The sequence below is a fragment of the Massilia sp. DD77 genome (assembly GCF_036961685.1).
Taxonomy (GTDB): Bacteria; Pseudomonadota; Gammaproteobacteria; order Burkholderiales; family Burkholderiaceae_D; genus Telluria.
On record NZ_JBAMDH010000014.1, the window covers coordinates 1 to 57671 of the forward strand.

The 57671-nt window shown below is 65.2% G+C and carries 43 protein-coding genes and 2 tRNA genes (1 of these 45 running past the window's edge); 18 read left to right on the forward strand and 27 right to left on the reverse strand.

The features are described 5' to 3' along the window. Positions 1 to 253 precede the first annotated feature (253 nt). Genes V7778_RS09915 through V7778_RS09940 form a run of 6 tightly spaced genes read right to left on the reverse strand, consistent with a single transcriptional unit; the run spans position 254 to position 7590 of the window. Positions 254 to 1438 carry a DegT/DnrJ/EryC1/StrS family aminotransferase gene (locus V7778_RS09915; RefSeq protein ID WP_335554626.1) on the reverse strand — a complete coding sequence of 395 codons (1185 nt, stop codon included), beginning with the start codon at positions 1436 to 1438 and terminating at the stop codon, positions 254 to 256. Then, positions 1435 to 3627, reverse strand: coding sequence for a tetratricopeptide repeat protein (locus tag V7778_RS09920; protein ID WP_335554629.1), 2193 nt, complete (start codon positions 3625 to 3627; stop codon positions 1435 to 1437). The genes V7778_RS09915 and V7778_RS09920 overlap by 4 nt, the downstream gene beginning before the upstream one ends. A 6-nt stretch (positions 3628 to 3633) precedes the next feature. Continuing rightward, positions 3634 to 4863: a GNAT family N-acetyltransferase gene (locus tag V7778_RS09925; RefSeq protein ID WP_335554632.1), complete on the reverse strand. Its 1230-nt coding sequence runs from the start codon at positions 4861 to 4863 to the stop codon at positions 3634 to 3636. Next, positions 4860 to 5816 (reverse strand): hypothetical protein, encoded by a 957-nt coding sequence (locus V7778_RS09930; RefSeq protein WP_335554636.1) that lies wholly within the window; start codon positions 5814 to 5816, stop codon positions 4860 to 4862. The genes V7778_RS09925 and V7778_RS09930 overlap by 4 nt, the downstream gene beginning before the upstream one ends. Positions 5817 to 5820: 4 nt before the next feature. Further along, complete coding sequence (locus tag V7778_RS09935) at positions 5821 to 6783, reverse strand: hypothetical protein (protein WP_335554639.1); 963 nt, start codon at positions 6781 to 6783, stop codon at positions 5821 to 5823. Positions 6784 to 6786: 3 nt separating this feature from the next. After that, positions 6787 to 7590, reverse strand: a complete 804-nt coding sequence (locus V7778_RS09940; protein WP_335554642.1) for a WbqC family protein — start codon at positions 7588 to 7590, stop codon at positions 6787 to 6789. A gap of 329 nt (positions 7591 to 7919) precedes the next feature. On the opposite strand from V7778_RS09940, the gene dusA reads away from it, so the two are divergent. The 4 genes from dusA (at position 7920) to V7778_RS09960 (ending at position 12128) form a co-directional block, all read left to right on the forward strand. Next, positions 7920 to 8909 (forward strand): tRNA dihydrouridine(20/20a) synthase DusA, encoded by a 990-nt coding sequence (gene dusA / locus V7778_RS09945; protein ID WP_335554645.1) that lies wholly within the window; start codon positions 7920 to 7922, stop codon positions 8907 to 8909. 358 nt (positions 8910 to 9267) lie between these two features. Beyond that, positions 9268 to 11043 (forward strand): methyl-accepting chemotaxis protein, encoded by a 1776-nt coding sequence (locus tag V7778_RS09950; RefSeq protein WP_335554648.1) that lies wholly within the window; start codon positions 9268 to 9270, stop codon positions 11041 to 11043. 73 nt (positions 11044 to 11116) lie between these two features. Continuing rightward, a complete protein-coding gene (locus V7778_RS09955; protein WP_335554651.1) occupies positions 11117 to 11461 on the forward strand; it encodes an energy transducer TonB in 345 nt (114 codons plus the stop codon). A 265-nt stretch (positions 11462 to 11726) separates the two neighbouring features. Further along, on the forward strand, positions 11727 to 12128 hold the full coding sequence (locus tag V7778_RS09960; protein WP_335554654.1) for a YXWGXW repeat-containing protein: 402 nt from the start codon (positions 11727 to 11729) through the stop codon (positions 12126 to 12128). 24 nt (positions 12129 to 12152) lie between these two features. On the opposite strand, the gene V7778_RS09965 is transcribed toward V7778_RS09960, so the two are convergent. From V7778_RS09965 to V7778_RS09975, 3 genes are all read right to left on the reverse strand, one after another. Further along, positions 12153 to 13778 (reverse strand): sensor domain-containing diguanylate cyclase, encoded by a 1626-nt coding sequence (locus V7778_RS09965; RefSeq protein ID WP_335554656.1) that lies wholly within the window; start codon positions 13776 to 13778, stop codon positions 12153 to 12155. Between the two features lie 368 nt (positions 13779 to 14146). Then, complete coding sequence (locus V7778_RS09970) at positions 14147 to 14521, reverse strand: hypothetical protein (protein WP_335554659.1); 375 nt, start codon at positions 14519 to 14521, stop codon at positions 14147 to 14149. 87 nt (positions 14522 to 14608) lie between these two features. Further along, positions 14609 to 17983: a hypothetical protein gene (locus tag V7778_RS09975; protein ID WP_335554661.1), complete on the reverse strand. Its 3375-nt coding sequence runs from the start codon at positions 17981 to 17983 to the stop codon at positions 14609 to 14611. A gap of 463 nt (positions 17984 to 18446) precedes the next feature. Here V7778_RS09975 and V7778_RS09980 point away from each other — a divergent pair, with 463 nt between their 5' ends. Genes V7778_RS09980 through mobF form a run of 4 tightly spaced genes read left to right on the forward strand, consistent with a single transcriptional unit; the run spans position 18447 to position 23027 of the window. Further along, on the forward strand, positions 18447 to 18800 hold the full coding sequence (locus V7778_RS09980) for a plasmid mobilization protein (RefSeq protein WP_335554664.1): 354 nt from the start codon (positions 18447 to 18449) through the stop codon (positions 18798 to 18800). Next, a complete protein-coding gene (locus tag V7778_RS09985; RefSeq protein ID WP_335554668.1) occupies positions 18797 to 19132 on the forward strand; it encodes a hypothetical protein in 336 nt (111 codons plus the stop codon). The genes V7778_RS09980 and V7778_RS09985 overlap by 4 nt, the downstream gene beginning before the upstream one ends. Further along, positions 19129 to 20403: a type IV secretion system DNA-binding domain-containing protein gene (locus V7778_RS09990; RefSeq protein WP_335554670.1), complete on the forward strand. Its 1275-nt coding sequence runs from the start codon at positions 19129 to 19131 to the stop codon at positions 20401 to 20403. The genes V7778_RS09985 and V7778_RS09990 overlap by 4 nt, the downstream gene beginning before the upstream one ends. Beyond that, positions 20397 to 23027, forward strand: a complete 2631-nt coding sequence (gene mobF, locus V7778_RS09995) for a MobF family relaxase (protein ID WP_335554672.1) — start codon at positions 20397 to 20399, stop codon at positions 23025 to 23027. The genes V7778_RS09990 and mobF overlap by 7 nt, the downstream gene beginning before the upstream one ends. A gap of 36 nt (positions 23028 to 23063) precedes the next feature. Here the strand turns inward: mobF and V7778_RS10000 are convergent, their stop codons facing one another. The 5 genes from V7778_RS10000 to V7778_RS10020 all read right to left on the reverse strand — a co-directional run bounded on the left by V7778_RS10000 (position 23064) and on the right by V7778_RS10020 (position 28310). Then, positions 23064 to 24794, reverse strand: a complete 1731-nt coding sequence (locus V7778_RS10000; protein ID WP_335554676.1) for a DUF6538 domain-containing protein — start codon at positions 24792 to 24794, stop codon at positions 23064 to 23066. A 115-nt stretch (positions 24795 to 24909) separates the two neighbouring features. Next, a tRNA-His gene (locus V7778_RS10005) sits at positions 24910 to 24985 on the reverse strand. Between the two features lie 249 nt (positions 24986 to 25234). After that, entirely contained in the window at positions 25235 to 26086 is an 852-nt protein-coding gene (gene murI / locus V7778_RS10010) for a glutamate racemase (protein ID WP_335554679.1), read from the reverse strand. A gap of 60 nt (positions 26087 to 26146) precedes the next feature. Further along, on the reverse strand, positions 26147 to 27682 hold the full coding sequence (locus V7778_RS10015) for a fumarate hydratase (RefSeq protein ID WP_335554682.1): 1536 nt from the start codon (positions 27680 to 27682) through the stop codon (positions 26147 to 26149). 22 nt (positions 27683 to 27704) lie between these two features. Continuing rightward, on the reverse strand, positions 27705 to 28310 hold the full coding sequence (locus tag V7778_RS10020; RefSeq protein ID WP_335554685.1) for a TIGR00645 family protein: 606 nt from the start codon (positions 28308 to 28310) through the stop codon (positions 27705 to 27707). A 249-nt stretch (positions 28311 to 28559) separates the two neighbouring features. Between V7778_RS10020 and V7778_RS10025 the strand changes: the two genes are divergently transcribed. Further along, a complete protein-coding gene (locus V7778_RS10025; protein WP_335554690.1) occupies positions 28560 to 32867 on the forward strand; it encodes an EAL domain-containing protein in 4308 nt (1435 codons plus the stop codon). 291 nt (positions 32868 to 33158) lie between these two features. Next, a complete protein-coding gene (acs, locus tag V7778_RS10030; RefSeq protein ID WP_335554693.1) occupies positions 33159 to 35156 on the forward strand; it encodes an acetate--CoA ligase in 1998 nt (665 codons plus the stop codon). A 149-nt stretch (positions 35157 to 35305) separates the two neighbouring features. Here the strand turns inward: acs and V7778_RS10035 are convergent, their stop codons facing one another. Further along, a complete protein-coding gene (locus V7778_RS10035; RefSeq protein ID WP_335554696.1) occupies positions 35306 to 35671 on the reverse strand; it encodes a VOC family protein in 366 nt (121 codons plus the stop codon). Positions 35672 to 35750: 79 nt separating this feature from the next. Between V7778_RS10035 and V7778_RS10040 the strand changes: the two genes are divergently transcribed. From V7778_RS10040 to V7778_RS10050, 3 genes are all read left to right on the forward strand, one after another. After that, positions 35751 to 36077 carry a helix-turn-helix domain-containing protein gene (locus V7778_RS10040; protein ID WP_335554698.1) on the forward strand — a complete coding sequence of 109 codons (327 nt, stop codon included), beginning with the start codon at positions 35751 to 35753 and terminating at the stop codon, positions 36075 to 36077. Between the two features lie 79 nt (positions 36078 to 36156). Next, positions 36157 to 36247 (forward strand) — tRNA-Ser (locus tag V7778_RS10045). A 683-nt stretch (positions 36248 to 36930) separates the two neighbouring features. Continuing rightward, positions 36931 to 38052, forward strand: coding sequence for a sensor histidine kinase (locus V7778_RS10050; protein ID WP_335554701.1), 1122 nt, complete (start codon positions 36931 to 36933; stop codon positions 38050 to 38052). 55 nt (positions 38053 to 38107) lie between these two features. On the opposite strand, the gene V7778_RS10055 is transcribed toward V7778_RS10050, so the two are convergent. The 3 genes from V7778_RS10055 to V7778_RS10065 form a co-directional block, all read right to left on the reverse strand. Beyond that, the gene (locus V7778_RS10055) at positions 38108 to 38773 is read right to left on the reverse strand and encodes a DsbA family protein (protein ID WP_335554705.1); all 666 of its coding nucleotides are present in this window, start codon (positions 38771 to 38773) and stop codon (positions 38108 to 38110) included. A gap of 23 nt (positions 38774 to 38796) precedes the next feature. Then, entirely contained in the window at positions 38797 to 39540 is a 744-nt protein-coding gene (locus tag V7778_RS10060) for an SDR family NAD(P)-dependent oxidoreductase (RefSeq protein ID WP_335554707.1), read from the reverse strand. 149 nt (positions 39541 to 39689) lie between these two features. Further along, on the reverse strand, positions 39690 to 40706 hold the full coding sequence (locus V7778_RS10065; protein WP_335554710.1) for an LLM class oxidoreductase: 1017 nt from the start codon (positions 40704 to 40706) through the stop codon (positions 39690 to 39692). A 323-nt stretch (positions 40707 to 41029) separates the two neighbouring features. Between V7778_RS10065 and V7778_RS10070 the strand changes: the two genes are divergently transcribed. Then, positions 41030 to 41251 (forward strand): tautomerase family protein, encoded by a 222-nt coding sequence (locus V7778_RS10070; protein WP_335554711.1) that lies wholly within the window; start codon positions 41030 to 41032, stop codon positions 41249 to 41251. 17 nt (positions 41252 to 41268) lie between these two features. Continuing rightward, entirely contained in the window at positions 41269 to 41823 is a 555-nt protein-coding gene (locus V7778_RS10075) for a flavodoxin family protein (RefSeq protein ID WP_335554714.1), read from the forward strand. Positions 41824 to 41838: 15 nt separating this feature from the next. On the opposite strand, the gene V7778_RS10080 is transcribed toward V7778_RS10075, so the two are convergent. Continuing rightward, positions 41839 to 44925 (reverse strand): PAS domain-containing protein, encoded by a 3087-nt coding sequence (locus tag V7778_RS10080; RefSeq protein ID WP_335554717.1) that lies wholly within the window; start codon positions 44923 to 44925, stop codon positions 41839 to 41841. 197 nt (positions 44926 to 45122) lie between these two features. On the opposite strand from V7778_RS10080, the gene V7778_RS10085 reads away from it, so the two are divergent. After that, the gene (locus V7778_RS10085; RefSeq protein ID WP_335554720.1) at positions 45123 to 46028 is read left to right on the forward strand and encodes an alpha/beta fold hydrolase; all 906 of its coding nucleotides are present in this window, start codon (positions 45123 to 45125) and stop codon (positions 46026 to 46028) included. Here V7778_RS10085 and V7778_RS10090 read toward each other — a convergent pair. Beyond that, positions 46015 to 46431 carry a DUF2141 domain-containing protein gene (locus V7778_RS10090; protein WP_335554722.1) on the reverse strand — a complete coding sequence of 139 codons (417 nt, stop codon included), beginning with the start codon at positions 46429 to 46431 and terminating at the stop codon, positions 46015 to 46017. The genes V7778_RS10085 and V7778_RS10090 overlap by 14 nt on opposite strands. Positions 46432 to 46575: 144 nt before the next feature. Here V7778_RS10090 and V7778_RS10095 point away from each other — a divergent pair, with 144 nt between their 5' ends. Continuing rightward, a complete protein-coding gene (locus tag V7778_RS10095; protein ID WP_335554725.1) occupies positions 46576 to 47088 on the forward strand; it encodes a sterol desaturase family protein in 513 nt (170 codons plus the stop codon). Here V7778_RS10095 and crtB read toward each other — a convergent pair. The 5 genes from crtB to V7778_RS10120 are packed head-to-tail and all read right to left on the reverse strand — an operon-like array spanning position 46982 to position 52958. Then, on the reverse strand, positions 46982 to 47950 hold the full coding sequence (crtB, locus tag V7778_RS10100) for a 15-cis-phytoene synthase CrtB (protein WP_335554727.1): 969 nt from the start codon (positions 47948 to 47950) through the stop codon (positions 46982 to 46984). The genes V7778_RS10095 and crtB overlap by 107 nt on opposite strands. Beyond that, complete coding sequence (locus tag V7778_RS10105) at positions 47947 to 49437, reverse strand: phytoene desaturase (RefSeq protein ID WP_335554730.1); 1491 nt, start codon at positions 49435 to 49437, stop codon at positions 47947 to 47949. Before V7778_RS10105 ends, crtB begins: the two co-directional genes overlap by 4 nt. Further along, positions 49434 to 50618 carry a lycopene beta-cyclase CrtY gene (gene crtY, locus V7778_RS10110; protein ID WP_335554733.1) on the reverse strand — a complete coding sequence of 395 codons (1185 nt, stop codon included), beginning with the start codon at positions 50616 to 50618 and terminating at the stop codon, positions 49434 to 49436. The genes V7778_RS10105 and crtY overlap by 4 nt, the downstream gene beginning before the upstream one ends. Beyond that, entirely contained in the window at positions 50611 to 51924 is a 1314-nt protein-coding gene (locus V7778_RS10115; RefSeq protein ID WP_335554736.1) for a glycosyltransferase, read from the reverse strand. The genes crtY and V7778_RS10115 overlap by 8 nt, the downstream gene beginning before the upstream one ends. Positions 51925 to 51926: 2 nt before the next feature. Next, positions 51927 to 52958, reverse strand: coding sequence for a polyprenyl synthetase family protein (locus tag V7778_RS10120; protein ID WP_335554739.1), 1032 nt, complete (start codon positions 52956 to 52958; stop codon positions 51927 to 51929). A 385-nt stretch (positions 52959 to 53343) separates the two neighbouring features. Between V7778_RS10120 and cyoE the strand changes: the two genes are divergently transcribed. Next, positions 53344 to 54267, forward strand: coding sequence for a heme o synthase (cyoE, locus tag V7778_RS10125; RefSeq protein WP_335554742.1), 924 nt, complete (start codon positions 53344 to 53346; stop codon positions 54265 to 54267). A 33-nt stretch (positions 54268 to 54300) separates the two neighbouring features. Here the strand turns inward: cyoE and V7778_RS10130 are convergent, their stop codons facing one another. Both V7778_RS10130 and V7778_RS10135 read right to left on the reverse strand, forming a co-directional pair. After that, positions 54301 to 55818, reverse strand: a complete 1518-nt coding sequence (locus tag V7778_RS10130; protein ID WP_335554745.1) for a PepSY-associated TM helix domain-containing protein — start codon at positions 55816 to 55818, stop codon at positions 54301 to 54303. A 10-nt stretch (positions 55819 to 55828) separates the two neighbouring features. Then, positions 55829 to 57671, reverse strand: partial view of a TonB-dependent receptor gene (locus tag V7778_RS10135; RefSeq protein ID WP_442920713.1) — the 3' portion only. It continues 305 nt past the right edge of the window; only the last 1843 of its 2148 coding nucleotides appear in the window; its start codon lies off the right edge, out of view; the stop codon is at positions 55829 to 55831.

Below are 57671 nucleotides of genomic sequence, written 5' to 3' on the forward strand. Positions count from 1 at the left end.
GTTGGTGTGAAGGCTCAGCATGTTGGGCTCCTAGTATCGGAAGAATTCGGTTCGTGTTTCGTTTCGAGCGGACTATCTTGCTGTGTGTCACTCGCTCTCATCAGTACAAGGCGACAGGTTTAAGTCCGGCATTAAGTGCCATGCGGAAATTTTTTTAAATATTTTTTGCCGTGTATAAAGAACAAGGGCGCGGCTCCCCCAGAAGAAGGAGGAACCGCGCCCCGAACATTGTTAAATCGAACACCTCAAGCGCTTAGACGCCTCCGACGACGGTCTGGATCACCTGGGCCACGACCGCGATCTTGTCCGCGTCCATGGTCTGCCCGGTCGGCAGCACGATCACGCTGGCGGCGACCCGCTCGGTATCGGGCAGCACCAGCCCGGCATGCGGGAACAGCGAGCGGTAGGGTTCCATCTTGTGGCAGCCGGGCCAGAAGTAGCGGCGCGCCATGATGTTCTCGGCGCGCAGGGCGGTGACGATCTCGTCGCGGCCGGCGGCGCAGTCCGGGGCCACCTCCAGGATCACGTATTGATAGTTGTTGCGCTCGGCGGGGTCGTAATCGATCAGGCGCACGCCCGGGATATCGGCCAGCACCGCGCGGTAGCAGTCGTAGTTGGCGCGGTTGGCGGCGATCACCTGGTCGATGGCGTCCAGGTTGACCAGGCCCATGGCGGCGGCGATCTCGATCATCTTGCCGTTGGTGCCGGGGTGGCTCACCTGGTCCAGGCCCGAGAAACCGAAGTTGCGCATCAGGCGCATGCGGTCGGCCAGGGCGTCGTCGTTGGTCACCACGGCGCCGCCCTCGAAGCTGTTGAAGAACTTGGTGGCGTGGAAGCTCAGCACCTCGCAGGCGCCGAAATTGCCGATCATCTTGCCCTGGTGGGTGCACGAGAAGGCGTGGGCGGCATCGTACAGCAGGCCCAGTTCGTGCTCGTCGGCGATCGCCTGCAGCTCCTCGACGGGCGCGGCGCGGCCCCACAGGTGCACTCCGATGATGCCGGTGGTGCGCGGGGTGATCATGCGCCGCACCGCCTCGGGCGAGATGTTGTGGGTAGCGGGGTCGACGTCGGCGAACACCGGCGTGATGCCCTGCCACTGCAGCGCGTGGGCGGTGGCGACGAAGGTATACGAAGGCACGATCACCTCGCCCTGCAGGCCCATGGCCCGGATCGCGATCTCGAGCGCGATGGTGCCGTTGCACATGGCGACGCAGTGGCGCACGCCCAGGTGGGCGGCGATACGCGCCTCGAATTCCTGCAGCAGCGGCCCATCGTTGCTCAGCCAGCGGCGGTCGAAGATGTCGTTTGCATAACGCAGGAAAGCCTCGCGGTCGCCGATATTCGGGCGGCCCACGTGCAGCAGTTCGTCAAACGCCGGCGCGGCGCCGTTCACGGCCAGGTCGGCGCGGGTGCGGATCGGTTTCATCTTGTCGTTCATGCCTGGTTCTCCTGTTCCGAGCCGTCGGTGAGGTCCGACAGGCGCACGCGCAGCGGCGCGGCCGGCTGGCCCTCGCACCAGCGCAACCACATCAGGCGCAGCGCGTACTCCACGCTGGCCGCGGCCACGCCCGGGTAGCCCACGACCGAATTGGTGAAGCGCTCGCGCATGCTGGCGCGCAGTGCGGCCAGGGTGTCCAGGTTCTCGTTCAGGAAGGCGCCCAGGCGCAGGAAGGTTTCCTCGTCGTCGGCGATGAAGGAGCTCAGGCCCAGGTGGGCCAGGTAGCAGACCGCCGAGTGGCTCGGGTTGGTCGGGCCGATCGTGGCCAGGGTCGGCACGCCCATCCACAGCGCGTGGCAGATCGTGGTCGAGCCGGAGTAGGGGAAGGGACTGAGGCAGATGTCGACCTCGTGGTGCTGGGTCAGGTAGCCGTGCACCGTGGTGCGCTCGCGCAGGATCAGGCGCTCGCGCGCGATGCCTTCCTCGTCGAACCAGCCGAGCAGGGTGTCGTCGGTGCCCTGCTGCAGGCCGCCCAGCAGCATCTTCGAGGTCGGCAGGGAGCGCAGCAGCTTGGCCCACAGCGCGATCACGTCGCGGCTGACTTTACTGGTGCGGTGGAAGCTGGCGAAGGTGAGGTGGCCGTTGGTCCGGGCCGGCAGCTCGTTCACCGGCGGCGCGTTCGGATCCGGCATGAAGGGCGCCGACAGCGGCAGGCGCACGATCTTTTCCGAGAACTGCTCGTCGTAGCGGCCTTCCGGCAGGTGGAACTGGTCGGACAGGTAGTAATCCATGGATTCCAGGCCCGTGGTGCCGGCATAGCCGATCCAGCTGGCCTGCACCGGCGCCGGCTTGCGGGCGAACAGTCCCAGGCGGTTGCGCGCCGAGTGGCCGTTCAAGTCGATCAGGATGTCGATGCCGTCCTCGCGGACCATGCGCTCGACCGCCTCGTCCTCGAGGTGGGCGATCTGGCGCCACTCGGCCACGTAGCCGCGCAGCTGGCCGGTCATTTCGTCGCTCACCGTGTTGTTGTAATAGACGTGCAGGCTCAGTTGCTGGCTGTCCTTCAGCAGCGACATGATCGGCTCGATGAAGCGGGTCACCGCGTGGTGGTACAGGTCGGCCGAGACGATGCCGACGTTCAGGCGCTTGCCCGGATCGCGCGGGTTCGCGTGCGGCTGGCGCAGCGCGCTAAGGGGCTGCTCCCAACGCCGGCCGAATGCGAAATGCTCGGCGGTGAGCTGGGCGCCGTCGTTGCAGCAGTGGCTGAGAATGAACAGCATGGCGCTGTGCGAGGTGGGGCTGGGCGCCACCTCCAGGCAGCGGCGCGCGTGCGCCAGCGCCTGTTCCCACTGGCCCAGCTCGAAGCAGCTGTGCGCCAGCGCCCGCAGGAGCAGTTCATGGTCCGGCGCCAGCGCCAGGCCTTGCTCCAGCACGGCGCGGGCCGGGCCGATCTTGCCCTGCAGCTGCAGGGCCACGCCCAGTTCGTAGAGCGCGTCCGCATGCTGCGGATCGAGCTCCAGCGCGCGTTCGAAACAGGTCACCGCTTCGTCGAAGCGGCGCAGTTCGCGCAGGGTGCTGCCCAGGCTGATGTGGGCGCGCACGTGGCCGGGTTCGCGCGCGATCACGCCGCGATAGGCCGCTTCGGCCGCATCGTGCCGGTGCAGGTGCAGCAGGCACTGGCCCAGGTCCAGGCGCGCGTTGACGTGCTCGGGCACCAGTTCCAGCACGCGTCCGAAGGTCTCGGCGGCGGCGGCATGGTCGCGCATGCCGTGCTGGCAGGCGGCCAGGGTGAACAGCAGGTCGAGGTCGTCCTGGCGCAGCGCCAGCGCCTGCTGCGCCTGTTCCAGCGCCTGCGGCAGCTGGCCGGCATGGCGCAGGGCGTCCGACAGGCCCTTGCGCAGGTCGGGCTCGTTCGGCTGCAGCGCCACCGCGCGGCGGTAGCTTTCGACCGATTCCGGGTAGCGCTTCAGGTCGAACAGGGCGGGGCCCAGCACGGCGTGCAGGCCGGTCAGCTTGGGGTCGAGCTCGAGCGCGCGGCGCTGGCTGGCCACGGCCTCGGCCAGCATGCCGTGGCGCTGCAGGGCCAGGCCGAGCAGGGCGTGGGCCTGGGCGTTGCGCGGGCTGTTGCGCACGGCCTTGCGGTGCTGTTCGATCTCGGGGTGCTTGATGCTGGCGGGGAGGTTGCTCATGGCGGCTCAGGATTGTGTGGTCGAGGGACCCTGCTCGCACAGCAGGAAGATGCTGGCGCACAGGTCCGGGTAGTGCTGGCCCAGGGCATAGCAGCCGTCCAGGTAGGCCGGCGAGATGATGTCGGTCTGGAGCAGGCGGTCCCACTGGAAGTTGGCCAGCGCCTTGAAGAAGATGCCGGAGCGGTGGCGCACCGCCAGGCCGCCGGCGACGGCGTCGCGTTCCAGCGTGTCGAGGCTGTAGGTGCGGCGGTGGCCATGGTCGAGCTCCGCAGGGGTGACGGCCGCGTTGTGCTCGATCAGGCCCATCTTGACCGCGATCTGGCGCGAGGGCGCGTTGGCGTTCGGGCACACCAGGAACAGGCGGCCGCCCGGCGCCAGCCATTCGTCGTTGATCCGGCGCAGCAGGCCGACCGCGTCGTCGAGGTGCTCCAGCACATGGGTCAGCACGATGTTGTCGTAGCGGCGCGGCAGCCGCACCTCTTCGAAGCGGGCGTGGAAGAAGGTGGCCTTGTCGCCGACCAGCGCGCGCGCCGCGTCCAGCGCCTCGCTCGAGGCCTCGACGCAGGTGACGTCGTCGAAGTGGGCCAGCAGGCGGCGCGTCAGCGCGCCCTGGAAGCAGCCCAGTTCCAGCAGGCTGCCCGGCCGGAAGAAGGGCTGGAAGCTTTGCAGCATGTAGGGGTGCATGACGTCGAAGTCGAAGCCGTAGGCATATTGGTGGCCCTGGCTGTCTTTCGCTTCGGCGTTGTAGTCGCGGTCGTTGGTCATGGTCGTTCCATGTTGAAAGGGCAGGCGCATGCGCAGCATGCGGTCCTGGTTCGCTTCGCCCTCCTGGACGAAGCCGTGTTTCCGGTACAGCGCGACGGCGGCGGCGTTCTGCGCGCCCACCTCGAGCGCAGCTTCCCGCATGCCGGCCCGGCGCGCCGCATCGAGCGCCTCGTCCAGCAGCCGGCCGGCGATGCCGCGCCGGGCGTGGCCGGGCGCCACGCTGACATTGCTGACATAGGCCACCCCGCCGGGGTCGTTGCAGTAGATCGCCACCAGGCCGATCAAGGCCTCATCCTGCCATGCTTCGAGCAGGCGCGCCTGTCCGGCAAGCTTGGCGGCATAGGCGCCGAGCGCCACCCGGCTGCTGAGCGGCGGCACGAAGGCCGCGTCGCAGGCGCGCAGCAGGGCCTCGACCTGGGTGGCGGAGGCGCTGTCGCGGCGCAGGTCCAGGCCGTTCATCGCCGGGCTCATGGCGCCAGCACCGCCAGGCCGAAGCCGTCGCGCCCGAAAGCGTTGCCGTTGTAGAGCAGGTAGACCTTGCCGTCCAGCTTGAAGACGTGGGGATAGCACTGCATCTCGCCGTCCCAGGCGCCCGGCTCGACGGCGAGCGGGATCATGTCGTCGTCGCGGGTCCAGTCCACCAGGTCGTCGGACCAGGCATGGCCGATGCGGTAGCCGCGGTCCGGATTGCTGCGGAAGTCGAAGGATTGGCGGTAGCAGAAGAACATGTGCCAGCGCCCGTCGACCTCGACCACGGTGGGCAGGGCCTGGCTCTCGTCCGGTCCCAGGCGGTCGGCCACGATCCGGCGCGCTTCCTCCTTGGTCCAGCGGATGCCGTCCGGCGAGGTCGCGTGGCCGATCTTGTAGGTGCGGTCGGGCGCCGCATCCGCGCCGTAGCGCTTCCAGCCGGTGCCGAAGATGTACCACATGTGGAACCGGCCGCCCGCGTGCAGGACGAAGCCGTCGCCCACCAGGCAGGGCTCGTGCAGCGACTGGGCCAGCACCGGGCCGCTGCCCAGGCGCTGGAAAGTGCGGCCTTCATCCTTGCTGAGCGCCAGGCCGATCGCGGTGTCGACCGAGACCGAAACGCGGCGGTTCCAGCCGGTGGTATAGGCCAGCACCTGGCCCTCGTGGCGCAGTACGTTGATGGGGAAGATCCCGTGCTCGTCGAAGGCGCCCAGTTCGCCCAGCGGCAGCACGGTGTGGTCGGCCACGCGCAGGATGGTCGACAGGCTGCGGTCCATGTCGACATAGGCCACGTGGCTGAGGAACTTGCCGCTGGCGTCCTTGGCCCGGGTGGAGAAATAAATGCGCACGTACCCGTCGCAGACCAGCGCCTGGGGCGACTGCGCGAACAGGGTGCAGCCGTTGGGCAGGGCGTGCTGCGACGGGTCGAAGATCTTGCCGAGTTTGGTCCACTTCATGCTGTCACTCCAGTTCGCCGTCCAGCACCGCCAGGCCGAAGCCGTAGCGGCCGACGCCGTTGCCGAGGTAGGCCATGTAGATCCGGCCGTCGAGTTCGAACACATGCGGGTAGCTGACCATCTCGTCGTCCCAGCCGCTGGCCGAGACGTCCAGGCCGGCCTTGGCGTCGTCGCGGGTCCAGTTCGTCAGGTCGGTGCTCGAGGCGTAGCCGATGCGGTAGCCGAACTGCTTGCCGCGGTAGTTGCTGCTGTAGCGGTAGCAGAAGAACATGTGGTACTTGCCCTTGGCGTGGATGACGTCCGGGCTGGCCTGGGCTTCGTCTTCCTCGATGCGGCTCTCGACCAGGTCGCGGTTCAATTTGGTCCAATTGACGCCGTCGTTCGATGTCGCCATGCGGATCTTGTAGACCGGCTCGGCGCGGCCCTCGACCAGCTTCCACTTGCGCCCGGCGATGTAGAACAGCTGCCACTGGCCTTCGAAGCGGCGCACCTTCGGGCCGCTCAGCACGAAGGGTTCGTCCAGGGTATAGGGCAGCACCGGCCCGCGCCCGGCTTTTTTGAACGTCGCGCCGCCGTCCAGGCTGGTGGCCATGCCGATGGCGGTGTTGAAGGGGACGGATTCGCAGCGGGTCCAGCCGGCGTAGTAGGCGCGCACTTCATTACCTTCGCGGGTCACCGAGACCGGATAGGTGCCGAATTCGTCGAACTCGCCCAGCTCGCCCAGCGCCAGGATGGGCTGCTCGGCCACGCGCAGCACGCGGGTCAGGTCGCGCCGGTCGAGGTCGACCCAGCTCGAATAGCTGACGTACTGGCCGTTCGCATCGGGCGCGGGGCGGCAGGAGAAATACACGCGCACGTAGTCGTCGCAGACCAGGGTGGCGGGGGCCTGGGCGAATTCCTTCAGCCAGGGCCGGCCGGGAACGTCCTGCGGGGTGAACACCTTCCCCAGTTTTGTCCATTTGTACATAGGCTAGATCAGGTCGTAGTGAGTACGCACCCAGGCGCGCACGGTATCGAGCGGGTTGAACATGAGGACGTCGACGATCGACAGCCAGGGCACATGGGGCTTGCCGTCCAGCTGGGGATAGTCGAGCGGCCGGGCGCGCAGGAAGCGCAAATCGATGCCGCGCGCGGCGAACTCCTCGCGCGCATAGAGTTCCGTGCCGCCGATGGGGTTCACATAGCTGCGCGCGCCCAGCGCCTCGCACAGGGCCAGCACCTTGTCCTGGCTTTTCAGGCCGTGGTCGATCTCCACGGTCGAGGACACGCGGATCGGGGTCGCGATGCCCAGGTGCTCGCAGCAGGCCAGCAGGGCCGCGTGCAGGAAGCGGAACAGGTTGTCCTCGGGGCAGGCGGCGATGCGCTCCAGCAGGGGCAAGGTGGCCGCGTAGTGGGGCGCGCGGCCATAGGCGCCCTTGAGCTGGGCCAGCCATTTGTGGCGCTCCTTGCCGGGCGCCAGTTCTCGCTCGACCACGTCCAGGTGATCGGCGCCGGCCTGCAGCGGCAGCGAGAACATCGCGTCCTCGCCGTTGCGCAGCATGCGGTTGCGGTTGATCCAGCCCTTCTTGGTGTACTTGATGTTGTCGTAGACGACGAACACGTCGCTGGTGGCGATCAGCTGGAAGTAGCCGATGTAGGGCAGGAAGTAGGGCTGCATGATGGCGGCCACCGGATGCGCCGGGGTGGCCGCGCGCGCGCCGCCCCCCGCGCCGCCGGTCGAGGCGGCGGGCGTCGCGGAGCTTACCGGGCCGTTTGCGAGATCAGTGGTGTGCACACCACGGATTGTAACGCCGGGGCCGCCCGAGCAATACAGATACGCATCAAAAAAATTTCCGCTCGGCAAACTTGTGCTCTTAGGAACCGCGGTGGAGAGAAATGCGCCCGCTTTTCAGGTAATATTCGGCGGCCCGCCATTCGCATGCCGCGCCGGGCGCCCATCCCAGCCTCGCATGCCGGCCCCAGATTGTCCTTGGCCGGCGCCTCTCGACACGCTTACCGAGCCGGCGCATGCCGCCCCGCGGCGTCGGCCCCTTGAGAACGGGCGCATGCCGCCCATCTGCGACAGTGAGGGCATCGGGATGGCAAGGAACAACAGGAATCTGAATGAAATACGGAAAGCGAAAACTCAGCGTTGCCCCCATGATGGACTGGACCGATCGCCACTGCCGCGTCTTCCACCGCCAGATCACCCAGCACACCTGGCTGTACACCGAAATGGTCACCACCGGGGCCCTGGTCTATGGCGACGTCGAACGCCACCTGCGCTATGACGAGGTGGAGCATCCGGTGGCCCTGCAGCTGGGCGGCAGCGATCCGGCCGACCTGGCCAAGAGCGCCAGGCTGGGCGAGCAGTACGGTTACGACGAAATCAACCTGAACTGCGGCTGCCCGTCCGAAAGGGTGCAGAAGGGCGCTTTCGGCGCTTGCCTGATGAGCGAGCCGCAGCTGGTGGCCGACTGCGTCAAGGCGATGCGCGACGCGGTCTCCATCGACGTCACCGTCAAGCACCGCATCGGCATCGACTACAACGAGGAATACGGCTTCGTGCGCGATTTCGTCGGCACCATCGCCGACGCCGGCTGCCAGACCTTCATCGTCCACGCCCGCAACGCCGTGCTCAAGGGCTTGTCGCCCAAGGAAAACCGCGAGATCCCGCCGCTGCGCTACGAAGTGGCCTACCAGCTCAAGCGCGAGTTCCCCGACCTGGAATTCCTGATCAACGGCGGCGTCAAGTCCGACGACGAGATCGCCCTGCACCTGGAACACGTCGACGGCGTGATGCTGGGCCGCGAGGCCTATCACAACCCCTGGATCATGGCGAACTGGGACGCGCGCTTCTACGGCCAGGCAGGGCGCCCGCGTTCGCGCACCGAGGTGCTGGAGGCGATGATCCCTTATATCGAAGAGCAGTTGCGCCGCTACGGCCCTCTCGGCCTGAAGCTCAACAGCATCACCCGCCACATGCTGGGCCTGATGACCGGCTTGCCAGGGGCGCGCGCCTTCCGCCAGGTCTTGTCGGACTCGAAGCGGCTGGCAGCGGGCGATCCGCGGCTATTGCTGGAAGCCGCTGCGAAAATGCCGATGGCGGCCTGAGCCCTTCGCGTATTTACCTTTTGATCATGAAAAGAGCGTGCCGCGGCACGCTCTTTTTCGTTTCTTGTCTGCAAATTGCCACACATTCTTAACATTTCTATAATGCAATGTTTCATAAAGCTTGCTGTGTAGCAAGTCAAAGCCGATAATTCCCCCATTCCCAGAGGTTGCATGACATCAACGCTGTTGTTCGGTCGAAACAGATCGGATGGCCAAGACAATTTCTGACTTTTGGGTCAAAGTTTTGATTTATCCTGTCGGAAATATGCAGAGCCATTAAGCAAGGTTCTGCGATGCGTCGCGCGGCGCCATCCACTCCGGGCGAGTCCGATCAATAAGATACACAGGGAAGAAGCGAATGAACTTGAACAACATGAAGGTCGGCAGCCGCCTGGCACTCGGTTTTGCACTGGTGCTGGTCCTGCTGGTGGCCGTCACGGTGGTGGGCATTCTGCGTATGGCGCAGATCCAGGATCGCCTGGACCAGGTGGTGAGCGTGAACAACGTCTCGACCGCCCTGGTGGTCGACATGCGCAACAACGTCGCCGAACGTGTCGCTTCGCTGCGCGTCCTGACCCTGATGACCGACCCGGCCGACATGGAGCCGGAGATGAACAAGTTCAAGGTTCAGACCGAAAAATACAACGAAGCCCAGCGCAAGTTGTCCGCGATCTTCGCGGAACACGCCAGCGACAACGAAAAGAAGCTGCTTGCCCAGATCAAGGAACATGAAGCGGCCGCCATGCCGGCAATCGCCAAGGCAGCCGAGCTCTACCTGGCGAACAACGCCATGGACGCGACCCGCGTGATGATCAAGGAAGTGCGCCCGGTCCAGAAGAAGTGGAACGAAGCGCTGGACCAGCTGGCGGTCCTGGAAGAGAAGCAGAACGCGCAGAGCGCGGTCGATGCCCAGGCGGCCTTCGTCAACGCCCGTAACTTCATGCTGATGCTGCTGGCCCTGGCCCTCGTGATGGGCGGCGTGGCAGCCTATGTGATCACCCGCAGCCTGCTCAAGCAGCTCGGCGGCGAGCCTGGCTACACCGCCAAGATCGCCGGCAGCATCGCCCACGGCGACCTGTCGATCGCGATCGAGACCAAGGAATCCGACCGCGGCAGCCTGCTGGTCGAGATGAAGGAAATGCGCAACAGCCTGGTCGACATCGTCGAGCAGGTGCGCCGCGGCACCGAGACCATCGGCACCGCTTCGCGTGAAATCGCGGCCGGCAACATCGACCTGTCCTCGCGTACCGAACTGCAGGCCAGCTCGCTGGAAAAGACCGCGTCGGCGATGGAAGAACTGACCTCGACCGTCAAGCAGAACGCCGACAACGCCCGTGAAGCGAACGCCCTGGCGGCGACCGCCTCGGACGTGGCCCGCAAGGGCGGCGACGTGGTGTCGCAAGTGGTGGGCACCATGGGCGAGATCAACAACTCGGCCAGCAAGATCGCCGACATCATCGGCGTCATCGACGGCATCGCCTTCCAGACCAACATCCTGGCGCTGAACGCCGCCGTGGAAGCGGCGCGTGCCGGCGAACAGGGCCGCGGCTTCGCGGTCGTGGCATCGGAAGTGCGTAACCTGGCGCAGCGTTCGGCAGCGGCGGCGAAAGAAATCAAGACCCTCATCGGCGACTCCGTCGAGAAGGTCGAGCGCGGCACCAAGCTGGTCGGCCAGGCCGGCGTGACGATGGACGAAGTGGTGTCCAGCGTGCGCCGCGTGACCGACATCATGAGCGAGATCGCCAATGCCAGCGCCGAGCAGAGCGCCGGCATCGAGCAGGTCAACATGTCGATCATCGAGATGGACAGCATGACCCAGCAGAACGCCGCACTGGTGGAAGAAGCGGCAGCCGCCGCCCAGAGCCTGCAGGACCAGGCCGGCGAACTGGCCCGCGTGGTCAGCATCTTCAAGCTGGAAGACGGCGAGCAGTTCCAGTTCGAACCGGCAGCGCCGGTTGCGGCCAGCACCGCGGTGGTGGCGCGTCCGGCAGCCAAGCGTCCGGCCCCGCCGGCGCTGAAGAAACCGGCCGCGAAGGCCGCCGCGAAAGCGGCGGGCCAGGGCGACGAAGAGACCGTCGCCAAGCCGAAGAAAAGCACCGCGACCGTCGGCAACGACGAGTGGGAAGAATTCTAAGATGTGAAGCAGTGCGCCGGCGAACGAGCCGGCTTGAGACTGAAAAACTTTATCAACTTATTGGGGAAATAACATGAAAAACCTGAACGTCAAGCTGTTCGCAGTCCTGGCCCTGACCGGCGCCTGCGCCTCGACCTTCGCCGCCGAAGTGCCGGCATCGTTCGACCCGAAGAAGTGCGCAATCGACTACCCGAAGGCCTCGCTGATGAACGAAGAGCAGGGCACGACCTCGGCGTCGTTCCTGGTCAGCGCCGACGGCACGGTGACCGATTCCAAGATCGACAAGTCGAGCGGCTTCAAGAACCTGGACAAGGCGCTGATCAAGGGCCTGAGCGGCTGCAAGTTCAAGCCGGGTACCAAGGACGGCGCACCGGCCCAGACCTGGACCAAGGTCGACTACGCATTCAAGCTCGACTAATTTCTTCCCCGCAGCCGGCCAGCGTCCGGCTGCAATGCAGCATACGCCGGCCTTCGGGCCGGTTGCTGTTTCCGCAGCACCCTCCCGCAGTACTTCCAGCACCGCCTTTCCTGGCCGCCTGGACACGGCTTCACACCGATTTGCATCTGGCGCCGCTGTTACATCTTTGTGGCCTCATGTATCGGCTGTAATAACTTCCTTCATTCGCCCATTGCAAGGGCCGGGCTCGCTATAGTGGTCTCACACCAACCGCAAGGAGAGCACCATGAAAAGCATTCTCGCCGCCACCGCCGCCGTCCTGATCAGCGCCGCCGCCTTCGCGCCGGCCCAGGCCGAGGCCGCGATCCGCACCGAAGTCCTCGTGGTGCACAAGGCGCCGCCGGCGCCGCGCCACGAAGCGGTGCCGGCCGCGCGCCGCGGCTACGACTGGGTGCCGGGCTACTGGGACTGGAACGGCCGGCGCCACGTGTGGGTCAGCGGCCATTGGGAGCGCGACCGCCCGGGCTACGCCTACCAGCGTACCGAATGGCGCCGCGACGCCAGCGGCTGGCACCTGGAGCGCGGCGGCTGGCGCCACGGCGAACGGGTCGCTGCCCGCCGCGACCGCGACGGCGATGGGGTCCCGAACCGCTACGACGAACGTCCGCGCAATCCGAACCGCTACTGAGCCAGCCAATAAGCCTGCTGACCGCTAGGCATGACGCGCAGCCGCACCTGGCTGCGCGTTGTTGTTTGCAGCCTCGCTATCGTCCCTGTCTTCGTCCTCGTCGCTGCGCACCCGGTTGCGGCCGGTCTGCTTGGCGCGATAGAGCAGGGCGTCCGCGCGCTCCACCAGCAGGGTCGCGTCGGTATCGTCGCCGGTGGCGAAGCGCATCGTGCACACGCCGGCGCTGACGGTCACCACGCCGGGCGGATTCGCCGAATGCGGGATCGCGGCGCGCATCACCGCGAGGCGCAGGTGTTCCGCCACGTTGCGTGCACCGCGCGGGTCGGTGTCGGGCAGCAGGACCGCGAATTCCTCGCCCCCGTAGCGCGCCGCCAGGTCGGTCGGCCGTCCCAGGCTGTCGCGGATCGCGGCCGCCACCTGGCGCAGGCATTCGTCGCCCTGCACGTGGCCGTAGGTGTCGTTGTACTTCTTGAAGTAGTCGACGTCCACCATGACCAGCGACAGCGGCTTGCCGCTGCGTCCGGCGCGCTTCTTCTCCAGTTCCAGCTCATGCTCGAAACGGCGCCGGTTGGCGATGCCCGTCAGGGCATCGTTGTCGGCCAGGTGGGCCAGCTCGCGGTTGTCCTGCTGGAGCACGGCGCGCGCACTCACCAGTTCCTGCTCCAGCCGGTCGCGGATCATGATCTGGCGCACCAGGCGCCAGGCGCCGCCGCACAGGAGCGCGATCACCACGAGCGCCGCCGCCGCCAGGGCCGAGGTCGACCGCCACCACTTGGCCAGGATTTCGTCCTTGGACTGGGCGGTGGCGACGATCAGCGGGAAGCCGTCGAAATGCCGGTAGCTGTACAGCCGCTCGACGCCGTCGATATAGGACTTGATCATGGCCGTGCCGGCCGTGGGGCTGCGCTTGTAGAGCGAATAGATCGTGCCCTTGGTGACGTCGCTATCGACCAGCTGCACGTCGAAGGGATGGCGGTAGATCAGCCGGCCTTCGTCGTGCATCAGCACGATGGTGCCCGCGGCGCCGGTATCGAAGCGCTCGTAGATGCCGGAAAAATAATCCACGCGGATGGTGCCGAGCACCACGCCGGCAAAGCTGCCGTCCGGATTGTCCAGGCGCCTTGAGACGGGCAGGACCCACACCCCGCTCGAGCGGCTGCGCACGGGCAGGCCCACGTGCACGCTGCGGTCCTTGTGGACGCGGTGGTAGCGGAAGTATTCGCGGTCGGAGTTGTTGCCCCTGATCGGCTGCTCGAGCGAGGTCACCACCCAGCCGCCGTCGGCGCCATACACGAACAGGCCATGCAGTTCCTCGACGCTCGTGACCATGTTGCGCAGGTGGAGGCGCAGGCGCTCGCGGTCGGTGCCCACCATGCCGTCGTGCTCGATGCGTTCCACCACGCCGGCGAGCACGCTGTCGACCACGCGGATCGTGCCCTCGCCCTGGGTCGCCAGCGCCAGCGCCATGTTGGCGGTGACGGTGGCAGTGTCCGCCAGCCGCTGCTGGCGCGAGTGCCAGGCGTCCCAGGTCACGAAGCCGATCAGGAGCATGCAGAAAGCGACCAGCACGCCAATGACGTAGCGCACGGCCGGACGCTTCTTCGCGGTGAGGCTCGAGATGTGAGGATCGGAGGAGCGGTCGGGGCGCATGGAGGTCACTGGTGGACGGTGCCCTGCAAGCATATCACCCGTTCGGCGGGGTGGGCGCGGAAAGCTGCGTTGCTGCTTGGAACTACAGCACGGGTTCGGCGCCAGAAAGCAAAAAGCCCAGTCCGAGGACTGGGCTTTCGCTTGAATTCTTGGGGTGGCTGATGGGAGACCACTGGCCACATCAAATTACCTCCGTGCGCGGGGCGTCAAGGCAGTCGCTCCACGGGTCTGTGTGACGGATTGTGTTACAAAAGCAGTCCGCTGGCAATGCCCGCTGTTTCGTTCATGCCCTTGACGACAAGGTTCGTTTTCGTCGCTATCGCGTACCCTGGCCGGTCTTACTTCCGGCCGACGGCTGAGGCGCCGGACTAGCTCCAGACGAACGCCACATGTTCCTTGTCTCTATCGTCGACAACGAAAGTGCGTACGTACATGCGAAAGTTTTCAGCGACATACACTTCGGTGCGGAACACCTTGAGTGCTGAAGCGTCAACGTGATGCCGCCGAAGGTGCTCTGCCAGCCCAGCCCGGTAAGCATCCACACATTTCTGCACCCGTGGCGGGAATTCGCGCGAATCTTCGCCGTCGGCTGGAATCCAGTTGATAATCACCTTTTCGCCGCGTCGCTCTCTGGCCAGCCTGTACACGTCCTCGTAGACGAAGGCACCGTCTACGTAGTTCATTTCGCTCATGAATGAGTGCGACCAGTTATGCGCCATCGAGCGGATAAGTTTGTACTTCATTTGCGCTCAATCTCCGACTAGTCGCGTGGGTATTTGCCTTCAAGTGGGCTGTGCTGTTTCCAGCCGAGTTTGACGACTTATGCTGTCTTATTCGACGTATCGCAAACGTACAGCATCGACATCGCCCACGGCAACTCGGCGAGAGAAGGTCAGTCTCAGGTCCACGAGATTTCGTCTATCAGGTAGCTCTTCAACTTGAACTCGTACAAATTGCCCTGGCTCGTATTGAGTGAACGTTACGCTCTCAAATGTTTCTCTGGATAAAAGAATAGATTGGCCTGAAGGCAAAGGCGCTGCGTAAACGGCTATGTCGTTGAAATGGCATACATAATCGTCGCCGTTGCCTTCTAAACGCTGTATCCGAAGGTCGTCAGGGCGGCTGTAATCTGAGCTGTAGTCCGCGTGCTGCCAATCCCAGACCCAATCAGGACGGGTTGCGTTATCGAGGAGGAGGATAGGGCGTGCTCCTCGAGAAATCAGCCTAGCAGCCTCAGCCCTTAGCGTCTGCCAATACGCTTCAGCGGTGGTTGCTGATACGTCGCGAATCGTACAACCATGTAGGATATCCGCGAGCACTACGAATCCGACTTGACGCGCTACGCTCTCAGCATAGCTGTCCAATTCGTTGACTGCCCGCGGCTCCATCTCAAGTTGAGTTAGCTCGCCTCTCCTAACTTCACGCAAGGTCAACGTGTAAGGTTGCAGTTCCTCTTCAGTCGTCCTGATTGTTAGGAATTGCAGAGGGAATCTGCCGCTTCCACCGGTAAATCCAGTCGAAGACGCAAAGGAAGCAATTTCCAGCAGTCGCTCCCGACTGATAGGTTGCGCTGCTAGCACATCTTCTCGCCTAACCTCGACAGCGTCCCGGACAGCCTCTAAACCTGTCCTGACAGCATCCCATGCATCTGCAATACCCAAGTCCGGTCTGACGCGGTTTTTAAGGCTGGAAACTGTCTCAGTGGCAACAGGTGGTTCTGTATTAAGGCGTTCAATCCAGGAACGGAACTGCTCTCGAAGGATTTCGACACTACGATATTGGTCAATAAGCCATAGGTCAATCTGACGATAAAAAAGCTCTGGAACACGCCAGGGGCCATTCGTTAGTATCGCAAAAAGTGCGAGTTGAGCGTTTTGTAGAGACTCGACATCGTCGGCGCCGCCAAAAGAATAGACGCGAGAACTCACCATATTCGGTCTGCGCATGTCTTTAACACGTTCAACAAAACTGTCGAGTCGTGCTACATAGCCTGTCCTCCATTCGCCGGTAGCCGCATATTGACGAGCCTTCGCAGTCAGATACGCAGTCGCAGAAAAATTGTTGAGCGTACCGCTAAGTCGGCCTCCACCACGCCATTGTCTTCCAGTCAGGAGCCCTACAAGGATTTCAGCAGCCGGAGATGAGGCTACCTGGGCAACGGGGTCGTGCTGAATCCAGTTCATCAGAAGCTCAAGAACAAGCAGTCGAATGTCATTCCAATAGTTTCGCAATGCTGCAAGGTACGCGCTCCTCTGAAGCAATTTCGTTAATTGTTCAGTGCCATAAATTTGGTCCTGTTCTATGCCGAACTTTCTAGCGAAAGCTGGCCAATTTAGCTCAAGATGGGAAAGCGTTATAAACGTAGTTTTATTGTAGAGCTGATGGGGTTCGTGTTCAAAATCAAACACATCCCACCACTTGCTTAGTACATCGGCCATCCACTCAGCTGCTGCCACATCTCCTTGATAAACTGCTGCCAGTAGCATGCGAGCTGTCTCATCTATATGTCTCGCGTTCAAACGTGCAGCATCTGAATAAGAATCCCAATCCGAAAGAGTATCTTCTTGACGAATTCGCCCTCGGTTTGGCCTACCGTTTTCCCACCCACTTACGAAGCTTGAGAGTATTTCTTCATATACACGGTTAAAAGGAGGTCGCAGTAGAGCGGCATTAAGGGCGTCATGAACCATAATGCCTTGTTCTTCAACACGATGTGACCACCAATTTCCCAATAGATACATCATGAGTGGCGGCAAGTGGAGCAGATGTTCTTGTATTTGCACAGGAGAGCGGCGAAGTTGTTTGCTTTCCAGATGCTGGAGAAGATGACACAAACGTCGCAAGGGGCGTGTGTCGTGGATAACGTTATGAATTGCTGCTTCAAATATGCCGCGATAAACTTCACTCCAACTTTCGTGAAGTCGCCGCCCAGCAAAGGTCTCTGGGTCAGGAAGCATGGCCCAACTATTTAAGCCTTCTGCGTTATCACCATCCAAGCAAGCAGTGAGTAGCAGCTCGTGCATTTCTACGAGAGTGTTGTAACTGCGTTCGAAGGATTCGTTGTTTCCAGACGATGCTGCTTGCCGTGCGTCCGCCGCAAGCTCTTCAAGAATAGCCTGTACTCGAATGCCGAAACGTTCCGTCCCAAGAGGGCGAAATACAAGGGACCATCTCAGCAGTAATAGCTGTAACCATCCTAATGATGGCCCATGGGCGACTCTAGCCAAGCAAATTTCGCCTTCTGAAACCGTGCCTGGGGTTAGCGGAAAGGTAAGCAGAGGTCTTTGGTCTGAAGTGCTCGTACTTGGTGGTGAAGACTGCGCGGCTCTCATCGCCCGACGGTACCATTTTGTAGCGACGGCCCGTACTAACCACAAACGCACATCAACCAAGCGATGAGGCCCCGGTAAGCTCATAGTCCCCTGGACATTCCCATCCCTAAATCCAAAGCGCCCAATTAGCAACGTTGGACTGTTTGGCGTGGACTCGTCACCATACTCGGGAATGGGTATCCAGCCACGCTCTTGGGCCCCTGCAAGGACTTGATACGAGTTAAGCCGGGTTACGTCGCGAGGAAGTGCCACGCTGACCATGTATCGCTGGACGACTCTCGCCTGGACTTTGGGAAGTAAAAACTCAACGGTGCGATATAGGAAAAAAGTAGTTAAGGCTGCATTGAGCAAAAACCACACTGTGTCTAATGCTGTCCAACCGGGCAATACCGCGAGTCCCCATGTGGTAAGCATCAGATACTGAATACCCATAACGACAACGAGGACAACAGAGGACAATCCCGCCGCTAGTGCTCCAGAATCCAACATGTATAGGTGTACAAATACCTCGGCAGCTGGACGGCGTTGGAGAAACACGGCGACAAATGCGATAACTAGAGGATAGACGAGCGCCACCAACGTCACTTGAACGGTCCAGAGAGTCGAAAAGTAGGCGAGCTGTTCTTCAGTTCCCCATCCAATCCAAGGCGGAGTGAACCAGTCACTTGGCAAAACGCCTGCCAAACAAAGAAGCAAAAATTGAAGTGCTAGCAGTGAGATGACAAACCGGAACGGGTGCTCCCCAGCAAATAGCAGCTCTCGCTCGAGTCTTGAAAATGCTAGCCGCCGTCTGTCTAAGTTAGCTTTACGCCAATTACGCTCGTCGCGCGCTACAACGCTACGGATAGACCACGGCATCCTCAGCCAGCTCATATTGTCGCCTATTCAACTTCAAAGTTTGTAGCGCTCACCTAGCGATGCGGCGCGTACCTCGCAACTTGTACATCTCGAGTAAGCCTACGACCTGCTAGCGGTGCTGCTTGCTCTCGGACGTCGCAGTTCAGCCTGATGATGAGCCGAGGAAATTTGTAGTTTAACAAGTAGTTGACACAGTGCACAGTGGTCAGGAGGCAATTTAGGCGAGATAAATAGGCGGTTGCTATACGGCTCATCCATTAACCAATTGGAGAGCGAAAATGCGCCACCCTTGCCTGCCACAGCAGGACAACAGAACGATACACACCCCTGCAATCTTCGATAGTCCGACTGAAAAGCGGAAAGTCCGCACCAATGCTGGCTTTCAACGGTCCACGGCCGCATTCGAACCGGTCCACATTTGTGGTCTGACGGCCCAAAGCCCGAGTGCCAGCAACGCTTTTTTGGTGGAGGCGCAGCAATGAGCGAACGAAGCCGTTTCATCAAAGTGCGCGTCAGCGACGCCGAGTACAGGGAGCTCCGCCAGCGAGCCGATGCGCAGGGCATCACGATGTCCGAGCACGTCCGCGTAACGGTCACAGCGGTGCACAAGGCCTCGGATGTGGCCGCCGAGTTGTCGGAACTGCGTCAACACTTGGATAAGGCGCCCAGGCCTTCCCCAACCTTGGCTGGTGCCGGCAGCCTGGAGCAACGCGAGATGTTGCTGTTGCTGCGTGAGCTGGCGGCTGCGCGCGATGCGCAAATCCTGAACCGAGTGCGAGCGCAGCTTGCGGTTCGCGCCGGCGGCATCGAGCAGCAAGGAGGTGCCGTATGAGAACGCATGACCCTTTCCTGCGCCATCTGCTTGCGTCAGTGGACCGCTGCGTCGTTTTGACCGTGCTCGCCATTGTCATATCGGCTTTGGCCTGGACCGCCGCTTGGGAGCGTGGCCTCGGTATGCCGGCGTTGGACGGCTGGCAACTCTTGGCCGGAGTGTTACTTGGCCGAGCCATGGACCGCACGGCGTTGACCATGCTGGTCCTGTGCGCTGGACTTGGCATTACCAGCGCAATGCTCGTCAGTGGATGGATGTTCTGCCGTTGGCAGCGCCGCGCGCAACTCGACATGCTTCGCCTGCGCGGCTCACGTTGGGAGGGCGAGCAATGATGCGTGAAGCCTTGCGGCGCTTCTGGGAGACGAGCGCACAACCCCTGAACCGCCAGCCCATACCCGAGAGGCATCGGCTGCTGACGCTTGGCGGCCATTCTTGGCCGGTCGAGCTGGAACCCCTGCACTTGCTCATTCCGGGCACGACCGGCGCTGGAAAGTCTACGCTCATCGAAGAGCTGCTGGACGGTGTCCGAGCGCGCGGCGAGCGTGCCATTGTCTGCGACCCGAACGGGACGTACTTGAGCCGCTTTGCACGAGATGGCGACCGGCTGCTGAATGCGTTCGATGCGCGGGCCGAAGGGTGGTGCGTGTTCAACGAAATTCGCGCCGACTTCGACGCTGACCGCCTCGCAGCCAGCATCGTCCCGGCCGGCCACGGGGAATCGGCACCGTGGCATCACTATGCCCAGGTACTGCTGGCCGAGGTGCTGCGCGCACTGGTTCGCACTGGTGAGACGACGACCGAGCGCTTGCTCCACTGGTGCACTGTTGCGCCCGTAAAGGAGTTGGGGAACCTGTTGGTAGGTACACCGGCAGCAGGATTGTTCGACGAAGGCGCGGACAAGGCCTTGGCTTCTACGCGGTTCGTATTGACCGCGCATATTTCGCCGCACCGGTTCCTGAAACCGGGTGCGTTCAGTATCCGCGCGTGGCTCGAAGCCGGCGAGGGCAGCTTGTTCATGACCTGGCGAGCCGATATGCAGGCAGCGTTGGCGCCCCTGCTCGCGAGTTGGGTGGGTATCGCAACCAACGCGGTGCTGACACTGCCACCGGACCCTGCACGGCGGATATGGCTGGTACTGGATGAGCTGGCCGCGCTGGGCAAGCTCAGCGGCCTGGAAGACGGGTTGACGCTCGGCCGCAAGCACGGGTTGGCCGTGGTCGCGGGGCTCCAGAGCACAGCACAACTCGACCGCATATATGGCCGTGAGTCGGCAACCGTGCTTCGTGCGTGCTTCCGCAACCTGGCGGTATTGGCTATCGCGAAGTCGGACCCGGCGACCGCTGATGAGCTCTCGCGTGCGCTGGGCGAGCGCGAGGTGCTTCGCCAGGAAGTGAGCCGCAGCTCAGGGGCCAGTGGACAAGGTGAGTCGCAAAGCGTGCGGCGTGCACAGGAGCGCTTGGTGCTCGCCAGCGAGATTGCCAGCCTGCCGAACCTCTGCGGATTCCTTGCCCTGGCTGGCGACCAACCGGTTCGTCGGCTGCGACTGATACCACAACAGCGGGACGAGGTGATCGATGCGTTCGTAGCGGAGGACTTATGCTGACGCTTGCCAAGGTCACCTCCGCTGAATCCGCTGCCAGCTATTACGAAGAAAGCGATGACTATTATGGAGAAGGTGGGCGGGCGCCCTCCGCATGGTGGGGCACGGGAGCTGCCACCCTAGGCCTCGAAGGCGTTGTCGATGCCAAAGCCTTCAAGGCTCTCCTGGGAGGAGCGCTGCCTGATGGCGAGACAATGCACCGGGGCGGTGACGGAGTGCGAACCGCTGGACTGGATTTGACTTTTAGCGCGCCCAAATCGGTCAGTATGCAGGCGCTTATACACGGGGATGCACGCTTGCTTGACGCGCACCAGGCAGCGGTTAGCGCAACGTTACAGTATGTTCAGAACAACCTGGTGGTGTATCGCAGCACGCAGGACGGCGAAACCATCACTGTCCATAGCGCGAATCTGGTCGTTGCCCGTTTCGAGCATGACCTAAGCAGGGATGCGGACCCTCAGGTGCATACGCACTCCGTGGTACTGAACATGACCAAGCGCGCCGACGGTCAATGGCGTGCATTGGATGGCCGGCCGCTGTACGAGCACCAGAAACTCCTTGGCGCGCTCTACAGGGCGGAGCTTGCCCGAGCGATACAGGCGCTTGGCTATCGTGTCCGCCGGACGCATCAGGACGGGCGATTCGAACTGGCTCATATCACTGACCGGCAGGTTACCGCGTTCAGCACGCGCAGTCGGGCTATTGATGCTGCGTTGGCGGCGCGGGGCAAGGACCGCGCCAGTGCATCGGCAGACGAACGGGAAATAGCAGGACTGAGTACGCGGCGCAGCAAGGACCGCTCAATCGACCGTGTAGCGTTGCGTGAGGTGTGGTTGGCCAAGGCCGTCGAGCTAGGCATCGACTGGAGCGCCATGCAACCGCCACTCGTGCCACTAGTAGACTTGGCGGCTGCGGCGCGGAATGCTGTCGACTTCGCGGTAGCGCATTTGACAGAGCGAAGTGCAATCGTCCAGCGAATCGCAGTTGCGCACGCGGCGCTCGCACACGGCACTGGCACCGTCGTGTTGGACGATGTGCAGCTCGACATCGACCAGCGTCTAAGGTCGGGCGAGCTCTTGGCGTCGGCCGACGGCCGTCGAATCACCACGCCGGCAGCGCAAGCGGCAGAGCGAGAGCTCCTGGCCATTGAGGCACGCGGGCGGAGCGCTTTGACCAGAGCTATCTGGCAACCGACTCAGGGCGACTTGTTCGCTACGGGACTCGCAGCCGTTGCATCCCGGCCGGCACTGCAAGAAAGCCTGACGGAAGGGCAACGCCGGGCCGCAGAGCTAATCTTGACAACGCATAGCCGCATTGTCGGTGTCCAGGGGCTGGCCGGTACGGGCAAGACCTCGATGCTGCGCGCGGTTTCGGATAATCTAGGGCCGGAGTTTCGGGCCTTGGGATTGGCTCCTTCTGCGGCGGCAGCGCGCGAACTGGAGAAGTCCGGATTCGAGGCCATGACCATTGCTGGATTCCTCGCCAAGGGCCGGCCGCTGGACGACCGGACCATCGTCGTCGTTGACGAAGCCGGCATGGTAAGTCTGCGCGACATGCATGCACTCGTGTCCAGCATTGAACAAGCTGACGCCAGGGCCGTGCTGGTCGGTGATACTGGGCAGCTGAAGGCCGTAGAGGCCGGCATTCCATTCCGCCAGCTTCAAGAGCAGGGCATGGCAACAGTGCGGATGGCGGATATCCTGCGGCAGCAGAACGAGAAACTGAGGGCTGCGGTGGTGGATGCGGCGGAGGGTCGTGTCGGGGCCTCACTGGCGAAGCTGGCGGCGACGGTTGCCGAGGTGCCGCATGCCACGGAGCGCTACCAAAAGATTGCGCGGGACTATTCCTGTCATCTGCCGGAAGACCGCGCAAACATGTTGGTGGTAGCAGGGACGAACCGCGCCCGCCGGTCCATCAATGAGATGGTACGCCAGCGGCTCGGACTCGCCAGTACAGGCGTTGTCGTGTCCATCATGGAGAGCCGGGACCTGACACGGGCCCAATTGCAGAGTTCGCTGAGCTATTCGCCGGGAGACATCATCGAGGCGCAGCGTCACTATGACAGCATCGGTCTTCGGCGCGGCGATACTGCGGTAGTCGCGGAGGTAGAGCCTGGCTGCATCACGCTACGTCGTGCAAGCGGAGACCTGGTCAAGTGGCGGCCGACCGCCATGCCCCATGTCGCCGTCCATTCGCTGGAAGCGCGTGAGGTTGCCGTCGGCGACCGGCTTCGCTTCACCGCGAACGACTATCGTCGGGACATCGTCAACGGGCAGACCGGCATCGTCGCGGCCATCGACGAATCGGCGCGCGAGCTCACGGTCAGGGTAGATGCCGGGCGTACGTTGAAACTGGATTTGGACCAGCCGCTGAAGCTGGACCATGCGTACTGCACGACCGTTCATGCAGCGCAAGGGCAGACCTGCGACCGTGTGTTGGTCGAGGCGGACGTCAGCAGTGCCATGGCTAACCACTCCCTCTACTACGTCGCCATCAGCCGCGCGCGCCACGGCGTGACGATTTATACCGACGACCGCGAGTTGCTACCGCAGGCGATGTCGCGTCTGGACGTCAAGCACGCTGCCCTCGACCTCGAACGCACGTCCCGTCGAGGTCTGGCTCTGTGATTCCGGCCCGTCGGAAAAGCCGACGGGCCGGTCTGGTCAGGAATCGCCGTCTTTGAGGCTGACGGTTCCGTGACCTGGTTCCCAAGGTAGTGCCGGGATGGCGGGAAACTGCACGCGTGAGAAGTACCTGGACAAGCGGTTGAACGGCACATCCGAACCGTAGCCGTCAGTGACCTTGCCGTCCCCCGTAGTGTGGCCGAGCACGCGTTGCAGGTATTTGGAGGGCACACCGGCCGCTTCGAGCAGGTCTTTCATGCAGTGGCGGAAGGAATACAGCACCTTGCGGCTATCGGTAATGCCGATGGCGCGCTTGTAGCGGCCAAAGAATTTCGAGAACGAGCCGGACAGCTTGCCGTGAAAATCCTGCTTGAGGGTCGGGAAAAAGACGGCAGCACCGCGCGCGCGCAACCACTCGACATAACGCAGCAGGCCCAGGTCGATGAGCTCTTGTGTAACCGGAACCCGGCGGATGGACATCGCATTTTTCAAGGTCCGACGATGGCTTTGCGGCACGTTGCTATCCTCAAAGAGTTCGCCGTCCTCGTCACTTGGCCGGTCTACGATATTGAGATACCAGCCCGATTTCGCGTCTCGGCAGAGGTCACTCAGCGCCAGGCCAGCAATTTCTTCAGGGCGAGCGCCGGTATAGAACATCAGTACCGGAATCCAGTAGCTCGCCTCGCCGGACTGGCCCTTCGAGCGTTTGTGCTGAGTGAACACTTCGGACGAGAACAGGGTAGCGAGGTCCGAGGCATCGAAAGGCAGCCGACGCTTCTTGCGTTGCCTTATACCGCTCTCCTTGAACCCGAGCGTATTCGCAGCGGGGTTTGCTTTTAGAACATGCTTCCCCACGGCAATTTTGTAGATGGCGCGTACCTTGGAAATGCGTTCGTTAATGGTTGGCACCTGCAAGCCACGGTCAAGCATGTAGTGTGCGAACGAGGTCATCAGTTCAGGTGTCACCTCACCGGGCATACTTACTCCTTGCGCACCTACGAACTGTCGCAGGTCGCGCCATGGAGTCTGGGATGCAATGGTGGTAGGCGTGGGCCGGTCCTTGACGTAGTCGCGCCAGGTCTCGAACACCTTTTCCCAAGTTGGTGCATCCGGATTTGCAGGAGCGCGCTCAGGCGCAATTACGTGCAGCGGATGAGTGGGCGCCGGGGCCACCTTATCGGTGTCGACCAAGTCACCGCGTTGGCGCGCGAGCTGGTAGTCCAACGACTCAATCACCCAACGCAGGAAGGCGTAAGAGGCACGCTTCGCCTCGTCTTTTTCGGGCGCGAAGTCCAGGCCGCACAGGTGCAGAAAACCATGCAGCGCCGGAAACACGTTCATGCTCTTCCCTTGGGCGAGCATACGACCGAGCTCCGCACGTTGGCTTGCCAGCTTCTCACCGAGTTCATCGAATTCAGTGTCGTCCAGACCCTCCTGGCGACTGCGGTCATCGTTCAGCAGGACCCGGTGGACCCAGAAGCGGGCAACACTTTGGAGCTGCTCATCATCAAGCCGGGCAATGCGCTTCGGGTTCAATGAAGCCCGGTTCAGGTCCAGCTCCTGACGCTTCAGCCGGAACTCGGTGTCGATACGTGTAAGTTCGGCACGCGCCAGCTCTTTGGCCTCGCGCAGGTCGGCAGTGCCGAGGCTTCGGACGATGTGTTCTTGGCTAGCAGGGTAGGCCGAGCGAATGTCGGCTGGGATGCGGCGACGCACATACTTCGTGCCGTGTTTGCCGCGTTGGTAAATACCTTCAGAGATTGCTTTCATAGTCTGCTCCACGTTGGTTGTGTGACAGACCGTGTATCAACTCCATTTAGCCTTTTACGAAAAAGGCCTTGATTCCTATAGAAATCAAGGCCTTGCGCGCACTAGCGGTATTCTTTGGGGTGGCTGATGGGACTCGAACCCACGACAACAGGAATCACAATCCTGGACTCTACCAACTGAGCTACAGCCACCATTGTCTTGCTTTTCTGTCCCGCTGTTGTCGAGACAGAACAAGATTATACAAAGTCCTCGGCAAAGTGGCAAATTTAAATGTGGGGGTGGGGGGCGAAGGGTGGTGGTGTGCGGGCAAACTTGGGGTCCCGCCTGCGCGGGAATGACGTTTACACGTCGCGTCATCGAAAAGCGACTCCGGCCCGCGCCCTAAAAACCGTCATTCCCGCGCAGGCGGGAACCCAAGTTTCAACGCATACCGTCAACGCCTATCCCCACCCCTCCGGCACCGCAATCTCCACCTCCCCCACCTCCGGCTCCACCCCCAGCAAACTGGAAAACGCCGCCCGCAGGGCCGTGCTGCTGGCGCTGGTAAACGCCCGCAACTCCGCCGGGGCACCGTCGGCCGCCCGCAGCAGGCTTTCAGCGTCGAGCAGGCGCGCCAGCTGCCTGGCCACCGCGTCGCCGGTATCGATCAGGACCACGTCCGACTTCCCCATCCGCGCCAGCACGCGCTCGATCGAGGCGCGCACCAGTGGGTAGTGGGTGCAGCCCAGCACCAGCGTGTCCGCGCCCTGGTCCATCAGGGGCAGCAGGTAGCGTTCCAGCATGGCCGCGGTCTCGCTCGAATCGAGCTCGCCGAACTCGATCTGGTCGGCCAGCCCCACACAGGGCTGGAGCAGGAAGGCGGCGCCGGTGGCGTCGACGATCTGGTCGCGCAAGGCCAGGAACTTGGAGCCGAGCAGGGTGCGCTCGGTCGCCAGCACCCCGACCTTGCCGTTGCGGGTGCTCGCCGCGCCCGGTTTCAGGCCCGGCTCGACGCCGACGATGGGCATGCTGGGATAACGCTCGCGCAGCTCGCGCACCGCGGCCACGGTGGCCGTGTTGCAGGCCACGACCAGGGCCTTGACCTTGTAGGTGGTGAGGTATTCGGCGATCGACAGCACGCGCGCGACCACCACGTCCTCGGGCTTGTCGCCGTAGGGAGCGAAGCCGGAGTCGGCGAAGTAGAGGAGGTGTTCGTGCGGCAGCTGCGCCTGGATGTGGCGCAGCACCGACAGGCCGCCGACGCCCGAGTCGAAGATGCCGATCGGAGCGTCTGGGGAGAGCATGGAAGTCATGTTCGGGCGGCGCGAAGGTAGGTTGAAACGCGCGGGCGCACCAGGGCGCCCGCGTGGCCATCAGGCGGTGGCGACCGGGATGCCCTTGAGCGACTCGATCTTGGCGGCCCATTCCTTCGGACCGGTGATGTGTACCGAGGTGCCGGTCGAATCGACGGCCACGGTCACCGGCATGTCGGTGACTTCGAACTCGTAGATCGCTTCCATGCCCAGGTCTTCGAAGCCGACCACCTTGGCCGACTTGATCGCCTTCGACACCAGGTAGGCCGAGCCGCCGACCGCCATCAGGTAGGCCGACTGGTGCTTCTGGATCGATTCGATCGCCGCCGGGCCGCGTTCGGCCTTGCCGATCATCGCGATCAGGCCGGTCTGCTCCAGCATCATGTCGGTGAACTTGTCCATGCGGGTCGCGGTGGTCGGGCCGGCCGGGCCGACGACTTCCTCGCGCACCGGGTCGACCGGGCCGACGTAGTAGATCACGCGGTTGGTGAAATCCACCGGCAGTTGTTCACCTTTGGCCAGCATGTCCTGGATGCGCTTGTGGGCGGCATCGCGGCCGGTCAGCATCTTGCCGTTCAGGAGCAGGGTCTGGCCCGGCTTCCAGGCGGCGACCTGTTCCTTGGTCAGGGTGTTCAGGTCGACGCGCTGCGATTTCTCGGTGTCCGGGGTCCAGTGCACTTCCGGCCAGGTCGACAGCGCCGGCGGTTCGATGTAGGCCGGGCCCGAGCCGTCCAGCACGAAGTGGGCGTGGCGGGTGGCGGCGCAGTTCGGGATCATCGCCACCGGCTTCGAGGCCGCGTGGGTCGGGTACATGTTGATCTTCACGTCCAGCACGGTGGTCAGGCCGCCCAGGCCCTGGGCGCCGATGCCCAGCGCGTTGATCTTGTCGCACAGCTCGATGCGCAGCTCTTCCAGCTTCGTCGAGGGGCCGCGCTGTTTGAGCTCGTACATGTCGATGTCTTCCATCAGCGACTCTTTCGCCATCAGCATCGCCTTCTCGGCGGTGCCGCCGATGCCGATGCCCAGCATGCCCGGCGGGCACCAGCCGGCGCCCATCAGGGGCACGGTCTTGATGACCCAGTCGACCAGCGAGTCGGACGGATTCAGCATGACGAACTTGGTCTTGTTCTCCGAGCCGCCGCCCTTGGCAGCCAGCTTGACGTCGACGGTGTCGCCCTCGACCAGTTCCATGTGGACCACGGCCGGGGTGTTGTCCTTGGTGTTCTTGCGCTCGAAGTGGGGGTCGGCCACGATCGAGGCGCGCAGCTTGTTGTCCGCGAAGTTGTACGCGCGGCGCACGCCTTCGTTGACGGCGTCGGTGACGGAACCGGTGAAGCCTTCGAAGCGCACGCCCATGCCCACCTTCAGGAACACGTTGACGATGCCGGTGTCCTGGCAGATCGGGCGCTTGCCCTCGGCGCACATGCGCGAGTTGGTCAGGATCTGGGCGATTGCATCCTTGGCGGCCGGGCTCTGCTCGGCTTCATAGGCGCGGGCCAGGTGCTGGATGTAGTCGGCCGGGTGGTAGTAGCTGATGTACTGGAGTGCTGCCGCGACCGATTCGATCAGGTCGCTCTGGGTGATGACGGTTGCCATGGAAGTTCTCTGGAAAAGGAAATTAGTGCTTGGCCTGGTGCGTGGTCATGACGATGCGGTCGGTATAGGCGATGGCCAGGGCCGACAGCAGGAAGGCGCAGTGAATGATGGTCTGGAACATCAAGGTCTTCTCGTTGTACGCGTTGGCGTTGATGAAGGTCTTGAGCAGGTGGATCGACGAGATGCCGATGATCGCCATCGCCAGCTTGGTCTTCAGCACCGAGGCGTTCACGTGCGACAGCCACTCCGGCTGGTCGGGGTGGCCTTCCAGGTGCATGCGCGAGACAAAGGTCTCGTAGCCGCCGACGATCACCATGATGAGCAGGTTCGAGATCATCACCACGTCGATCAGGCCCAGCACCACCAGCATGATGGTGGTCTCGGTCAGCTTGGTCGGACGCACCGCGCCCGGCACGGTGACGGCGTCGAGGATGTGCTGCAGCGAGGCGACGTTGCCCATCGCGGCGCCGATCAGGTCCTTCAGCTCGACCCAGAAATGGAAGACATAGACGCACTGCGCCAGGATCAGGCCCAGGTAGAGGGGCAGCTGCAGCCAGCGGCTGGCGAAAATCAGGTTGTTCAGCGGGGTCAGCTTGCGGGCTGGTTCGTTCGGAGAAAGCTGGGACATCGGGAAAGAGACTCCAGGAATGCGACAAAACAGCTGAGCATTCTACACCGGCAGCGGGCTTCATGTCCGGGCCAGGCATCCGCTTTGCATGCCCAAAAGTAGCGCTCTTGGTGCGGAAGCAACATCTTTCCCGGCCGGCGGCCGGTGCGGGGTGTCCAGTCCGGTTCGGTAGCGCGTCCGTTTGCAAAAAGACCATCTATCCAAAGCGGGAGGGTTATACTGGATTCTCCTTCATGGAATCGAATGGCCATGGCCACCTCGGTTAGGCAGCGCATCGCGGCGATCGCGATGCTGGCGGCGGTCTACTACCTCCTCGGGTGGCTGGCGCTGCTGTCGGCGGTTCCGCCCAGTTACGCGGCGTCGGTCTGGCCGCCCGCGGGGATCGCGCTCGCCGGTCTGCTGCATCTCGGCTACCGCGCCTGGCCCGGCATCGCGCTCGCTTCCTTTGTCCTGAGCCTGCAAGTCACCCTCGGCACCACCGGCGACGCTGCGCCCGCCGTCCTGATCGCGCTCGGCATCGCCGCCGGCGCCAGTGTGCAAGGCTTGCTGGCGACCGCGCTGGTGCGCCGCTGCATCGACCCGGCGGCGGACACCGCGGAGGCGGGGGTAGGGCGGATCGTGGCCATGCTGGTGCTCGGCGGCCCGGTGGCCTGCCTGGTCGCCGCCTCCGCCGGCGTCGGCATGCTCTGGGCGCTGGGCCTGCTCGCGCCCGGCGATGCGGGCTTCAACTGGTTCACCTGGTGGATTGGCGACAGCATCGGCGTGCTGGTCGCGCTGCCCATCTACCTCGTCTGGAGCCGCGACCCGCGCTACATCACGCGGCGCAGCCGCCTCCTCGCCACCTTGCCGATGCTGGTGCTGCTGACCGTGGTCGGCCTGCTGTTCACCCGCACCGCCGCCCTCGACCGCGAGCGGGCGGAGGGCGAGTTCACCCGCCGCAGCGAACTCATTGCGCACAACCTGGAGCAGACCCTGGCCGAGTACACCGAGGGCCTGCATGCGGTCGCCAACTTTCTCTCGGTGAGCGACGGCCCCTTGCGCCGGGACGGCTTCCGCCGCCTCGTCGACGACATGCTGCGCCGCCATCCGAACCTGTTCGCCATGTCCTGGAGTCCGCGCATCACGGCGGACGAGCGCGCGGCCTACGAACGGGCGATGCGCGCGGACGGCGTGGCCCCGGCCGGCATCCGCGTGCTCGACCGGCGCGACCAACTGGTGCCGGCGGGCGAGGGCGCCGCGTATGTGCCGGTCACCTACATGGAGCCGATGCGCGCCAACCTGCGCGCCTTCGGCTTCGACCTGAGTTCCGAGCCTGTGCGCAACGCCGCCCTGGAACGGGCGCGCGACAGCGGCCGCGCCGCCACCACCGCGCCCGTGCGCCTGGTGCAGCTGAAGGCCGAGCGCAACGGCGTGCTGATCGTGGCGCCGGCCTACCGCGCCGGAATGCCGCGCACCACCGTCGAGGAGCGCAGGGCGGCGCTGCGCGGCTACGTGTCGGTCGTGCTGCGGATCGAAGTCATGATGAGCGACTTCTTGCGCGGCATCGATCTCACCGGCATCCGCGTCCGCCTCACCGACCGCGGCCAGACCGGCGGCATTGTGCTGGCCGAAATGCCGCGGCAGCTTGCCGCGCGGCCGGCCGACTTCACCGAGCTGGCGGCGGAGCGGATGAATGTCGTGCACCGTGCCACCATGGTGGTGGGCGACCGGCCCTGGGAATTCACCTTCATGCTGGACGGTAGCAACCCGCTGCCGCAACGGTCGTCGATGGCCTGGAGCGTGCGTGTGATGGGCCTGATGTTTACCGGCCTGTTCAGCGTGTTCACGCTGGTCATGGTCAGCCGTAACGTGACCATCGCCCGGCAGGTGCAGGAGCGCACCGCCGAACTGCGTGAGAGCAATACAGCACTGCAAACCTCGAACGCCGACCTGGCGGACAGCGAGCAGGCGCTGCGCGAGAGCGAGGAACAGGCCCGCAGCATCCTCGAGACCGCGCGCGACGCGTATATCGCGATGGACACGCAAGGCCAGATCGTCGCCTGGAACCGCGAGGCCGAATCGACCTTCGGCTGGCAGCGCGCCGAGGCGATCGGGCGCAGCCTGCCCGAACTGCTGCTGCCCGCCCGGCCCAATCGTCCGCGCGCCGGCCGCATCATCCGGCAGCTGGCCAGCGGCCGCAGCCGCCTGCTGAACCGCCGGATCGAAACCACTGCACTGCGCCGCGACGGCAGCACCTTGCCGGTGGAGCTCACGGTCTGGACCACCGGGCGCGGGCAGGGCCAGCGCTTCCACGCCTTCCTGCACGATATCAGCAGCCGCCGCAAGGCGCTGCGGCGCCTGGCCGCCCAGCAGGCGGCCGCGGCGGCGCTGGTGGAATCGGCGACCCTGGCCGAGGCGGCCCCGAAGGTGCTGCAGGCGGTGTGCGACGCGATCGGCTGGTGCGTGGGATCGATCTGGATGATCGACACCGAGCACGGCCACCTGCACTGCTGCGAATTCTGGAGCCGCGAGCAGGGCACCGCACCGTTCGAGAGCAGGTCGCGGCTGCGCCGCATGGCGTGCGGCGAAGGCCTGCCGGGACGCGTCTGGGACAGCCGCCAGCCGGTGTGGATCCGCGACATCGCGGCCGATCCCGCTTTCCCGCGCCGGCAGGAGGCGCTCGAGGCGGGCCTGCACGCCGCCTTCGCCTTTCCCGTCACCGCCGGCGACGACATCCTGGGCGTGGTCGAATTTTTCTCGCACCATGTCGCGGAGCCCGACCCCGGCCTGCTCAAGATGATGGAGACCGTCGGCAGCCTGCTCGGCCAATTCGTGGCGCGCCGCCGCGCCGAAGCCGCGCTGTTCGAAGAGAAGGAACGCGCCCAGGTCACGCTCAGCTCGATCGGCGACGGCGTGGTCGTCACCGATCTGGCGGGCCGCGTGACCTACCTCAACCCGGTGGCCGAAGCCCTGACCGGATGGAGCCTGGCGCAGGCCGAGGGGCGGCAGGTGGACGAGGTGTTCCACCTGGTCGCCCATTCCGACGGCGCCGTGCTGCCTTGCCCGCTGACCCTGGCCATGCGCGCCAACCGCCGCGTGGGCCTGAGCATCGACACCGAACTGGTGCGGCGCGACGGCGGGCGCCGCGCGGTGGAGGATGCGGCCGCCCCCGTGCACGACCGCGACGGCGAAGTGGTGGGCGGCGTGGTGGTGTTCCACGATGTGAGCGAAGCGCGCGCCATGCAGATGAAGATGTCGCACCTGACCCGCCACGACCACCTGACCGGCCTGCCCAACCGGGCCTTGCTGCACGAACGCCTGGCGCATGCGATCGGCCAGGCGCGCGAGCACCATGGCGAGCTGGCCCTGCTGTACATCGACCTGGACGGCTTCAAGCACGTCAACGATTCGCTCGGCCACGAAGTGGGGGACCTGCTGCTGCAGATGGTGACCCAGCGCCTGCTGGACTGCGTGCGCGCGGTGGACACCGTGAGCCGCCAGGGCGGCGACGAATTCACCATCCTGCAGCCGGAAATCCGCAGCAGCAGCGATGCGGTGCGCGTCGCCGAGCACATCCTGCAGGCCGTCGGCCAGCCTTTCCATATCGGCGAGGCGGAGCTGAACCTGACGGCCAGCGTGGGCATCGCCCTGTATCCGGCCGACGGCGCCGACGCCGGCGTGCTGCTCAAGCACGCCGATGCGGCCATGCACCGGGCCAAGCTGAGCGGGCGCAACCACTATCACTTCTTCACCCGCGAGATCAGCGAGCGCGCCGACCGCCGCCTGGCGATCGAGAGCGCGCTGCACCAGGCGCTGCGCAACGACGAGCTGGTGCTGCACTACCAGCCCAAGGTGTCCCCCAGCACCGGCGCGCTGACCGGCATGGAAGCGCTGGTGCGCTGGCAGCAGCCGGGCGGGCGCCTGGTGATGCCTGGCGAGTTCATCGAGGTGGCCGAGGACAGCGGCCTGATCGGCCGCATCGACCGCTGGGTGCTGGAAACCGCCTGCCGCCAGAACCGCGCCTGGCAGGAGGCCGGCCTGCCCGCGGTGCCGGTGGCCGTCAACCTGTCGGCGGCGAACGCCCAGATCGAGCAGTTCCCGGCCTACCTGGCGAGCGTGCTGCGGCACACCGGACTGTCGCCCGCCTGCCTGCAGATCGAACTCACCGAAAGCCAGATGCTGCACGATACCGAACTTTTCGAAACCCTGATCCGCGGCATCAACGCCCTCGGTGTCAAGGTGGCGATCGACGACTTCGGCACCGGCTATTCGAGCCTGGGCTACCTGCAGCGCTTTCCCTTCGACGTGCTCAAGATCGACCAGTCCTTCGTGCGCGTCCTGAAGGACAGCAGCACCGAATCGGCCATCGTCGACGCCATCACCCGGCTGGCGCGCGCCTTCAATTTCTCGGTGGTGGCCGAAGGAGTGGAGACCCGCGAGCAAGCCCACATCCTGCAGGCCTACGGCTGCGACGAGATGCAGGGCTATCTGTACAGCCGGCCGTTGCCGGCCGAACAGCTCGAAGCCTGGCTGCGCCGGGACGCGGCGGTGGTCCGCTCCCTGGGGGCGGAAGGCTAGTGTCCTGAATTGGAAGTTCGTTGATCAATCAATGCGGCGAAATCGCTCTGAGACAAGGAACAAAGCACAGCAAGGCCGGGGCCTTGCGCGCATTTGTGACGCAGTATCGGGGCGATTCTGGCCGCATTTATTCAACGAATCTCCAATTCAGGACACTAAGCTTGTTCCTACTTGAACTGTTTGCAACAAGGGTTGGTAGAATCCCGGGTGGAGCAAAAAGCCTGTAAGGGCTCAGTAAGCGAGCACCCCTAAGGTGTCTGATAAAACTTACTACTAACTATGGAGACTGGCATGGCTGAGAAAGAGACGAGTCACGAAGAATTCACGCTGCAGGAAAACCGCGTGTTCCCGCCGCCGGCCGCCTTCGCCGACAAGGCGGCGGTCAAGGGAATGGCCGACTACGACAGGCTGTGCGCCGAGGCGGCCAGCGACTACGAAGGCTTCTGGGGCCGCCAGGGCCGCGAGCATATCGAGTGGCACAAGCCCTTCACCAGCGTCCTCGACGAATCGAACGCGCCTTTCTATCAATGGTTTAACGACGGCCAGCTGAACGCCTCGTACAACTGCCTGGACCGCAACCTCAAGAGCGGCAACGCCGACAAGACCGCCATCATTTTCGAGGCGGACGACGGCACCGTGACCAAGGCCAGCTACCGCGAGCTGTACGAGCGCACCTGCAAGTTCGCCAACGCGCTGAAGTCGCGCGGCATCAAGAAGGGCGACCGCGTCGTCATCTACATGTCGATGTCGATCGAAGGCGTGACCGCGATGCAGGCCTGCGCCCGCATCGGCGCCACCCACTCGGTGGTGTTCGGCGGCTTCTCGGCCAAGTCGCTGCAGGAGCGCATCATCGACGCCGGCGCCGTGGCCGTCATTACCGCCGACGAGCAGCAGCGCGGCGGCAAGGCGCTGCCCCTGAAGGCCATCGTCGACGAAGCCCTGGCCCTGGGCGGCTGCGACACCATCAAGGACGTCATCGTCTACAAGCGCACCGGCGGCAACATCGCCTTCAAGGAAGGCCGCGACATCTGGCTGCACGAGCTGGTCGAGGGCCAAAGCGCCGAATGCGAGCCGGAATGGGTCGACGCCGAGCACCCGCTGTTCATCCTCTACACCTCGGGCTCGACCGGCACACCGAAGGGCGTGCAGCACGCCACCGGCGGCTACCTGCTGTGGGCCGCGATGACGATGAAATGGACCTTCGACATCAAGCCGGACGACGTCTACTGGTGCACCGCCGACATCGGCTGGGTGACTGGCCACAGCTACATCGCCTATGGCCCGCTGGCCGTGGGCGCGACCCAGATCGTGTTCGAGGGCGTACCGACCTTCCCGAACGCCGGCCGCTTCTGGGAAACCATCGCCAAGCACAAGGTCTCGATCTTCTACACCGCCCCGACCGCCATCCGTTCGCTGATCAAGGCCTCGGACGTGGACGCCAAGGTGCACCCGAAGAACTACGACCTGTCCAGCCTGCGCCTGCTGGGTTCGGTCGGCGAGCCGATCAACCCGGAAGCCTGGATGTGGTACTACAAGAATGTCGGCGGCGAGCGCTGCCCGATCGTCGACACCTTCTGGCAGACCGAGACCGGCGGCCACATGATCACTCCGCTGCCGGGCGCGACCCCGATGGTGCCGGGTTCCTGCACCCTGCCGCTGCCGGGCATCATGGCGGCCATCGTGGACGAAGCCGGCGCCGACGTGCCGAACGGGCAGGGCGGCATCCTGGTCGTCAAGCGTCCGTGGCCGTCGATGATCCGCACCATCTGGAACAACCCCGACCGCTTCCGCACCAGCTACTTCCCTGAGGAACTGGGTGGCAAATACTACCTGGCCGGCGACGGCGCGATCCGCAACAAGGACACCGGTTACTTCACGATCACCGGCCGCATCGACGATGTGCTGAACGTCTCCGGCCACCGCATGGGCACGATGGAGATCGAATCGGCCCTGGTGGCGAACCCGATCGTGGCCGAAGCCGCGGTGGTGGGCAAGCCGGACGAGACCACCGGCGAATCGATCTGCGCCTTCGTGGTGCTGAAGCAGGCGCGCCCGAGCGGCGAGGAAGCCAAGAAACTGGCGACCGAGCTGCGCAACTGGGTGGCGAAGGAGATCGGCCCGATCGCCAAGCCGAAGGAAATCCGTTTCGGCGACAACCTGCCCAAGACCCGCTCCGGCAAGATCATGCGCCGCCTGCTGCGCGTGCTGGCCAAGGGCGAGGCCATCACCCAGGACGTCTCGACCCTGGAAAACCCGGCCATCCTGGAGCAGCTGAAGGAAAGCGCCTAAGCTTCCGTAAGCCGTAACCGGCGAAAAAATGCCCGCTCCCTCGTCAAGAGGCGCGGGCATTTTTGTAGGGTTGGCGGCTCCGCCGCCGGCGCGTCCAACCGGCCTATGCTTCGTCACGCGTTCTTATCGCCGTCGCCGGCTATCAATGCTCACCCCGACGACAACACAAACGTATTTCCCTCCGAATCCCGGAACTTGGCAAACGACCCCCACGGCTGCACCGTCGGCGGCTCCAATAACTCCACCCCACGCCCGCTCAACTGCCGATAGGTCGCCTCCACGTTATCGCAGGCAAACGCCCCATTGAAACGGGTCCCGATCCGATCCTCCTGCCCATCCATGGTGAACAGCACCACCCGCGTGCCCGAGTTCGCAAGGCGCAGCTCGATCCACCGCTTGCCCGGCCCCATCGGCTGATCGGTCGCGATATCGAAGCCCAGCTTCTCGGTATAGAAGGCAAGGGCGCGGTCCTGGTCCGCGACCGGGATACTGACGAATTTAAGTTGAGTAATCATGGACGCTTTTCCTGGTTGCATGAGCCAGCATTGTCGTGGCACCATCTCCGCCTGCGTAATTTTAAAAACTATAGTATCCATGACTACCCGCCAGTCAGAAATGGACGCCTACGTCTTCGAGGTCCTGATGCCCGACCTGGTCGGCCACGACCGTCGCCCGGCCGCTTTCTTGGTCTACCTCTACCTGCTGCATAGCGCCCACGCCCTCGGCCGCGACCAGGTACCGGCCAGCCTGCAGACCATCGCCGTCAAGACCGGCCTGTCGAAATCCGCCGTCCAGGTGGCGCTGCGCCACCTGAAGCGCCGCGGCCTGATCGGCGAGGAGGAGGTCGGCACCCAGGTCAACCCCGTGCGCCACGTCCTGCGCCCCTGGCGCCGGCGCTGGCCGGCCGGCCCGTCCGCATGAGTTTGGCCGAACACCCTTGTCGAGCTGGAAATCCTTGCTATAATAGGGGGCTTCGTGGGACACCCACGAAAACCCATCAGGAGAGATGGATGAGTGGTTTAAGTCGCACGCCTGGAAAGCGTGTATAGGTTCATAGCCTATCGGGGGTTCGAATCCCCCTCTCTCCGCCAGGAATACAAATGGAAAATGGCCACCCTCGGATGGCCATTTTTTATTTGTTTCATGGAGGAGAGAAGCAAGGCGCCTGCGCGCCTTGCGCGGGGAATTCGAAGCCTTGCGCGTACTCGCGCAAGGGCGGCCTGCGGCATGTAGGCGAATCCCCCTCTCTCCGCAGGAATACAAATGGAAAATGGCCACCCTCGGGTGGCCATTTTTTATTTGTTTCATGGAGGAGAGAAGCATGGCGCCTGCGCGCCTTGCGCGGGGAATTCGAAGCCTTGCGCGTACTCGCGCAAGGGCGGCCTGCGGCATGTAGGCGAATCCCCCTCTCTCCGCCAGGAATACAAATGGAAAATGGCCACCCTCGGGTGGCCATTTTTTATTTGTTTCATGGAGGAGAGAAGCAAGGCGCCTGCGCGCCTTGCGCGGGGAATTCGAAGCTTTGCGCGTACTCGCGCAAGGGCGGCCTGCAGGATGTAGGCGAATCCCCGCTCCAGTATCGAGCAGACGACCCGGGTGCTCACATGCAAGGTTCGTTCTAGCACCGATTCCCACGTCCAGGTCGCCGTGGCTGATCGTGTAATTGCCTACGCACTGCTCGCAAGACGCTACTCACGCATGTGTTGTATTCTTGCTCACACCAACCAACTGGCCGCGGATGAGTTGTCCAAGTCCTGGACTCCGCTACTGAGCTATGAACATTTCGATCTTTATCTCCCAAAACCTGGAACGAATCCTCGTTGAATGGGAGGCGTTCGCTGCGACATTTGGTGCGGTTGCCGACAAGATGTCCAGCGAGGACCTGCGGGATCATGCCAGGCAAATCCTTGAGTTTGTCGCGGAAGACATTGAAACAGCGGAGTCTGAGCAGGAGAGGCACGCCAAATCCCAGGGCCTGGCCACTCGAACTGCACGCAGTGAAAGCGCTTCGTCAATCCACGGGCGGCTACGTTATGCGAGCGGTTTCACGCTCCTCCAGTTGATTGCCGAGTACCGGGCCTTGAGGGCCAGCGTCCTGAAGCTTTGGCGAGCAGAATGTGTGGACGTGTCGGTGGACAGTGCCCAGGACATCACGCGGTTCAACGAAGCGATCGACCAATCCCTCGCCGAGGCAGCAGTTGCCTATTCGGACAGGCTGAACGAAACGCGCGAAATGTTCCTGGCAATCCTCGGGCATGATCTGCGTAGTCCGCTTGCTGCGACCTTGACAGCCGGCTCGTATCTGTCGCGCCCTGGCGCGTTCGACGACCGGGTTCAGCAGATTGGGATCCGGGTCAAGCGTAGTGCCGCGAGCATGAACGGCATGGTCAACGATCTCCTAGGCTTGGCCAGTACGCAGCTAGGCGACGGTATCCAGATCCAGCGCAAACACTGCGATCTTTTGGAGATGTCCCAGTGGGCTATCGAAGACGCCAATGCCTCGCACCCCAATGCCGCGTTCGAGTTGCACGCTTCTGGTGAGTTGATCGGGGAATTCGATCAGCCGCGACTCCAGCAGTTGCTGACGAATCTCGCCAACAATGCCGCGCAATATGGCGCGCCTGGGAAGCCAATCATCATTGATGTGGTGGGCGAAAACGATCGTGTGGTATTCAAGGTGCGAAACGAGGGCTCGGTGATTCCAGAGGACGCCCTGCCTACGCTGTTCAGCTCGCTTGTACAGCTACCAAAGCAGGAAGGAGATGCCAGGCCCCGAAGCAGCCTGGGGCTTGGACTATTCATCGCGAAGCAGATCGCCGTTGCCCATGGAGGGGACATCCACGTGCAGTCAGGCGTCGAGACCGGCACCGTATTCACCGTGGATGTTCCGCGGTAGTAGTGGAATCATCAGAGGTCGCGGCATCCTTTACAAGGACATGTCCTTCGTCAGTTCACGCCAGCCAGGCGTTCTGCCGCTGATGAACCTGGGCTAGCAGGCTGCGCAGGTGATGGTCGAGCACCGCAACCTGGGCGTAGCCCGGACTGACTTCCTGGACCTGTCCATCCACTTCCAGCAGCAGGGCCGGGAAACTGCGTACACCGAGCGTACGGACAACCCGGAAGTCAGACCGGGTCTCGGCCATCGTACCCGGCGCGATCCAGACCTCATGCACATGGTCGGCGTCGCAAAGGACGCCCTGTGCGCCGAGCGCCTCCGCCACCACGTGCGCCAGCACGCGGCCATCGGTGGTATCGCGGCCCTCCGCATAGAAAGCCGACTGCAGCGTGCGGAACACGGCCAGCAGGTCCGCCTGCGGAGCGATCTCGCGGGCGGCGACGACCGCGCGGCACACCGGTTCGGTGTCATATACAAAGTTCTCCCGCGCCACGAATGCTTCGCGGTTGAAGGGCAGGCCGCTGTTGGCCTCCACGCGTTCCCAGTGGCCAAGACGGAAGGCCTTCCCGGCATCGTCGAGGATGTCGGTGGCCCCTGCGCGCACGCCGCCCACGACGATGTCCAGTCGCAGGCCGGGATGCAGGGCCATCAGGGCGCTCAGTTCCTTGCCGAAGCCATAGCACCAGGAACACATCGGGTCGCCGGCATAGATCAGTTTCATGTCGTTCTCCTTGTATCCGGTGCTTACCAGACGCCGGTGGTGGCGCCGCCGTCGACGGGCAATACGACGCCAGTCGTGAAGCCGGCGTCGCTCAGGTACATCACCGCGTCGACCACGTCCCGGGTCGCGCCGGTGGTGCCGGTCGGCGCCAGCGAATTCAGGAAGGCGCGCGCGCCCTCGACGTCGCCGTGCAGGGGCGTGTCGATGATGCCCGGGGCGACGGCATTGACCTTCACGTTGGCGGCTGCGAGCTCCAGCGCCAGTGCGCGGGTCGCCTGGTTCAGGCCGCCCTTGATGAGGACCGGGAGCAGCGCCGGCACCTTGGCATTGGGCTGCATCGCGACGCTTGCCGTGATGTTGATGATCTGGCCCTGCTTGCGTGCGGCCATGTGTTCGGCCGCGCGCTGCGATGGGTAGAAGAAGCCCTTGAGGTTGGTGGCGATGATCGCGTCGACATCCTCCTCGGTGTAGTCAACCACCGGCTTGGCAATGAAGATGCCGGCGTTGTTGACCAGGATGTCGACCTGGCCGAAGCGCGCGATGGCACGCTCGAACAAGGCATTGCTCGTGGCCGGATCGGCGATGTCGCCGGCCACCCCGACGAAATTGGCCGGGTTGCCGAGCTGGGCCGCTGCAGCCTGCAGGCGGGCTCCGGTGCGGGCGTTGCCGACGACGTTGTAGCCGCGCGCCAGGTAGGCCTGGGCAATGGCGAAACCGATGCCGCTGGATGCGCCGGTGACGATGGCGGTCTTTGCTTGTGTGCTCATTCGTTTCTCCTTCAGGGGGCCATGCAGCGATCTTGCTGCGGTGGAGAAACTATACTTTTGCGTACGAAAGCGATAAATGGGGGCTGGCTCAATAGAATTGATACATCATGTAATGAGTCACGGCCGAACACCCTGCCGGGGGAGGGAGTTCAGGCGAGCGCGGGAAAGACCGGCAGCACGGATTCGCTGAGCTGGTCCATGATTTCCGCGTAGGGCTGGCGGCTCACTTTCGGATTCAGGGCCATGTGCGACACGCCGGCCTCGCGCGCCAGCAGCAGGTAGTCGCGCAAGCCGTTCCGCCCTGCACGGAAGCCGCCGTGGATACGCTGGAAGGGTTCGTCCGGATCGTCGCTCAGGTCGAAGAAGCCGCCGATGCCGAGGGGCTTGAACGCCGCTTCGCCCGCGGCAAGCGCCACTTCCGTACGCCACAGCCGGGCCAGCGGCGCAAGGTCTTCCGGCGTGGGAACGAATGCCAGGTGGCCGTCGAGATGGCTGGCCAGCCACGCGAGCGATTGCTGCGACCGGCCGACCGCGATCGACGGAATGCGCCCGAACGCGGGCCGCGGCACCAGTTCGAGGGAGCCGCCGGCACGGCCGAAATGCTCGGACGCATAGACCGGGAAGCGCTCCTCGGTCACGGAACGAAGCACGCCATGGGCTTCCCGGTAGCGCTCGCCGCGGCTGGCGAAGTCGATACCGAACATTGGGTAGTCGCTGGTCCTGTCGCCGGAGGACAGACCGAGGACGAGACGTCCGCCGCTGAGCTGGTCGAGAGAAGTCGCCTGCTTCGCCAGGATCAGCGGTTCACGGGTCGGCAGCACGATGCCGGCCGTGCCAAGCACGATGCTCGTGGTCGCCGCCGCCAGATAGGCCATGTAGACCATGGGCTCGTAGACCTGGCCCACGTCGCCATAGGCCGGGTCGTAGAACGGCACATCCCGCATCCACAGCGCGCCAAAGCCGAGCTGTTCGGCGCGCCTGGCCATCTGCAGGTGGCCGGCCATGGTCGGCGCAGGGCGGCGCGGATGGGTTTCCAAAGGCAGGATCAGGCCGACCGTCAGTTCGCCAGGCCGGAACAGGCGCTGGAAACCGGGGTGGTGGGCAAGTCCGGCGTCGCTCGGCGACGGCTTGTCGACCGGGGAGGAGGCTGGAGCCAGGGGCGTCATGACAATACTCCTTCTTCATTGGCAAAGATGGCGGAACGAGGGGAACGAGACCAATGTAGTGGAGCCGGCCCGGCCTGAGTAGCCGGCCGGACCGCAAAAAACCTGTTCCATGGTGTTGCGAATGCGCTCGGGCGTTCGCATCGGCAGGACTCCGCGGATGCGCCCCCATGCACGGGAGAGAAACGATTCATTACATGATGTATTGATTGTCTTGCTCCACTTCATCTTTTTCTGCGGCTCCAGGCTTCCTATAGTTCGGTCCATGGACGGCGCGCTGCCTCGACGATGCAGGTGCCGACAGACAACCCAACAAGGAGAGCAACATGCCCTACATCCTCATCCAGGTGACCGACGAAGGCGTCACCAAGGCGCAGAAGGAAGCCATGATCGCCGGCGCGACCGACCTGATGGTGAATGTCCTGAACAAGGACCCGGAAAGCACCTTCGTCGTGATCGACGAAGTCCATACCGACAACTGGGGCCATGGGGGCGAAGCCGTCACCAAGCGCCGCCAGCGCGAGGCGGCCGCCAAGCGCACGACTTGAACCAGGGAGAAACCATCATGCGCAAATCCATCGTCATCGTTTTCCATAGCGGCTACGGCCATACCCGCCGGGTCGCCGAAGCGGTCGCGGAGGGCAGCCGCGGCGCCTTGCTCGCCATCGATGCGGAAGGCAACCTGCCGGAAGGCGGGTGGGAGCAGCTGGCCGGCGCCGACGCCATCGTGTTCGGCACGCCGACCTACATGGGCAACGTCAGCTGGCAGTTCAAGAAGTTCGCCGACCAGTCCTCGAAGGTATGGGCGGCCCAGGGCTGGAAGGACAAGCTGGGCGCGGCGTTCACCAACTCCGCCTCGGTGGCGGGCGACAAGCAGACCACGCTGTACACCATGTTCACCCTGGCCCAGCAGCACGGCATGGTGTGGGTCGGCACGGGCATGATGCCGAGCAACGCCAAGGAAGCGCAGCGCGACGACGTGAACTACCTGTCGTCCTTCGCCGGCCTCGCGACCGCCACCCCGTCCAACGCATCGGTGGAGGAGATGGTGCCGGGCGATATGCGTACCGCGTTGCTCTTCGGCCAACGGGTGCGCCAGGCGGCGGAACGCCTGGCATGAGGCGCTGCCAGGCGCTCAGTGGTGGGCGACGTGCCTGCCCCCGCCATTCGCCGCCAGCACGTCCCGCAGGGCCGGCAAATCCACCGGTTTGACGAAATAGTGGTCGAAGCCGGCCGCCTTGGCCAGCACCTTGTCGTGCGCCTGCCCATAGCCGGTCACCGCCACGTAGGTGGCGTTCCGGCTTTCCGGCGACGCATGCAGCCGCCGCGACAGCTCGTAGCCATCCATGTCCGGCAACCCGATATCCAGCAAGAACACATCCGGCGGCGCCTCGTGCGCCTGTGCCAGCGCCTCATGGGCATCCGCACTCACCGTGACGGCATGGCCGTAGGATTGCAGCACCGCCGCCAGTGACTGCGCCGCGTCCTGGTTGTCGTCCACGAGCAGGATGCGCAGCGGCGCCGCTTCGCCCGCGTCGCCCTGACCGGCAACCAGGTCCGCCGCCCGCCGTTTCTCCAGCAAGGGCAGCAGCACCGTGAAGCAGCTCCCCTTGCCCGGACCCTCGCTCTGCGCCGTCACTTCCCCGCCATGCAGCTGGACGATGCTCTTGACCAGGGCCAGGCCCAGCCCCAGGCCGCCCTGGGAGCGGTCCGGCGTGCGTTCCGCCTGCGTGAACAGGTCGAACACAGTCGGCAGCAGCGCCGCATCCATGCCGATGCCGTTGTCGCTCACGCAAAGCGACACCTGCGCCGCGTGGATCTCCATCGTCAGCCGAATCTCTCCGCCCTGCGGCGTGTACTTGGCCGCGTTGTTCAGCAGGTTGGTCAGCACCTGCACCAGCCGGGTGGTGTCGCCCAGGACGAACGGATGCGCCGACGCCAGCCGCATGGTCAGTGTGTGCTGGCGCGATTCGATCACCGGCGACGATTGTTCGACCGCACTGCCGATCACCTGCTTGATGTCGACCTCGCGCTTGTCGATCGACACCAGGCCGCGCGTGACCCGCGACACGTCGAGCAAATCGTCCACCAGCTCCGTCAGGTGCTTCACCTGGCGCCCGATCATCTCGCTGGCGCGCCTGACCACCGCTTCGCCCTGTCCGGGCAGCTTGAGCAGCTGGGCCGCCGTGCTGATCGGCGCCAGCGGATTGCGCAGCTCGTGCGCCAGCATGGCGAGGAAATCGTCCTTGCGCCGGTTCGCCTGTTCCAGCGCCGCCTCGGCCTCGCGCTGCACGGTGACGTCGGTATTCGTGCCCAGCCAGTGCAGGATGTCTCCATCCGCGCGGCGGATCGGCACCGCCCGCGACAGGAACCAGTGGTAGTTGCCGGCGGCATCGCGCAAGGGGAAAGTATCTTCCCACACCACCTGCCGCGTGACGATGGCGTCGACGTACTTCGCTTTCACCCGCTCGACGTGGTCCGGGTGGTGCACCGTCTCCCAGCCCCATTCGCGCATCTCGTCCAGGGTCTTGCCGGTGTAGGCCAGCCAGCGGTTGTTGAACCAGAAGATGGCGCCGTCGGGCGCCGCCATCCAGGCCAGTTGCGGAATGTTCTCGGCCAGGGTGCGGAACTTGGCTTCGCTTTCCGCCACCGCCAGCTGGGCCTTCTTCGCCGCGCTGACGTCGAGCACGTAGGCGATGCCTTCGCAATCGGTGCGGTCGAAATTGGCAGCGCCGATGTACACCGGCAGGCGCGATCCGTCGGGCCGGCAAAACTCCGTCTCGAAAGGTTCGACCAGGCCTTTGCTGCAGAGTTCCGCCCACCCCTGTTGGAATTCGGGGGAAGCATCCGTGAGCTTGTCCCAGGTGACGCTGTCGTTCGAAAAGTCCTGGCTGCTCCGGCCGAGCATGGCGAGGAAGGCCTCGTTCGGCTCGATCAGGCCGCCGTCCCTGCCGTACTGGACGATGCCGATCGCGTTCGATTCGGCAATCGCCCGGAACTTCGACTCGGTCCGCGAGCGCGCCGCTTCCGCCAGTTTCTGCTGGGTGATGTCCAGCGCCACGCCGGGCAGCCAGGTCGGCTTTCCCTCGGCGTTGTGATAGACCTTGCCGCGCGCGTGGATGTGGCGCACGCTGCCGTCGGCGCGGACCAGGCGATAGAAGCTCTCGTAGAATTCGCCGCTCTCGAGCACGTCCGCCACGTCCTTCCGGACCGACTCGACGTCGTCGGGATGGATGTGGTTCAGGTAGGCCCCGATCGGTCCGCCGTTGGCTTCTTCTTCCGTCACTTCGAACAGGCGGGTGAGGTTGCGGTCGGCATAGACCCGGTCTTCGCGCATGTTCCAGGTCCAGGTGCCGATCTCGGCGGCGCTCAGGGCGGCCTCGAGCCGGTACTGCATGTCCTCGAGCTTGGCCTGGATGACTTTCCAGTCATGGATGTCGGTGCAGGTGCCCATCCAGCGCACGATGTCGCCGGCCGCGCTGCGCACCGGCAGGGCGCGCCCGAGCACCCAGCGGTACTGGCCGGAATGGTGCAGCAGCCGGTACTCGACCTCGTAGGGCGCGCCGGTTTTGAGGCTGTGCGCCCAGCGCACCCAGGCTTCCTTCATGTCGTCCGGATGGAAGAGGGCGCTCCAGGCCTCGCCGGCGGTGCTGCCTTCGGGCACGCCGACGAAGTCGTACCACTGCTGGTTGAAGTAATCGTGGTAGCCGTCCGGCAGGGCCGACCAGACGATCTGCGGCATGGCGTCGGCGATCTGCCGGAAGCGCGCCTCGCCCGCCTCGGCCGCTTGCTGTTTCAGGGTCTGCTCGGTGACGTCCTCCACCTGGTGGATGATATAGAGCAGCGCGCCGCCGGCCGAGAGCACGGGCGTATTCAGCGGGCACCAGTATTTCTCGACGAACTCCCCGTGCGGCGAATCGCGGACGGGAATGTCGTACTTCTGGATGGCCATGCGGTGCGGCGCCTTGTGCGCCAGCACCCAGTCGAGCGAGGCGCGCAGGTTGCTCACGCCAGTGGCTGTCGGGTCCGCCGGATTGTCGGGGAAGGCTGCGAAGATGTGCAGGCCGAGCAGGTGCTGGCGGGTGGTGCGGGTTGCCTGCAGGTAGGCGTCGTTGACGGCGACAATGTGCAGGTCGGGGCGCAAGAGCAGGTAGGGCATGGGCGTGCCCTGGAATACCAGTTCGAAGTCCGGCAAGCTGTGCGCCTGGTCAGAATTGTCCATCCGAACGTTCTCCTCGACGCCCGCAGGACAGACTGAACAGTCCTTCAGGCCGCACGGTATGATGGCTGCTGTTCCAGCCCCTGGCTGACGACCTAAGTATGCCTCGTTCGCATGAACATGACGGTTCTTTTGCGACAGCTTGATGCGAATTGCTGTGCAGCATGGATACCAATAACGACAAGTCGGGAAGTGAGCGTATGACCAGCACCCTGTTTCCAGAATTCCGCACCGAGCGCTTCGAGACCAGCCCGGGCGTGAGCATCCAGGCCGTGATCGGCGGCGCCGGCGCGCCGCTCCTGCTCCTGCACGGCCACCCGCAGACCCATGCCATCTGGCATCGCGTGGCGCCGGCGCTGGCCCGGCATTTCACGGTGGTCGCCTGCGACCTGCGCGGCTATGGCGATTCGTCCAAGCCCGCGGGCGAGAGCGACCACGGCAACTACAGCAAGCGCAGCATGGCGGCCGACATGCTGGCGGTCATGCGGCGGCTCGGCTTCGGGCGCTTCGGCGTGCTGGCCCACGACCGCGGCGCCCGCGTCGCCCACCGTCTCGCCCTCGACCACCCGGCGGCGGTCGAGCGGATGGTGCTGCTCGACATCGCGCCGACCCTCGCCATGTACGAACAGACGGGCGAAGCCTTCGCCCGCGCCTACTGGCACTGGTTCTTCCTGATCCAGCCGGCGCCGCTGCCCGAACGCCTGATCGAGGCCGATCCGGCCGCCTACGTCACGGACGTGATGGGCCGGCGCAGCAGCGGCCTGGCGCCTTTCGATCCGCGCGCCCTGGCGGAGTACCGGCGCTGCCTGGCGCTGCCCGGCACCGCCCACGGCATCTGCGAGGACTACCGCGCCTCGGCCGGCATCGACCTGGAGCACGACCGCCTCGATCGCGACGCGGGCAAGCGGCTGGGGATGCCGCTGCTGGTGCTGTGGGGCGCACAGGGCGTGGTGCACCGCTGCTTCGACCCGCTGAAGGAATGGCGCCTGCTTGCCGACGATGTAAGGGGCGAAGCCCTGCCGTGTGGTCACTATATTCCGGAGGAGGCGCCGCAGGCCTTGCTGGAGCACGCCTTGCCATTCCTCCTCGCTTCTAGCGCAGCTTGATCGCGGCGGTCGCCATGTCGCCGTTCACCTGGATCGCCGCCGCCTCGAAGCCGGGCGGACCGAAACTGCCCCGCGCATCCCGGCTGAACCCGTAGTTCTCCTTCGGGATGCCGAGCACGTTGCGGTCCAGTTCCTTGTTCTCGTTGACGTCCTGGTAGGCCAGCACCGCCCAGGTCCCGGGCGGCACGCCCTCGATGCGCACGATGGTCTCGGCGGCGGAGGCGGGCGCCGAGGCGCTGTAGAGGCATTGCTTCAGGAAGCGTTCCTTGTCGCACACCGCCACGTTGACCGTGCCCTTGCCGGCGGCGACGTTCGAGACGCGCACTTCAAGGGTCGCGGCGACCGACGCGGCGGCAGGCAGGAGGAGGACGGCGGCCAGCAGCGGCCTGGAAAATCGGGTCATGAGAGTCCTGTCGAGATGTTGAACCGTGTTTGTCATGCGCAGGCGCCCGTACGAAGCGTGCGCCGGGACCGGTATGGTAGGCTGTGAGCTTCCCTTCCTTGCCGATCCGGTTGCCTGAACATGTTGTGGAATGCCTTCATTGTCGTGCTTACCGTCGTGTTCATGGAGCTGTTTTCCATTGTCGCGCACAAGTACATCATGCACGGTTTCGGCTGGGGATGGCACCGTTCGCATCATGCGCCGCGCACCGGCTGGTTCGAGAAGAACGACCTGTACGCCGTGGTCTTCGCGGGTGTCGCCATTGCCCTGATCTGGTTCGGCACCGAAGGCGCCCATCCGCTCGAATGGATCGGCGCCGGCATGACCGCCTATGGCTTCCTGTACTTCGTCGCCCACGACGGCCTGGTGCACCGCCGCTGGCCTTTCCGTTACGTGCCGAAGCGCGGCTACCTCAAGCGGCTGTACCAGGCGCACCGCATGCACCATGCGGTCGAGGGCAAGGAGGGCGCCGTGTCCTTCGGCTTCCTGTACGCCCCGCCGGTCGAGCAACTCAAGCGTCAACTGCAAGCGCGGCATCCAGGCCCGCTGCGTGCGCCGCGCCCGGCCGCCGCCACAAGTTCTCCGGACGCACCGGCGCGGCGCGAAGACGTGAACTGAGCGCAGCCACGCCGCCTTTCCCCAGCAGCCACAGTTTCTCCGCCTTCGAGGTGCCGCAGCGCGTGTCCCAGGCGCGGGCGCCGCGCCGTTTCACCTCGATGCCGATCTGGCGGTAGACATTGCGGGCGCTGGCGATGGCCCAGGCCGAGCGCAGGGGCAGGGCGCCCACGCCCACGCTGGCCGAGTCGTAATACGGCTCGGCATGGTCGACCAGGCGCGCGGCCACCCGCGCCAGCGCCGCGCGGTGCCGCGGCAGCGCCAGTTCGTCCGGTGGAATGCCGGCATCAAGCAGCCATTGCGCCGGCAGGTAGCAGCGGCCGTTTTCCGCATCCTCGACGATGTCGCGCGCGATGTTCGTCAGCTGGAAGGCCAGGCCCAGGTCGCAGGCGCGGTCCAGCACCGCGGCGTCCTTCACACCCATGATCGAAGCCATCATCAGCCCGACCACCCCCGCCACGTGGTAGCAGTAGCGCAGGGTGTCGTCGATGGTCTCGTAGCGCGCGCCCTCGACGTCCATCGCGAAGCCGGCCAGGTGGTCGAAGGCGAAGCGCGGCGGCATGGCGTGGCGCAGCGCCACTTCCTGGAAGGCGGCGAAGGCCGGGTCGCGCATGGGCTCGCCCCGGTAGGCGCGGCGGGTCTGCTCGACCAGTTCCTCGAGCTGGCGCCGCGCGTCGTGCGCCCTAGCGGCGGCGCCGAAGCCCAGTTCCTGGCCGTCGACCACGTCGTCGCAATGGCGGCACCAGGCGTAGAGCATCAGGACGCTGCGCCGCGTGGCGGGATCGAACAGCCTGGCGGCCGCCGCGAAACTCTTGGAGCCGACCGCGATGGTCTGGGTGGCGTGGTCGAGCAGGGCTTCGCTCATGGCGCCACCTCGTCCAGCATCAGGCCCGCGGTGGCCTTGGCCGAGCCGATCACCCCCGGTACCCCCGCCCCGGGGTGGGTGCCGGCGCCCACCAGGTAGAGGTTGGGCAGGTGGGCGTCGCGGTTGTGCGGGCGGAACCAGGCGCTCTGGGTCAGGATCGGCTCCAGCGAGAAGGCCGAGCCCAGGTGGGCGTTGAGCTGGTCGCGGAAGTCGAGCGGTGTGAAGATGCGGCTGGTGACCAGCTGGCTGCGCAGGCCCGGCATGTAGCGCCGCTCCAGGTAGTCGAAGATGCGGTCGCGGTACAGCGGACCCTCGACTTCCCAGTCGATCGGCGCATTGCCCAGGTGCGGCACCGGCGCCAGCACGTAGTGGCTGCCGCAGCCGGGCGGGGCCAGCGAGGGATCGGTGACGCAGGGCGCGTGCAGGTAGAGCGAGAAGTCCTCGGCCAGGGTGTCGCCGTGGAAGATGTCCTTGATCAGCTCGCGGTAGCGCGGCCCGAAGCACACCGTGTGGTGCTGCAGCTGCTTGTGGTGGTGGTCCAGTCCGAAATAGAGCACGAACAGGGAGTTGCTGAAACGCTTCTTGCGCAGGCTGGCTGCTTCAAGGCTGCCGCGCGGGTGCTGGTCCAGCAGCGATCCGTAGGTGTGCACCACGTCGGCATTCGAAGCCACGGCGTCGGCGGCGAACAGGCGGCCGTCTTCCAGCCGCACGCCATTCACCCGGTCGCCGGCCGTCTCGATGCGCGCCACCGGCGCGTTCAGTTCGATGCGCCCGCCCAGGTCCTCGAACAGGCGCACCAGGCCGCGCACCAGCGCGCCGGTGCCGCCGCGCGGGAACCACACGCCCCAGCGCCGTTCCAGGGCGTGGATCAGGGTATAGATCGACGAGGTGGCGAAGGGGTTGCCGCCCACCAGCAGCGAATGGAAGGAAAAGGCCTGGCGCAGGTGCTCGTCCTGGATGAAGCGCGACGCGATGCCGTACACGCTGCGCCAGGCCTGCAGGCGCGCCAGCTGGGGCCCGGCCTGGATCATGTCGCGGAAGGACAGGAAAGGCACGGCGCCCAGCTTGATATAACCTTCTTCGAACACGGCCTTGGAATAGGCCAGGAAGCGGTGGTAGCCCGCTACGTCGGCCGGGTTGCGGGCGTGGATCTGGCGGTCGAGCGCCTCCTGGTCGTTGGCGTAGTCGAAGTGGCTGCCGTCTTCCCAGCACAGGCGGTAGAAGGGCGCCACTTCCAGCATCTCGACGTAGTCGTCCATGCGCTTGCCGGCCAGCGCGAACAGCTCTTCGATGGCCGATGGATCGGTGATGACGGTGGGGCCGGCGTCGAACACGAAGCCCTGGTCTTCGTAGACATAGGCGCGTCCGCCCGGCTTGTCGCGCTTTTCCAGCAGGGTGGTCTGCACGCCTCTAGCCTGCAGGCGGATGGCGAGGGCCAGGCCGCCGAACCCGGCGCCGATGACGACGGCTTTCTTGGTGGCGTTCATTCTTGGTTTCCGATGTGCGTGGCGATGTGACGGGGGTGGATCTTGCAGGCGGCCGACAAGGCCTGCAGCAGCGGCACCGGCGGCTTGCCCGACAACAGGCGCGCCTTGTCCCCGAGGCTGGGGCGGCCGGCGTAGAAGCGGGCGATCAGCGGCGCCGGCAGGCGGTAGAAGCGCTGCATCACGCGCCAGCGATGGTCCGGGCTGCCGGCCAGGAACAGCATGCGGTTGAGCATGCGGAAGAAGCGCTGGCGCTGCCATTCCCGGCGCGCCTCGTCGCGGATGACCGCGAACAGCCGGGGCGCGTCGAAGTCCGGCAGGGCGGCGATGCGCTCGGCCAGCCGCACCGCGTGCGGCAGCGAATACCCGGTGGTGGAATGGAACAGGCCCGCGCGCAGGCCGGAGCAGGGCTGGCCCTGCAGGTCGTCCCAGAACCGGTCGAAGTCGCCGGCCAGCACGATGGGCAGCGAGCCCTGTTCCTCGCGCAGGACCTCCGTGATTTCCCATTCCCGCTGGCGGGCATAGGCGGCGATGTTGGCGCGCAGGCGCTCGGGCTCCGTGCGCCGGGTGTCGACGTAATGGGTGTCCTCGATCAGCACCCGGTCCGGGCCGAAGGGCAGCACGTAAACGAAACGGTAGCCGCCCTGCTGCTCGACGCTGGCGTCCATCAGGATCGGCGCCTTCAGGCCGTGCGGCCAGGCCAGGCGCACTTCCTGCCCGAGGAAGGTCTGGTAGCCCAGCGCCAGGCGGCTGCTGGCGCGCATACCGCGTCCGTCGATGACGGCGCGCGCGGGCAGCGTCTGGCCGCCCGCCAGGCGCACGCTGGTGGGATCCAGGCTGTCGATGCGCGTGTCCAGGCGCAGCGACTCGCCCAGCGCGGGCGCGATCACGCGTGCGAAGTCCTGCGAGGCGATGCTGGCGTAGCCGCCGTCGATGGTGCGCGCATAGAGCGGGAACACGACTTCGTAGCGCGGCCATCGGGCGGAGACGAGCGGCGCGATCCACTGGCGCTGGCCGGGATCGAGGTCGCCGTCGTGGAAAGACCAGGTATGGTTGCCGCCGATATCATTCGCCTGCTCCAGCAGCAGAATGCGCAAGCCCGGCTGCCGCGCCAGCAGGCGCCAGGCGATCAGGCCGTTGGCCAGGCCGCCGCCCACCAGGATCAGGTCGTAAGGCTTATCCAAGGCAGGCCACGCTGTCCGGTGCGCGCCGCAGCTGCAGTGCGCGCTCGACGATGTCGGCGGCGCGCGGGGTGCCGCCCGCTTGCGCCAGGTTCTCGGCCAGCGGCTCGATGCGGCGGCGGAATTCCGGTTCGTCCAGCAGCCGGCGCACGCCAGCGCCGATGGATGCCGCGCTCGCAAGGCGTGGCGACATGCGCAGGCCGATTTCCGCGTGTACCACCCTGGCCGCCATGCCGGGGTGGTCGAAAGCGATCGGCAGCGCCAGCATCGGCGTGCGCGCCGCGATCGCGTCCATCACCGTGTTCACGCCGGCATGCGACACGACGGCGTCGGCGCGCGCCAGCACCGCTTCCTGTTGCGCGAAGGCGCAGACCCAGGTCGCGCCTTCGCCCTTGAGCACCTGCTCCTGGTGCGCATCCAGGCCGCCGCAATGGGCCACCAGAAGCTGCACGTCGAGATCGCGGCAGGCGCGCACGATGCGCCGGAAAAGGCGGAAGCGCGAGCCCTGCATGCTGCCGAGCGAGGCGAAGATGAAAGGCCGGTCATTCGCCACCTGGGGCAGGAAATAGTCGCGGTGCGCGGCGCCGGCGTTGATGTTGGCCCGGCAGGTGAAACGCAGCGGCCCCACGTGGTGGAAGTGCGCGGGCAGGCCACGGCGCGGGAAGTCGAAGGCGGAGGTGGTCTGGCTGAGCTGGGCCAGCGGCGACAGGAAATGGTGCAGGTTGTCGCGTTCGCCCAGCCCGAAGCGGCGGGCCTGGGCGGCGATGGCGCGCCGGTGCGGGCCCATCATCCAGTCATAGACCCGGGTGCTGCCCTCGACCATCTTGAGGTGGCGCTCGCTCGTACCGTAGGCGAAGGGCATCACGGGCAATGGAACGGCCGGCTCGCGGTTGACCGGCAGCGCACAGGCCACCGAAACGAAGGGCAGGCCGAGCGCTTCGGCCACCAGGCCACCGGCCGCTTCCATCTGGTCTGCCAGCACGGCGTCGACGCGCAGGAATTCCAGCGCCGCCGGCAGCTCGCGGCACAGCATGGTGGTGGCGTCGGCCATGTCGAAGATCACGCGGCGCAGGCCCAGCGGCCCGCCTGGATTGGCGGCGCGGCGCAGCGCTGCCGCCACCGAACCCGGCGGATGCGTTGCCGCGCCTACCGCATGGAAGCCGATGCGCGCGTCGGGTATCCATTGGGCGGCGTCCGGCCGGTGCAGGAAGGTGACCCGGTGCCCGCGCTCGACCAGCTCGACGGCGAGCGCCGCCATGGCGCCGACATGGCTGTAGAAGGCGGGCGTGACGACGGCGAAGTGCGCCATGCTCAGTTGACGCGGGCGTCATGCGCGATGCTGGCCGCAGTATTGGCTGCGGCGTCGGCAAAGGCCATGGCGCCGCTCTCCGGTGCGAAGCGCGCTTCCGGCACGCCATGCGCGAACAGGGCGCGTACGAAGCGGCGCGTCCTGTGTTCGCAGGCCGGCTTGCCTTTGAGGGCCGCGCCCAGGTAGCGGTCGGCCTCGCCCAGGTGCTGCGCCAGGCGGCGCCGCGCCTCGTCCGTGCCGAGCGTGTTGACGAAGGTGGCCTTGCCGGCGTCCTTGCCCGTGTCCTTGCCGGTGATGGCGCTGTCGTTGCCCGGGCCGTCCTGGAAGTCGTCGCGGATCTGGAAGGCCTGGCCGGCCGCCAGCGCGAAGGCGCGCAGTGACTGGCCCACGCCGTCCTCGGCCTGGGCCAGGATGGCGGCCAGGTCGACCGCCACGCCCAGCAGCACGCCGGTCTTGAGGTCGTTGGTGGCGGCGATCTCGGCCTCCGAATGGGCAGTGCCGCGCAAGTCCATGAACTGGCCGCGCACCAGTCCCTGCGCGCCGACCGTCTCGGCCAGCCGGGTCACGAGCCGGGTGCGGGTGAGCGGGTCGATGTCCTGGATCGCGGCCAGGATGGCAAAGGCCCGGCTGAGCAGGGCGACCGCGGCCAGGACGGTCACATCCTCGCCGTACTGCACGTGGATGGCGGGCTTGCCGCGCCGGAGCAGGGCATTGTCCATGCAGGGCATGTCGTCCAGCATGAGCGAAGCCGCGTGCACCAGCTCGACGGCGCAGGCGACATCGAGCACGGCGGGCGAGGCGCAGCCCAGGTCGCGCGCCACCAGCATCATGAGCAGGGGACGCATGCGCTTGCCGGCGCTGAGCGCGCCGGCGCGCATGGCCATGCTCAGGAGGTCGGCCTGGCCGCCGCCCTCGGCCAGCAGGAATTCGATGCGCTGCTCGATGTCATGGCGCAGGGCCGCGAGTTCGTCGCGCGCCGCCACGTCGCGCTTTTCCTTGTCGAACCCGCCGAGCCGCCTTGTCTGTGTAGTCATGCGTCATTCCTTGTGCAGAGTCCTGAAAGAGAAAAAACGGCGAGTTCGTGGCAAATCATACTGGAAGTAACGTTGTAAAAACGCCAATTATTCCAACGGTGTGCGGCCGGCGACGGAAACAATTCTTTCCGTTAGAAAGCAGTATGTTGATTGCCTGTTTGCCGAAGATGATGCGTAATGCGCGCCGCAGCAGCCCGTTCGTGTCGCATCCTACATGGAAGCCGGCGTTCCAGACTATGTCACGATTGGCAAGGCCGGTTCGAAAGCGGGACACGCTTGCCTGTCGGTCAACTGAGACGATTTGCCCACCTCGCAGGCGTGCCCATTTCCAGTAGGATGGCGGCTCCGCCACCGCTACAGCCGCGGCGCATCCACCGAATACCCCATGTCAAATTCTCACACTGCCCTCGCCGGCGGCGCCGCGCGCGCCATGCCGGCCAGCCGCTTCGCGCAATACTGGACCCTGACCAAGCCGCGCGTCACCCTCCTGACCGTGTTCTGCGCCATTATCGGCAGCCTGCTGGCCACCGACGGCTTCCCCGGCTGGGGCCTGCTGTTCTGGAGCGCGGCCGGCATCTGGCTGCTGGCCGGGGCCGCCTTCGCGGTGAATTGCCTGATCGAGGCCGGGGTCGACGCCCGCATGGCGCGCACCGCCCGCCGCGCCACCGCGCGCGGCGAGCTGACGACGGCCCAGACGGTCGGGTTCTCGAGCCTGATCGGCGGGGCGGGTGCGGCGGCCCTGTACTGGATGGTGAATCCGCTGACCATGTGGCTGACCCTGGCGACCTTCATTGGCTACGCCTTCGTGTACACCATCCTGCTCAAGCCGAACACCCCGCAGAACATCGTGATCGGCGGCCTGGCGGGCGCGATGCCGCCGGCGCTGGGCTGGGCCGCGGTGGCGGGCGAGCTGCCGCTGCAGGCCTGGCTGCTGGTCCTGATCATCTTCCTGTGGACGCCGCCGCACTTCTGGGCCCTGGCCATGTACCGGCGCGAGGACTATGCGCGCTCCGGCCTGCCCATGCTGCCGGTCACGCACGGCATGGACCATACCGGCCGCATGGTGTGGCGCTACAGCATCGCGCTGGCGCTGGGTACGGCCCTGCCGTGGGTGGTGGGGATGAGCGGGGCGCTCTACCTGGCGGCGGCGACGGCGCTGAACGCCGTGTTCCTGCGCCACGCCTGGCTGGTGCACCGCCGCTACAGCGACCCGGTGGCGCGCAAGGCCTTCGGCTGGTCGGTCATCTACCTTGCGCTGCTGTTTGCGGCGCTGCTGGTCGATCACTACGCGGCCCGCATCGCATCGTAAGGTCGGCGGCTCCGCCGCCGACACGTTCAACGATCAGCGCGGCAGCGCTTGCCGCGTCGGCGGCGGAGCCGCCAACCCTACCGGGAGCTTGCGTCCCAGCCTGCGCCAGCCGATCACCACGCCGGTCACGCTCAGCAGGGTTCCACCCATACTGAGCACGATCATGACCAGGTCCCACAAGGGCCGCCGCTCCAGCAGCGGGCGCCAATCCCAGCTGTGCAGCATGGCGAACAGCCAGCGGCTGGTGCGCTTGCCGCGGTCGACGCGGTTGACGACTGCGCCGGTGCGCGGATCGAGGTGGACCCAGGTGGCGTGGGCGTCGCCGAACACCACGCGCAGGATGGGCAGGGGCTTGTCGCCGCCGCCCGTCATCGTGTGGTCGGCGCGCGCGTAGTAGTACAGGTCGTACCCGCTCAGTTCCTCGACGCGCAGCACGGGCGCCGGCAGCAGGCGCGCGGCCTCACGCAGGAGGGCGGGCCTGTCGATCGCGACCGCCGTACCTGTTTCGCTGTCCAGCACCAGGGGGCGGCCGCCGGCCGCCCGGGCCAGCACCGCGCTCCGGCCAAGGACCTTCGTCCAGGTCAGTTCCCGTATGCCTGCGCCTGCTTCCAGCAGCGCGCCGGGCGCCGCATCGCTTGGCGACAGGACTAGGGGCTCGGTGCGCAGCGGCGGCGCGCCGGTGTCGAACACGCGCCAGGGATGCATCGACATCAGTCCACTGAAGATCCAGGTGATCGTCACCAGTGCGAACAGCAGGCCGCCGATGTGATGCCAGCGCATCATCGCGTCCTGGTAGGGCGTGCGCGCCCCGCTGCGGTAGGGACGGCGGAAACGCCAGCGCAGGATACCGACGATCGTCCCGCTCAGGGCCGCGACGATGCCGGCGATCGACAGCCAGTTCACGATGCCGGACCAGTAGCGGTCGAAGCCATTGCCGCGGAAGGGATACAGCCAGTGGATCCAGGCGCCCGCGTAGTTCCACAGCCGCTCGGCGCGCGGCGCATCGCGCACCACTTCGCCGGTGCTGCCGGAGACGTAGAGCAGGGTGGCCTCCGGGTCCGCGAGCTGGATGCGGTGCAGCGGCCGGTGCGCGTCCAGGCCGCGGGAATGGGTGAAGGCATCCTCGTCCACCGTGCCCAGGTAGCGCAAGGCCGTATGCGGGCCCGCATACGCGGCGGCGCTGGCCAGGGCGCGCGCCTCGTCCACCGGGCCCAGGCGCGCGCCGGTACGCGCGTCGATGGCGATTGTGCCTGGGCCTGTACCGGGGCCAGCCACCAGATAGACAGGCTTGCCGCCGCTGCCCGCGCTGAGGCGCAGCGCTTTCAGCGGCCCGTGCAGGCCGGCGCGCGCCAGCGCCTCCTGCGGTGCGAGCAGCGGCCCGGAAGCGTCCAGGCGCGGCAGGTGGCGCAGGCGTTCGGACTCGGTCAGCTTGGGATAGCCGACGTACATCATCACCACGCCCGACACGAACCACATCGCGAACAGCAGGCACATGACGATGCCCAGCCAGCGGTGAGCCAGGAACAGCAGCCGCTTTGTCCGGCTATTCATGGCGCGCTCCTCAGAAGTCCAGGTGCAGCGCCAGGTCCGCCGTTCGCGGGGCGCCGAGATAGGCCATGCCGGTGCTCACGTTCGCGGCGTAGACCCGGTCCTGCAGGTTGCGCACGCGCGCGGCCAGCGACAGCTGGCGGGTCAGCTGGTAGCGCAGGCCGAGGTCGGCCAGGGTATAGCCCGGCCAGTCCAGCGTGTTGGCGGCGTCCGCATAGACCTTGCCCACGCGCCGCACGCCCACGTCGATCCTGAATCGCGGGCTGGCCGCGTAGGACACCCACAGGTTGGCCACGGTCTTCGGCGTATTGGCGGGCGCGCGGCCGGCGAGCGAGACGCCGCCCTGGCGGAAGTTCTCGTACTGCGCATCGACCCAGGTCCAGCTGCCCTGGACCGACCAGTCCCGGCTCGGCTGCACGCCGGCCGCCAACTCCAGGCCGCGCGAGGACTGTTCGCCGACCAGCACGGTAAGCAGGCTGTTGTCCGGGTCCTGGTTGGCGATGTTGCGGCGGGTGATGTCGTAGGCCGCCACCGTGGCGCTGCCCTTGCCGCCCAAGAAATCGAACTTGGCGCCGAGCTCCGCCTGGCGGCCGTCGGTCAGTTCGCTGTTGTTGCGCACGTCCGCGAACGAGGCGGTGGTCAGCACGCCCGAGGGCGGGTCGGCGGCCGTGGCGTACTGGGCGTAGGCCATCGCGCCCGGGGTCAGGTCCCACACCAGACCGATCCGGCCGGTGCTCGGACGGTAGCGGCGCTCGAAGCTGGCCGGGCTGGCGGCGGTAACGTCGCGCCGGTTGGTCAGCGCGAGGTCGATGCGTTCGTGGCGCAGCGCCGTCACCAGGTTCAGCGTGGGCAGCAGGGCGGTGCGGTTCTCGGCGTACAGCGCGGCGGTCCTCACCTTGTTGTCGCGGTCGGGACGCAAGCCTGGTTTCATGCCGGGAAGGTCGAAGAAGCGCTCGGTCACGAAGTCGTAGGGATCGACCGTGCCCACCGTGGCCGCCAGGCTGTTGGGGAAACGGGTCTGCTTGTTGACGCTCAGGTCCAGGCCGACTACCCAGTCGCTGCGCCGGCCCAGCAGGCGGCCCTTGTAGACGGCGTCGATGCGGTCGCCCACCAGGCGCTGGTCGTGGCGCTGGAGCAGGATGGCGGAGCGGACCACTCCCGTATTGCCCGGATTGAAGCGGTAGGTCTCGACATTGCGGTAGTCGCGCAGCGCGTCGTAGACGTAGACGGTATTCGTCAGGCGCAGCGCGTCATGCGGACGCCACTCGGCGATCGAGCGCAGCCAGTGCACCCGCTGGTCGTAGACGCCATCCCGGCTGTTGTAGTTCCTGAAGCGGGTCCGCCCGTCGATCCGCAGCGTGCCGGCCACGGGATTCAGCAGGGGCGTGCCCCAATAGGGGCGGTCCACGTCTTCCTGCTGGAACTCGTAGGCCAGGGTGTGCTTGAAGGCGGGACTGAAGCTCGACAGCACCGAGGCCGCCAGCTGGCTGGCGCGCGAGCCGGTGCCGTCGGTCCAGCCGCCGGCCTTGCGCTGGTTGATGTCGATGCGGCCGTAGTGCGTGCCGCCGTCGTCCAGGCGGCGGTTCAGGCCGGCCGAGGCTTCCGCCAGGTCCTGGGTGCCCAGGCGCAGCCGCGCTTCGGAGAACTCGCTGCGCTGCGCCAGCTTGGTCAGCACATTGATCGAGCCGCCCACCGCGCCGGATCCGAACAGGAAGCTGGACGGCCCGCCGATGGCTTCGACGCGGTCGACGATCCAGCTGTCCACCGGCCGCGCGGCGATCGAATACTGGACGTTGATGCCGTTGAACAGCTGGCTGACCGAGCCGCTGCCGAAGCCGCGGTAGCTGACGCCGATA

Coding starts and splice junctions, on each gene's coding strand:
- V7778_RS10115 (WP_335554736.1), bottom strand. CDS start 51,924: ATGGCGCACTTCGCCGTCGTCACGCCCGCCTTCTACAGCCATGTCGGC.
- cyoE (WP_335554742.1), top strand. CDS start 53,344: ATGTCAAATTCTCACACTGCCCTCGCCGGCGGCGCCGCGCGCGCCATG.
- V7778_RS09960 (WP_335554654.1), top strand. CDS start 11,727: ATGAAAAGCATTCTCGCCGCCACCGCCGCCGTCCTGATCAGCGCCGCC.
- V7778_RS09970 (WP_335554659.1), bottom strand. CDS start 14,521: ATGAAGTACAAACTTATCCGCTCGATGGCGCATAACTGGTCGCACTCA.
- V7778_RS09950 (WP_335554648.1), top strand. CDS start 9,268: ATGAACTTGAACAACATGAAGGTCGGCAGCCGCCTGGCACTCGGTTTT.
- V7778_RS10090 (WP_335554722.1), bottom strand. CDS start 46,431: ATGACCCGATTTTCCAGGCCGCTGCTGGCCGCCGTCCTCCTCCTGCCT.
- V7778_RS09915 (WP_335554626.1), bottom strand. CDS start 1,438: ATGAACGACAAGATGAAACCGATCCGCACCCGCGCCGACCTGGCCGTG.
- acs (WP_335554693.1), top strand. CDS start 33,159: ATGGCTGAGAAAGAGACGAGTCACGAAGAATTCACGCTGCAGGAAAAC.
- crtB (WP_335554727.1), bottom strand. CDS start 47,950: ATGAGCGAAGCCCTGCTCGACCACGCCACCCAGACCATCGCGGTCGGC.
- V7778_RS09980 (WP_335554664.1), top strand. CDS start 18,447: ATGAGCGAACGAAGCCGTTTCATCAAAGTGCGCGTCAGCGACGCCGAG.
- V7778_RS10000 (WP_335554676.1), bottom strand. CDS start 24,794: ATGAAAGCAATCTCTGAAGGTATTTACCAACGCGGCAAACACGGCACG.
- V7778_RS10020 (WP_335554685.1), bottom strand. CDS start 28,310: ATGTCCCAGCTTTCTCCGAACGAACCAGCCCGCAAGCTGACCCCGCTG.
- V7778_RS10060 (WP_335554707.1), bottom strand. CDS start 39,540: ATGAGCACACAAGCAAAGACCGCCATCGTCACCGGCGCATCCAGCGGC.
- mobF (WP_335554672.1), top strand. CDS start 20,397: ATGCTGACGCTTGCCAAGGTCACCTCCGCTGAATCCGCTGCCAGCTAT.
- V7778_RS10035 (WP_335554696.1), bottom strand. CDS start 35,671: ATGATTACTCAACTTAAATTCGTCAGTATCCCGGTCGCGGACCAGGAC.
- V7778_RS10130 (WP_335554745.1), bottom strand. CDS start 55,818: ATGAATAGCCGGACAAAGCGGCTGCTGTTCCTGGCTCACCGCTGGCTG.
- V7778_RS10025 (WP_335554690.1), top strand. CDS start 28,560: ATGGCCACCTCGGTTAGGCAGCGCATCGCGGCGATCGCGATGCTGGCG.
- V7778_RS10120 (WP_335554739.1), bottom strand. CDS start 52,958: ATGACTACACAGACAAGGCGGCTCGGCGGGTTCGACAAGGAAAAGCGC.
- dusA (WP_335554645.1), top strand. CDS start 7,920: ATGAAATACGGAAAGCGAAAACTCAGCGTTGCCCCCATGATGGACTGG.
- V7778_RS10080 (WP_335554717.1), bottom strand. CDS start 44,925: ATGGACAATTCTGACCAGGCGCACAGCTTGCCGGACTTCGAACTGGTA.
- V7778_RS09985 (WP_335554668.1), top strand. CDS start 18,797: ATGAGAACGCATGACCCTTTCCTGCGCCATCTGCTTGCGTCAGTGGAC.
- V7778_RS10015 (WP_335554682.1), bottom strand. CDS start 27,682: ATGGCAACCGTCATCACCCAGAGCGACCTGATCGAATCGGTCGCGGCA.
- V7778_RS10070 (WP_335554711.1), top strand. CDS start 41,030: ATGCCCTACATCCTCATCCAGGTGACCGACGAAGGCGTCACCAAGGCG.
- V7778_RS09990 (WP_335554670.1), top strand. CDS start 19,129: ATGATGCGTGAAGCCTTGCGGCGCTTCTGGGAGACGAGCGCACAACCC.
- V7778_RS10050 (WP_335554701.1), top strand. CDS start 36,931: ATGAACATTTCGATCTTTATCTCCCAAAACCTGGAACGAATCCTCGTT.
- V7778_RS10065 (WP_335554710.1), bottom strand. CDS start 40,706: ATGACGCCCCTGGCTCCAGCCTCCTCCCCGGTCGACAAGCCGTCGCCG.
- murI (WP_335554679.1), bottom strand. CDS start 26,086: ATGACTTCCATGCTCTCCCCAGACGCTCCGATCGGCATCTTCGACTCG.
- V7778_RS10040 (WP_335554698.1), top strand. CDS start 35,751: ATGACTACCCGCCAGTCAGAAATGGACGCCTACGTCTTCGAGGTCCTG.
- V7778_RS09935 (WP_335554639.1), bottom strand. CDS start 6,783: ATGTACAAATGGACAAAACTGGGGAAGGTGTTCACCCCGCAGGACGTT.
- V7778_RS09930 (WP_335554636.1), bottom strand. CDS start 5,816: ATGAAGTGGACCAAACTCGGCAAGATCTTCGACCCGTCGCAGCACGCC.
- V7778_RS10105 (WP_335554730.1), bottom strand. CDS start 49,437: ATGAACGCCACCAAGAAAGCCGTCGTCATCGGCGCCGGGTTCGGCGGC.
- V7778_RS10055 (WP_335554705.1), bottom strand. CDS start 38,773: ATGAAACTGATCTATGCCGGCGACCCGATGTGTTCCTGGTGCTATGGC.
- V7778_RS09955 (WP_335554651.1), top strand. CDS start 11,117: ATGAAAAACCTGAACGTCAAGCTGTTCGCAGTCCTGGCCCTGACCGGC.
- V7778_RS10085 (WP_335554720.1), top strand. CDS start 45,123: ATGACCAGCACCCTGTTTCCAGAATTCCGCACCGAGCGCTTCGAGACC.
- V7778_RS09920 (WP_335554629.1), bottom strand. CDS start 3,627: ATGAGCAACCTCCCCGCCAGCATCAAGCACCCCGAGATCGAACAGCAC.
- V7778_RS09965 (WP_335554656.1), bottom strand. CDS start 13,778: ATGCGCCCCGACCGCTCCTCCGATCCTCACATCTCGAGCCTCACCGCG.
- V7778_RS09975 (WP_335554661.1), bottom strand. CDS start 17,983: ATGAGCTGGCTGAGGATGCCGTGGTCTATCCGTAGCGTTGTAGCGCGC.
- V7778_RS09925 (WP_335554632.1), bottom strand. CDS start 4,863: ATGAGCCCGGCGATGAACGGCCTGGACCTGCGCCGCGACAGCGCCTCC.
- V7778_RS10075 (WP_335554714.1), top strand. CDS start 41,269: ATGCGCAAATCCATCGTCATCGTTTTCCATAGCGGCTACGGCCATACC.